Source organism: Parabacteroides acidifaciens (assembly GCF_003363715.1).
Taxonomy (GTDB): domain Bacteria; phylum Bacteroidota; class Bacteroidia; order Bacteroidales; family Tannerellaceae; genus Parabacteroides; species Parabacteroides acidifaciens.
The window spans coordinates 1-57671 of the sequence record NZ_QREV01000006.1 but is presented as its reverse complement, the minus strand read 5'-3'; the positions used below and the strand labels follow the sequence as shown (position 1 = coordinate 57671).

At 49.5% G+C, this 57671-nt stretch carries 36 protein-coding genes (1 of these 36 running past the window's edge); 23 read left to right on the top strand and 13 right to left on the bottom strand.

Annotation, left to right across the window (positions count from 1 at the left end):
• Positions 1 to 64: the final stretch of a TIGR00341 family protein gene (locus tag DWU89_RS04150; RefSeq protein WP_115498420.1), read on the top strand. It extends 1295 nt beyond the left edge of the window; only the last 64 of its 1359 coding nucleotides appear in the window; its start codon lies off the left edge, out of view; the stop codon is at positions 62 to 64.
• 19 nt (positions 65 to 83) lie between these two features.
• A complete protein-coding gene (locus tag DWU89_RS04145) occupies positions 84 to 2216 on the top strand; it encodes a S46 family peptidase (RefSeq protein ID WP_392391920.1) in 2133 nt (710 codons plus the stop codon).
• Positions 2217 to 2287: 71 nt separating this feature from the next.
• Here the strand turns inward: DWU89_RS04145 and DWU89_RS04140 are convergent, their stop codons facing one another.
• Positions 2288 to 3097 (bottom strand): DUF6261 family protein, encoded by an 810-nt coding sequence (locus DWU89_RS04140; RefSeq protein ID WP_115498418.1) that lies wholly within the window; start codon positions 3095 to 3097, stop codon positions 2288 to 2290.
• A 714-nt stretch (positions 3098 to 3811) separates the two neighbouring features.
• On the opposite strand from DWU89_RS04140, the gene DWU89_RS04130 reads away from it, so the two are divergent.
• The gene (locus tag DWU89_RS04130; protein WP_115498416.1) at positions 3812 to 5383 is read left to right on the top strand and encodes a sulfatase family protein; all 1572 of its coding nucleotides are present in this window, start codon (positions 3812 to 3814) and stop codon (positions 5381 to 5383) included.
• Between the two features lie 9 nt (positions 5384 to 5392).
• On the opposite strand, the gene DWU89_RS04125 is transcribed toward DWU89_RS04130, so the two are convergent.
• Positions 5393 to 6280 (bottom strand): AraC family transcriptional regulator, encoded by an 888-nt coding sequence (locus DWU89_RS04125; RefSeq protein WP_115498415.1) that lies wholly within the window; start codon positions 6278 to 6280, stop codon positions 5393 to 5395.
• Positions 6281 to 6412: 132 nt separating this feature from the next.
• Between DWU89_RS04125 and DWU89_RS04120 the strand changes: the two genes are divergently transcribed.
• From DWU89_RS04120 to DWU89_RS04090, 7 genes are all read left to right on the top strand, one after another.
• Positions 6413 to 7786, top strand: coding sequence for a sugar porter family MFS transporter (locus tag DWU89_RS04120; protein WP_115498414.1), 1374 nt, complete (start codon positions 6413 to 6415; stop codon positions 7784 to 7786).
• Between the two features lie 9 nt (positions 7787 to 7795).
• Positions 7796 to 11092 (top strand): DUF5107 domain-containing protein, encoded by a 3297-nt coding sequence (locus tag DWU89_RS04115; protein ID WP_115498413.1) that lies wholly within the window; start codon positions 7796 to 7798, stop codon positions 11090 to 11092.
• A gap of 33 nt (positions 11093 to 11125) precedes the next feature.
• Positions 11126 to 13930, top strand: a complete 2805-nt coding sequence (locus DWU89_RS04110; RefSeq protein ID WP_115498412.1) for a sugar-binding domain-containing protein — start codon at positions 11126 to 11128, stop codon at positions 13928 to 13930.
• A gap of 139 nt (positions 13931 to 14069) precedes the next feature.
• Positions 14070 to 16826 carry a sugar-binding domain-containing protein gene (locus DWU89_RS04105; RefSeq protein ID WP_115498411.1) on the top strand — a complete coding sequence of 919 codons (2757 nt, stop codon included), beginning with the start codon at positions 14070 to 14072 and terminating at the stop codon, positions 16824 to 16826.
• Between the two features lie 43 nt (positions 16827 to 16869).
• A complete protein-coding gene (locus DWU89_RS04100; RefSeq protein WP_115498410.1) occupies positions 16870 to 19152 on the top strand; it encodes a glycosyl hydrolase family 95 catalytic domain-containing protein in 2283 nt (760 codons plus the stop codon).
• 675 nt (positions 19153 to 19827) lie between these two features.
• Complete coding sequence (locus DWU89_RS04095; protein ID WP_115498409.1) at positions 19828 to 20547, top strand: hypothetical protein; 720 nt, start codon at positions 19828 to 19830, stop codon at positions 20545 to 20547.
• Positions 20548 to 20903: 356 nt separating this feature from the next.
• On the top strand, positions 20904 to 22109 hold the full coding sequence (locus DWU89_RS04090; protein ID WP_115498408.1) for a 6-bladed beta-propeller: 1206 nt from the start codon (positions 20904 to 20906) through the stop codon (positions 22107 to 22109).
• Positions 22110 to 22198: 89 nt separating this feature from the next.
• Here the strand turns inward: DWU89_RS04090 and DWU89_RS04085 are convergent, their stop codons facing one another.
• The 3 genes from DWU89_RS04085 to DWU89_RS04070 form a co-directional block, all read right to left on the bottom strand.
• A complete protein-coding gene (locus tag DWU89_RS04085) occupies positions 22199 to 24988 on the bottom strand; it encodes a sugar-binding domain-containing protein (RefSeq protein ID WP_115498407.1) in 2790 nt (929 codons plus the stop codon).
• Between the two features lie 346 nt (positions 24989 to 25334).
• Positions 25335 to 27350, bottom strand: coding sequence for a RagB/SusD family nutrient uptake outer membrane protein (locus DWU89_RS04075; RefSeq protein ID WP_115498405.1), 2016 nt, complete (start codon positions 27348 to 27350; stop codon positions 25335 to 25337).
• Positions 27351 to 27367: 17 nt separating this feature from the next.
• Complete coding sequence (locus DWU89_RS04070; protein WP_115498404.1) at positions 27368 to 30592, bottom strand: SusC/RagA family TonB-linked outer membrane protein; 3225 nt, start codon at positions 30590 to 30592, stop codon at positions 27368 to 27370.
• A gap of 485 nt (positions 30593 to 31077) precedes the next feature.
• Between DWU89_RS04070 and DWU89_RS04065 the strand changes: the two genes are divergently transcribed.
• Together DWU89_RS04065 and DWU89_RS04060 are read left to right on the top strand one after the other, a co-directional pair.
• On the top strand, positions 31078 to 31941 hold the full coding sequence (locus tag DWU89_RS04065) for a helix-turn-helix domain-containing protein (protein WP_187574915.1): 864 nt from the start codon (positions 31078 to 31080) through the stop codon (positions 31939 to 31941).
• A 159-nt stretch (positions 31942 to 32100) separates the two neighbouring features.
• Positions 32101 to 35097, top strand: a complete 2997-nt coding sequence (locus tag DWU89_RS04060) for a glycoside hydrolase family 2 protein (RefSeq protein ID WP_115498402.1) — start codon at positions 32101 to 32103, stop codon at positions 35095 to 35097.
• A gap of 95 nt (positions 35098 to 35192) precedes the next feature.
• Here the strand turns inward: DWU89_RS04060 and DWU89_RS04055 are convergent, their stop codons facing one another.
• Together DWU89_RS04055 and DWU89_RS04050 are read right to left on the bottom strand one after the other, a co-directional pair.
• A complete protein-coding gene (locus DWU89_RS04055) occupies positions 35193 to 36365 on the bottom strand; it encodes a C1 family peptidase (protein ID WP_115498401.1) in 1173 nt (390 codons plus the stop codon).
• Between the two features lie 46 nt (positions 36366 to 36411).
• Positions 36412 to 38022 carry a dipeptidase gene (locus DWU89_RS04050; protein WP_115498400.1) on the bottom strand — a complete coding sequence of 537 codons (1611 nt, stop codon included), beginning with the start codon at positions 38020 to 38022 and terminating at the stop codon, positions 36412 to 36414.
• Positions 38023 to 38093: 71 nt separating this feature from the next.
• Here DWU89_RS04050 and DWU89_RS04045 point away from each other — a divergent pair, with 71 nt between their 5' ends.
• From DWU89_RS04045 to DWU89_RS21200, 5 genes are all read left to right on the top strand, one after another.
• Positions 38094 to 39668: a beta-N-acetylhexosaminidase gene (locus tag DWU89_RS04045; RefSeq protein ID WP_115498399.1), complete on the top strand. Its 1575-nt coding sequence runs from the start codon at positions 38094 to 38096 to the stop codon at positions 39666 to 39668.
• 64 nt (positions 39669 to 39732) lie between these two features.
• Complete coding sequence (locus DWU89_RS04040; RefSeq protein WP_115498398.1) at positions 39733 to 39957, top strand: DUF3791 domain-containing protein; 225 nt, start codon at positions 39733 to 39735, stop codon at positions 39955 to 39957.
• The gene (locus DWU89_RS04035; RefSeq protein ID WP_115498397.1) at positions 39954 to 40442 is read left to right on the top strand and encodes a DUF3990 domain-containing protein; all 489 of its coding nucleotides are present in this window, start codon (positions 39954 to 39956) and stop codon (positions 40440 to 40442) included. The genes DWU89_RS04040 and DWU89_RS04035 overlap by 4 nt, the downstream gene beginning before the upstream one ends.
• A complete protein-coding gene (locus DWU89_RS04030; protein ID WP_115498396.1) occupies positions 40439 to 40657 on the top strand; it encodes a hypothetical protein in 219 nt (72 codons plus the stop codon). The genes DWU89_RS04035 and DWU89_RS04030 overlap by 4 nt, the downstream gene beginning before the upstream one ends.
• Positions 40658 to 41321: 664 nt before the next feature.
• Positions 41322 to 44255, top strand: coding sequence for a DUF6383 domain-containing protein (locus tag DWU89_RS21200; RefSeq protein ID WP_147292087.1), 2934 nt, complete (start codon positions 41322 to 41324; stop codon positions 44253 to 44255).
• Between the two features lie 249 nt (positions 44256 to 44504).
• Here the strand turns inward: DWU89_RS21200 and DWU89_RS04020 are convergent, their stop codons facing one another.
• Both DWU89_RS04020 and DWU89_RS20590 read right to left on the bottom strand, forming a co-directional pair.
• Entirely contained in the window at positions 44505 to 44885 is a 381-nt protein-coding gene (locus tag DWU89_RS04020; RefSeq protein ID WP_115498394.1) for a hypothetical protein, read from the bottom strand.
• Positions 44863 to 45036, bottom strand: coding sequence for a hypothetical protein (locus tag DWU89_RS20590; protein WP_158543326.1), 174 nt, complete (start codon positions 45034 to 45036; stop codon positions 44863 to 44865). Before DWU89_RS20590 ends, DWU89_RS04020 begins: the two co-directional genes overlap by 23 nt.
• A gap of 131 nt (positions 45037 to 45167) precedes the next feature.
• On the opposite strand from DWU89_RS20590, the gene DWU89_RS04015 reads away from it, so the two are divergent.
• Both DWU89_RS04015 and DWU89_RS04010 read left to right on the top strand, forming a co-directional pair.
• Positions 45168 to 47081 carry an Ig-like domain-containing protein gene (locus DWU89_RS04015; protein ID WP_115498393.1) on the top strand — a complete coding sequence of 638 codons (1914 nt, stop codon included), beginning with the start codon at positions 45168 to 45170 and terminating at the stop codon, positions 47079 to 47081.
• The gene (locus tag DWU89_RS04010; protein WP_115498392.1) at positions 47020 to 47916 is read left to right on the top strand and encodes a DUF3108 domain-containing protein; all 897 of its coding nucleotides are present in this window, start codon (positions 47020 to 47022) and stop codon (positions 47914 to 47916) included. The genes DWU89_RS04015 and DWU89_RS04010 overlap by 62 nt, the downstream gene beginning before the upstream one ends.
• Before the next feature lies 1 nt (position 47917).
• On the opposite strand, the gene DWU89_RS04005 is transcribed toward DWU89_RS04010, so the two are convergent.
• Together DWU89_RS04005 and DWU89_RS04000 are read right to left on the bottom strand one after the other, a co-directional pair.
• Positions 47918 to 48976, bottom strand: a complete 1059-nt coding sequence (locus DWU89_RS04005; RefSeq protein ID WP_115498391.1) for a sensor histidine kinase — start codon at positions 48974 to 48976, stop codon at positions 47918 to 47920.
• Positions 48977 to 48990: 14 nt separating this feature from the next.
• Positions 48991 to 50325 carry a sigma-54-dependent transcriptional regulator gene (locus DWU89_RS04000; RefSeq protein WP_115498482.1) on the bottom strand — a complete coding sequence of 445 codons (1335 nt, stop codon included), beginning with the start codon at positions 50323 to 50325 and terminating at the stop codon, positions 48991 to 48993.
• Positions 50326 to 50852: 527 nt separating this feature from the next.
• On the opposite strand from DWU89_RS04000, the gene DWU89_RS03995 reads away from it, so the two are divergent.
• From DWU89_RS03995 to DWU89_RS03980, 4 genes are all read left to right on the top strand, one after another.
• Positions 50853 to 52100, top strand: coding sequence for an efflux RND transporter periplasmic adaptor subunit (locus tag DWU89_RS03995; protein WP_115498390.1), 1248 nt, complete (start codon positions 50853 to 50855; stop codon positions 52098 to 52100).
• Positions 52101 to 52113: 13 nt separating this feature from the next.
• Positions 52114 to 54537: an ABC transporter permease gene (locus tag DWU89_RS03990; RefSeq protein WP_115498389.1), complete on the top strand. Its 2424-nt coding sequence runs from the start codon at positions 52114 to 52116 to the stop codon at positions 54535 to 54537.
• An 83-nt stretch (positions 54538 to 54620) separates the two neighbouring features.
• Positions 54621 to 54881 (top strand): hypothetical protein, encoded by a 261-nt coding sequence (locus DWU89_RS03985; protein ID WP_115498388.1) that lies wholly within the window; start codon positions 54621 to 54623, stop codon positions 54879 to 54881.
• Positions 54869 to 55186, top strand: a complete 318-nt coding sequence (locus DWU89_RS03980; RefSeq protein ID WP_115498387.1) for a type II toxin-antitoxin system RelE/ParE family toxin — start codon at positions 54869 to 54871, stop codon at positions 55184 to 55186. The genes DWU89_RS03985 and DWU89_RS03980 overlap by 13 nt, the downstream gene beginning before the upstream one ends.
• A 4-nt stretch (positions 55187 to 55190) precedes the next feature.
• Here DWU89_RS03980 and DWU89_RS03975 read toward each other — a convergent pair whose 3' ends face one another.
• Together DWU89_RS03975 and cysS are read right to left on the bottom strand one after the other, a co-directional pair.
• Positions 55191 to 55598, bottom strand: a complete 408-nt coding sequence (locus DWU89_RS03975) for a PaaI family thioesterase (RefSeq protein WP_115498386.1) — start codon at positions 55596 to 55598, stop codon at positions 55191 to 55193.
• 398 nt (positions 55599 to 55996) lie between these two features.
• Complete coding sequence (gene cysS, locus DWU89_RS03970) at positions 55997 to 57472, bottom strand: cysteine--tRNA ligase (RefSeq protein WP_115498385.1); 1476 nt, start codon at positions 57470 to 57472, stop codon at positions 55997 to 55999.
• Positions 57473 to 57671: the final 199 nt, after the last annotated feature.

Below are 57671 nucleotides of genomic sequence, written 5' to 3'. Positions count from 1 at the left end.
AAAGATTAAGGAGTGGCTTGCCGCCCGTGTGGAACAAAAGAAAATCAAATTAATAATTGAATAATAAATAAAGAATGAGTTTTATGAAGAAGTTGTGGGCTGTGTTATTGATTCTCGTTATCTCAGGCCAAGTATTTGCCGACGAGGGCATGTGGGTTCTGAAAGAGTTGAATAAACAAAACCTGGAAAGAATGAAGGAGTTGGGATTTACTCCGTCTTACGAACAGTTGTACAGTGAAACTGACCCTTGTGTTGCCAATGCCGTTGTCATCTTCGGAGGAGGATGTACGGGTATTACCGTCTCGAACGAAGGACTGGTCTTCACCAACCACCATTGCGGTTTTGGTTCGATCCAGCAGTTGAGCAGTGTGGAACATGATTACCTGAAAGACGGTTTCGTTTCCCAGAGTAAAGAAGAAGAGTTGCCGGTTCCGGGCCTGACCGTCCGTTACCTGCGTGAGACGGTGGACGTGAGCGACCGTATCAATTCGCAGATCGGCGATATCAAGGAAGAACACCTGCGCCTGGCTGCCGCCGACTCGATCGGGCAGGCGATAGCCGACTCGGTAGGGAATACGGAATTTCTGTCTGCCGACGTGATCCCTTTCTATAATAATAACAAGTATTTCCTGATCGTTTACGATGTCTACAACGACGTCCGCATGGTATTCGCCCCGCCCAGCTCGGTGGGCAAGTTCGGTGGCGATACGGACAACTGGATGTGGCCGCGTCATACGGGCGACTTCTCCGTCTTCCGCGTATATGCCGATGCCGACAACAAACCGGCAGCCTATAGCAAGGACAATAAACCCTATCAGCCAAAATACGTGGCCGAAGTCTCCCTGCAAGGTTATCAGGACAAGGATTACGCCATGACGATCGGTTTCCCCGGCAGCACGGACCGCTACCTCTGTTCATGGGGCGTCGAGCAGCGCATCGAGGACAGCAACAAGCCCCGCATCGAAGTGCGCGGCATCAAGCAGGCGATCTGGAAAGACGCGATGCTGAAGAGCGACGAAGTCCGTATCAAATACGCCTCCAAATATGCCGGCAGCTCCAACTACTGGAAGAACTCGATCGGTATGAACAAAGGCCTTGCCAACCTGAAGGTGATCGACCGCAAGCGCGAGGAAGAAGTCGCTTTCGCTGCCTGGGTGGCACAGGATGAGAAACGCAAGGAAGTCTATGGCGACGTCCTGAACCTGTTGGAAAAAGGATATACCTCTTCCAGCGAATATAAGAAGATCTCCACCTATTTGGGTGAAGCTTTCCTGAGCGGCGCCGAGATCGTCAAACTGGCCCGCATGATCCAGAGTGTGGATGTGAAAGGCTCTACCCCCGAAGAGATTGACGTCTTCCTGGAAGACAACATCAAGTCGTTCTTCAAAGACTACGACGCAACTCTCGACCAGAAGGTGCTGGCCGCCATGATGCAGGTAGCCAAAGAGCGTGTCCCGGCCGAAAACCTCCCGGACATCTACAAGAAGATCGACAAGAAATACAAAGGCGATTACAAGAAGTACGCCGCCGACCTGTTCAAGAAGACCTCTATCCTGTCGTACGACAATATCGCCGAAATGCTGAAAGATCAGAAGAAATATGCGAAACTGAAAAAAGACCCGGCAGCCGAATTGAGCCTGTCCGTCCTGATCTCCCTCTTCGAATTGCAGCAGCTCACAGGCGATTCCTATTACGACATCGCCAAAGGCGAACGCCTCTATTTCGCCGGCCTGAAAGAGATGTATCCTGAAAAGGCTCTTTCTTCGGATGCCAACTTCACGATGCGCGTGAGCTACGGCTCTGTTGGCGGCTATCGTCCGTACGACGCAGCTTGGTATAACTATTATACGACCGAAAAAGGTATCTTTGAAAAAGAGAACCCGGAGAGCGACGAGTTCTGGGTACAACCGGAAATCCTCGACCTGATCCGCAGCAAAGACTTCGGCCAGTATGCCAATAAGGACGGCGAATTGCAGCTTTGCTTCCTTTCCAACAACGACATCACCGGCGGTAACTCCGGCAGCCCGGTGTTCGACAAGAACGCCCGCCTGATCGGCCTCGCCTTCGACGGCAACTGGGAAGCCATGAGCGGCGACATCGCCTTCGAACCGGACCTCCAGCGCACGATCAGCGTAGACATCCGCTACGTCCTGTACATGATCGACAAATGGGGAAAATGCCCGCGGTTGATCGAGGAGCTGAAGTTGGTGAAATAAGAAAGATTAGTATCGTATAGATAAGAGAAAGGGGAACAGCGTATCACAAATGCTGTTCCCCTTTTTCTTATTTACAATATTCCCGGTCGGTCGTCCGGTGTATTAACGGTCGGTTCCAGTTTCTCGACAAAGGTGAAGTTGGGTTTCGGGCCGACGCCGGCGCGTGAAAGCGTCTCTTGCAAGCGAAGGATGACGGCGTTCACCTCGTCTATGGCTGTACCGAGAGATGCTCCGTAAGTACTGTTTTTTGTCACCAAGGTATTAACCTGATAAAGGGAGTTGACGGCAGATGTCAGCTCTTTGTAAGCAGCGTCCACCTTCGGGCGGATCGACTTCATGTTATCCGAAATCGTACGTGCAAGGCTCTCCTTCGAACGTTTGTTGTAGATCGTGTTGAAAGCTTTATTTGCATTATCGAGTTCGACGATGTCGTTCGTCAGGCCCAGCGTTTCGATGTCTTCTTCTATATCGCCTTCTTGCATCTTTTCTGCAAAATCTTTCACTTCTGCAGTCTTTTCCGCATAGCTTTTGCGCGGTGCATTTCGATAAGGAGTAAGATAAAAATACAGCCGGGTGGCAGCTTCCTCTTTTGACTTGACCGGACAATGGATGTTAGTTTCAATCGTTTGTGCAATGTAGAGGAAAAGCTCGTCGCGTTTTTTGTCGGCGGCTTTTACTTCCGGTGTTTCCATGTAATTCCTGTTGCGCAGATAGCATTCATTCTCTATTTCGAACAATTCCTTATAAGTATCACGCAGGGTTACAATGCCATGTGTGGTAACGAAAGCTGAACTGAGGATATCGAGGATATCGGTATGGAACTGGTAATGTTCGCCGTTACGAGGGCGTGAAAGATCAAATTTCTGATTAATCTGTTTCATGATATAAAATTTATTAAGTGAATAAAATAATCGTTTTTTCGGAAGTTCCCGCTAAGTCAAAAAATTATTTTTTAAGATGTCGTGAGTTTCCGACGAGTTAAAAAATAGTTTTTCTCTCTTTCGGGAGTTTCCGACGAGTTAAAAAGTGATTTTTTGAGTTTTCGGAAAGTTCCGCGATTTTAAAAAATGATTTTTAGACCTTTCGGAAACTTCCGGAGACTTAAAAAATCATTTTCTATGTTTTCGGAAACTTCCGGAAAGCTTTTTAGCTATTTTTTGTGACATTTAGGAGGCTCGGGAAGATTCAGTTCTAAAAGTGTATCCGATTTGTACAAATCAGATATACATTTTTGGTTTTCTTCATACATTGCGACCGCTTTTTCAAGTTTTTCCAACGATTTGATTTGTGTCTGTATATATTCGTCATAATCCGGACGGTTTTGATCGGTTGTCCGATCCAGGAATGTTTTCGTGTTTTCAGCTCCAGGTAATCCTGCAGCGCTTCGTTACGAATCTCTTTATTTGTCATTGCGGGTGTAAACATAATCGTATTGTGTTTTTGTTTGATTAACTTGATCTCAAAGGTATGCTTTATTTTGATAAATCTTCTTTTTCCCTTGAATATTATTTCTTCTGTAGAATATTTGACAGATAAATCATTCAGATCTTCTTGAATTAATTACTTTTGCAGAAAAGTAATATGAAATACATACCATGAGAACATTTAATAACCTGATCATCGGTGCCGGCCTTCTGGCTGCCGTTTCTCCTGCACGGGCAGAGGATAAAGAGACGCCTGCCGAACGGCCGAATATCCTCTTTATCCTTTCCGACGACCATACTTCGCAGGCGTGGGGGATATACGGGGGAATCCTGAGCGAATATGTAAAGAATGAGAATATACGACGGCTGGCTGCCGAGGGCTGTGTGCTCGACAATTGCTTCTGCACAAACTCGATCTCTGCGCCCAGTCGCGCCGCCATACTGACGGGCGCTTACAGCCATCATAACGGAGTCTACACCCTTGAGGACGGCCTCGACCCGATGACCGATAATATCGCCAAGCAGATGCAGCAAGGTGGCTACCAGACTGCGCTGATCGGCAAATGGCATCTGAAACGGCAGCCCTTCGGCTTCGATTATTTCAGTGTCTTTCACGATCAGGGCGAGTATTGGGACCCGCTTTTCAAGACTGCCGACGGCTGGGTGGACGATGACCAGGGAAAGAGCGGTAAGCCGGAGAAAGGTTTCTCGACCGACCTGGTGACCGACAAGACGATCCAGTGGATCCGTTCGCGCGAGAAGGACCGTCCCTTTATGATGTGCTGCCATTTCAAGGCGACGCACGAGCCTTGGGATTTCCCTGAACGGTTAGCGCATCTTTATGACGACGTCACGTTCCCCGAACCGGCCAATATGATGGAGTTCGGACCGGAGAAATCCGGCCGTACCTTCCCCGGGCAACAGCTCGAGAATATGGCGTGGCGCTGGGAGACGGCTTCGAAAGACCCTGCTTCGTGGTGGTGCCAATATCCCGAATTGCCGTTCTCCATCCAGGGAATGGGGAAGGAGGAGGCCCGTCGGAAGACTTATCAGAAGATGATCCGGGATTACTTGCGCTGCGGGGCCGCCATCGACGATAACATCGGCCGTCTGCTCCGTTTCCTCGACGAAGAAGGGTTGTCACGGAATACGATCGTAGTTTATGTCTCCGACCAGGGATATTTCCTCGGTGAACACGGCTTCTTCGATAAACGCATGATGTTCGAGGAGCCGTTGCATATGCCTTTCGTGATCCGTTATCCGAAAGAAATCCCTGCCGGGACACGCAATGGCGATATCATCCTCAACACCGATTTTGCCTCTACGCTGGCGGACTATGCCGGAGTGAACGCCCCGTCCTGTAGCGAAGGCCGCAGCTTCCGCGACAACCTGAAAGGCGAGACTCCGCGTGACTGGCGCCAGTCTATGTACTATCGCTATTGGACGCATCATAAGATCCGCCCGGCGCATATGGGTATCCGTAACCACCGCTACAAGCTGATGTTCCTTTATGGCGATCCGTTGAACGCGACCGGTTCGGACAAAGCACCCGTCACTCCCTCCTGGGAATTTTACGACCTTCTGTCCGATCCCCACGAAGATCACAACGTCTACAATTCCCCCGCCTACGCCGGCGAGATCGAGCGGATGAAACGCGAACTTTTGCAACTCCGCCGCGAGGTCGGCGATACGGACGAGGCAACGCCCCGGATGCAGGAGATTATAGATGGGTATTACTGGTAAGTAACAACTTCATCCTTTCTTCATCTTCTTGTACTCCCTCGGCGGCATTCCCATCACCTTGCTGAAGAGGCGGGAGAAGTAGTAGGTGTCCTCGATTCCGATCTTATAGCAGACCTGGTTTATTTTCATGTCCGTGAAGTCCAACAGTTGGCAAGCCTGCTGGATTTTCAGCTGGTTGAAGTAGGCGAGTGGGGCATAGCCTGTCCGCTGGCTGAACAGGGCGGAGAAGTGGGAGGCGGAATAGCCCGTGTGGTCGGCGATCTTCTGCAAGGTCAGCCGCTTTTCGATGTTTTCCTTCATGAAATGGATGGCAGCCGTGACGATGTCGTTCTTCTCCGTTTCGTTGTGGGCGGCATCCCGGTATTGTTGCAGGTAGCGGAGTGTCCCGAGATAGTGGTAGAAGATGGAGCTGGCATATAGCAGGTTCTCGTGGCTGTAACCCATTTCGAGTGTCCGGAATATCTCTTCGAACATGTCGATACGGTTGCTGATGCGCGAGTGTACGCCTGGCTTGACTTCTACCGGGCGGGTATATTGCCGCGCAAAGTGGGAAGCCAGTTTTCCCTTGAAATGTATCCAGTAGATTGTCCAGGGATCTGCTTCATTTGCTCCGTAGGCATGCGGTTTCCCTGCCGGCAGTATGAAGTATTGGTTGGCGGTCACGGAGTGTTCCTGCCCTTCCGTCCGGTACCAACCGGAACCTTCCGTGCAGTAAATAAAGACAAATTGGGAGATCGGTTCTTCCCGTTCCCGGAAATGGTGCAAGGCTTTCGGGTAATATCCGATGTCGGTAATGTGCAGGATGGAAGAGATTGGGTCTTCTTCCATGTCATGGATAATGGATTGGGGAAGGACAAGTGCCCGTTCACCGCTGAAACCGTCTTTTCTTTTGATCATGGCTGATAGATTTAAGAATACTGCAAACTTACGATTAAAATCGGAAGATTGTCCATTGTTATAGACTTTTTATCTATTTTCCGTTTATACGGAAGTCCTTTACTTTGCATCATATCTTAATAACTGATTATCATGAAGCAAACGACAGCCTATTTATTACTGATCTGCCTCGTCTCGGCGATGGGGGGATTACTGTTCGGTTACGACTGGGTCGTGATCGGAGGAGCTAAAATCTTTTATGAACCCTTTTTCCATCTGGAAGGTTCGGCCGCTCTGCGCGGGTGGGCGATGAGCAGTGCGTTGATCGGATGCCTGGCGGGTGCTTTGCTGTCCGGCGCGTGGAGCGATCGCTACGGGCGTAAGAAGATGCTCATTGCGGCATCCTTCCTTTTTGTCGCTTCGGCTGTGGGGACAGGAGCGGTGGACAGTTTCTTCTGGTTTGTCGTTTATCGCATTATAGGAGGTTTCGGCATCGGTATTGCCTCGAATGTCTCTCCGGTCTATATAGCTGAGGTGTCTCCTGCTTCCGTTCGCGGAAAGTTTGTTTCCCTCAACCAGTTGACGATCGTGTTAGGTATCCTGATGGCGCAGTTGGCAAACTGGCAGATCGGGGAGTACTTTACTGCCGGCGGGGAAACATTAAGCGCCGGGAGCATCGAATGGGCCTGGCGCTGGATGTTCTGGGCCGAACTGATCCCGGCAGGATTATTCTTCATCCTCTCTTTCGTGATTCCCGAAAGCCCCCGGTGGTTGGCTACGGCGGGACGGACAGCCGAGGCCGGAAAAATCCTGGGACGTGTGGGCGGAACGGAATATGCCCGGCAGACGCTTTCCGAACTGGGACAGTTGAACGGGGATAAGAAAGAAAAAGCCAACTGGGGAGCCTTGCTTCAACCCGGTGTGCGCAGTGTGTTGGTGATCGGGATTGTCCTGGCCGTCTTCCAGCAATGGTGCGGTATCAATGTGATCTTCAATTATGCGCACGAGATATTCTCGGCTGCCGGTTATGCCGTGTCGGATGTCCTGATGAATATCGTGGTGACGGGTGTGACGAATGTGGTCTTTACGTTTGTTGCGATCTATACGGTGGACAAATGGGGACGGCGTACGCTGATGTTTGTCGGTTCGGCGGGCTTGGCGTTGATTTATGCGATTCTGGGGACTTGCTATTTCTTAGGCATAAGCGGCTGGCCGATGCTGTTGCTGGTTGTGCTGGCGATCGCCTGCTATGCGATGTCGCTGGCTCCGGTGGTCTGGGTAGTCCTTTCCGAGATATTCCCGGTCCGCATACGTGGTATGGCGATGGCGCTCTCCACCTTCTTCCTTTGGGTGGCCTGCTTCCTGCTTACCTATACCTTTCCGCTTCTGAATGAGGCGGTCGGCGCCTCGGGTACGTTCTGGCTGTATGGCGGGATCTGTCTGGCAGGCTTCCTCTTTATACGGGCACGGCTTCCGGAAACCAAAGGAAAGACATTGGAAGAACTTGAAAAAGAATTAACGAAATAACTTTAGAATATGGCAGAGAATGTAAAAGTTTGGGAAGAAGATATCCTTCTCCCCACCTATGGCATCGGTAAACCGGAAAAGAACCCGATGTTCCTGGAAAAACGTGTTTACCAGGGAAGCAGCGGGGTGGTATATCCGTATCCCGTGATTGAAAAGATTGAAGATACCTGCGAAGACAAGTCTTATCATGCGGTCTATCTGGAGAATGAATATATAAAGGTGATGATCCTGCCGGAATTGGGCGGACGTGTGCAGATGGCGTACGATAAGATCAAGGAGCGCCATTTCATCTACTACAACCATGTGATCAAACCGGCTCTGGTCGGCCTGACAGGTCCCTGGATCTCCGGCGGCATCGAGTTCAACTGGCCGCAGCATCACCGCCCCAGCACCTTCCTCCCGGTGGACTATTCGATCGAGAAACGCCCCGACGGCAGTGCGGTGGTCTGGGTGAGCGAGCGGGAACGGATGTTCCACCAGAAGGGGATGGCGGGCTTTACCCTGCGTCCGGGACGCGCCGTGCTGGAGATACAGGGCAAGGTTTATAATCCGACTCCCCTGCCGCAGACATTCCTCTGGTGGGCGAATCCGGCGGTGGCGGTCAACGAACATTACCAGTCTGTCTTTCCGGGCGATGTGAATGCCGTGTTCGATCATGGCAAACGTGATGTTTCCCGTTATCCGATTGCGACCGGAACCTATTATAAGATGGATTATTCGGCGGGCGTCGATATCTCCCGTTATAAGAATATTCCGGTGCCCACTTCCTACATGGCTATCCGTTCCAAGTATAATTTTGTCGGCGGTTATGAGAACGATACCCGTGCCGGCGTCTTGCATGTCGCAAACCATCATATCTCTCCGGGTAAAAAGCAATGGACTTGGGGGAACGGTGATTTCGGGCAGGCCTGGGACCGCAACCTGACGGATGCCGACGGCCCTTATATCGAGCTGATGACCGGTGTCTATACCGACAACCAGCCCGATTTTACCTGGCTGCAACCGTATGAAGAAAAGACCTTCACGCAGTTTTTTATGCCCTACCGGGAATTAGGTGTTGTCAAGAATGCTTCTTCCGATCTGTTGATGAATATCGAACCGGAAGGAGAGGTGTCCCGCCTGAAGATATTTGCCACTTCTGCACAGAAAGGGTTGCACATCGTGGTTACAAAAGAGGGAGAGCCGGCGTTGGATATCGTCCGTGACGTCACCCCTGAAACAATCCTGGAGGAAGAAGTACCGGTCAGAGACCTGGCAGGCATAAAGGTGTCGGTTTATAGTCCCGGAGGGAAACTCCTTCTCGGTTGGGAACCCGAACCCGATGAGATCAAGGAAGTACCCGAACCGGCGAAAGCGGCTCTCGATCCGAAAGAGATCCGGACGACGGAGCAGCTGTATCTGACCGGACTTCACCTCGAACAATATCGCCACGCGACATATTCCGCCACTGATTACTATGAAGAGGCGCTCCGCCGTGATCCGGGCGATGTGCGGAATAATAATGCGATGGGCCTGTGGCTGATCCGTAAGGGACAGTTTGCCAAAGCCGAACCCTATTTGCGTCGGGCGGTGAAGACGCTGACGGAAAAGAATCCGAACCCCTATGACGGCGAACCGTTGTATAATCTCGGGCTCTCCCTGAAATATCAGGGTAAAACGGAAGAAGCGTACGACTATTTCTATAAGGCTTGCTGGAATGCCGCCTGGCAGGATGCCGGCTATTATTCGCTGGCACAACTCTCCGCCGCAAAAGGAAACTGGGAAGATGCGCTATATGAAATAGATAAATCCCTGCTCCGTAACTGGCATAACTTGCGTGGACGTCATCTGAAAGCGATTGTTCTCCGTCATCTCGGACGTACCGATGAAGCGCTCGCTCTGATCCGCGAATCGCTAACCATCGACCGTTTTAATTTCGGTTGTAGCTTTGAAGAATATTTGCTGACGGAGAAGAAAGAGGTCCTGGACGATCTGGTGCTCCGGATGCGTCGGGAAGGTCATAATTATGAGGAACTGGCCCTCGATTATGCTTCTGCCGGCTGCTGGAATGAAGCCTTGAAGGTGGTTGAGGTAGCTTGCGAAGCGGTTACAACGGGACGGACCATGCTCTACTATTACAAGAGTTGGTTCCTGCTGGTGTCGGGTCGGATGAGAGAGGCGGAAATGGCAATCTGTATCGCCGAACATCAGCCGGCCGACTGCTGTTTCCCGAATGTTTTGGAAGCGATTCTTGCTCTTCAGGCTGTGGTCCGTTTTGCAGAATTTACTCCCAAAGCGTATTATTATCTGGGTAACCTGTGGTACGACAAACGACAGTATGCCGAAGCTATAGCTGCATGGGAAAAGTCGATAGAGCAGGACGATACCTTCCCGACAGTCCTCCGCAACTTGTCCCTGGCATATTTCAATAAGCTGGGCAAACAACAGGAGGCGGTCGCCTTGCTCGAAAGAGCCTTTAAACTGGATATACGGGATGCCCGTATCCTGATGGAATGCGACCAGCTGTATAAGCGCCTGAACCGTCCTCATGCCGATCGTCTGGCCATATTGGATAAAGTCAAGGAGACGGCTTTTTCCCGCGACGACCTCTATCTGGAATATGTCACCCTGCTCAACCAGTCGGGACGCTACGAGGAGGCGATCCGCATGATCGATGCCCGCCGTTTCCATCCCTGGGAAGGTGGAGAGGGGAAAATCCCTGCACAATACCAACTGGCGCGTGTCGAACTGGTGAAAGCCTGCCTGAAAGCCGGAGAGAACGAAAAAGCATTGGCACTGATCGAAGAATGCTTCGTCTATCCCCATAATTTGGGAGAAGGTAAATTGTATGGGGCCCAGGAGAACGATTTCAATTATTATAAAGCTTGCGCCTTGCAAGCATTGGGACGTGAGGCGGAAGCGCATGACCTGTTCCTGGCCGCAAGCGTCGGCAATAGCCAGCCGGCAGCCGCCATGTATTACAACGACCAGAAGCCGGATAAGATTTTCTACCAGGGATTGGCGCTTCGCAAGCTTGGACGCGAGGAGGAGGCCCGCAGCCGTTTCAACCGCCTGATCGATTTTGGGGAAAAGCACCTGTTCGACACCTTCAAGATGGATTATTTCGCCGTCTCCCTTCCGGATCTCCAGATTTGGGAAGACGATATGGACAAGAAGAACCGCATCCACTGCAACTACCTGATGGGCCTCGGCCACCTCGGTCTCGGCCATCCGGAAAAGGCAGAAACCTATTTCAGCATCGCCGCCGAAATGGACAACAACCACCAGGGAGTACAGATCCACCGGCAGATGATAGGAACGGTATAAACAAATATATCAATCACTTAAACAGATAAGATTATGAAACTGCGGAATAGCGTGTTGTTCCTGATGTCGATAGGATTGCTTTCCTTGATGTCTTGCCGGATGGGACCGGCCGAACTGTCTTTGGCGGGTGAGTGGCAATTTGCTTTGGACCCGGAAGATATAGGTGTGAAACAGGAATGGCAGAATAAAGAATTGGGAGAAACGCTCCGCCTGCCGGGTTCCTTGCAGGAACAGGGGAAGGGGGAAGATATCAGCCTGGACACGAAATGGACGGGACAGATTGTCGACAGCTCCTGGTATAAGGCCCCCGAATATGCCAAGTACCGCCAGGCAGGTAATATCAAAGTCCCTTTCTGGCTGAACCCGGATAAGCATTATGTAGGTGTCGCCTGGTATCGGAAGAAAGTGCATGTCCCGGACGGTTGGGAGAACCGTCCGGTCATACTGGACCTCGAACGGACGCATTGGGAAACCACTCTTTTCCTGGATGGCCAAAAGGTAGGGTCGCAAAATTCTTTGCAGACGCCTCACCGTTATCTCCTGGATGGATTGAAAGTCGGTGAACACACCTTTACCCTGCGGGTGGATAACCGCCTTTACGTCGATGTCGGCATGAATGCGCACAGTGTTTCCGACCATACGCAAAGCAACTGGAACGGGATTATCGGAGAGATGAAACTGTCTGCAAAGCCATCCCTTTATATCGAATCCGTACAGATCTTCCCGGATATAAAAAAGAAGCAAGCGCAGGTACAGATCCAATTAAAAGGCTCGGCAGATGCAGGCGCATCTACCGTTTCATTGCAAGCCGTGACGTTTGACGGCAAACCTGTCGGAAACCCGGTGCAGTCGGCTGTTGAGCCCGGAAAAGAGAATGAACCGGTTGAAATGACTGTCGATATGGGAGAAGAAGCCGGGCTTTGGTCGGAACATACCCCCAATGCCTATAAGATGAATGTTTCCGTTCAGTCTTCCGGCGGGACGGATGAAGCCTGTTACGACTTCGGCCTCCGTGAGTTCAAGGCGAACGGAACCCGTTTTGATGTCAACGGACAGCCCGTTTTCCTCCGGGGCACGCTGGAATGCTGTATTTTCCCGCTGACAGGCTATCCCGCCATGCAGCCTGACTATTGGGCAAAGATCTATCGTACCTGTAAGGAATATGGCTTGAACCATGTCCGCTTCCATTCCTGGTGTCCTCCGGAAGCCGCTTTCCATGTGGCGGACAGTATGGGAATCTATCTGCAGGTGGAATGTGGGGCCTGGGCGGAGGTCGGCAGCGGCAAACCGCAAGATCAATGGCTGAAGGAGGAAAGCGACCGTATCCTGAAAGCATATGGCAATCATCCTTCGTTCTGCATGATGGTGTATGGGAATGAACCTGCCGGAGCGGATCAGGTGGCTTATCTGTCCGGCCTGGTCGATTATTGGAAAAGTAAGGACTCCCGTCGCGTTTATTCCAGTGCCGGCGGATGGCCCTATGTCGGGAATGCCGATTACTGGAATGCCCCTAATCCGCGTATCCAGGCTTGGGGAGCAGGTCTCAGGAGTATTATCAACAGGGAAGCCCCGCGAACGGATTATGACTTTGCCGGTATCATCCGGCAGGATATGCCGACTGTCAGTCACGAGATCGGCCAGTGGTGCGTTTATCCGAACTTCAAGGAGATAGAGAAATATACGGGCGTACTGAAAGCCAAGAATCTGGAAATATTCCGGGAAACCCTGGCGGAAAAAGGAATGGCTGATATGGGAGAAAAGTTCCTCTACGCCTCCGGCCGCCTGCAGACTCTTTGTTATAAGGCGGATATCGAAGCCGCCCTGCGTACCCCGGGCTTTGCCGGTTTCCAGTTGCTCGATCTGCATGATTTTCCCGGACAGGGGACGGCGCTTGTCGGTGTGCTCGACCCCTTCTGGGATGATAAAGGATATGTGACGGGCAAAGAATACAGTACGTTCTGTAACGGTACCGTTCCGTTGATTCGTTTTCCGAAGATGGTCTGGTTGAATAATGAGGTGCTGGAAGTCCCCCTGGAAATAGCTCATTTCGGAGAAAAGGCGATGCCCGGTGCAACAATCCGCCTGTGTATTTCGACGATGGATGATGAACTGCTGGAACAACGTTCTTTCACTTGTGACCTGCCGCTTGGCAATTGCATACCGGTCGGTACAGCTCGTTGTGACCTGTCTCGTTTTAAAGAGCCTGTCCAGCTACTCGTTTCGGCTCAGGTTGAGAACACGGACATACGGAACCAATGGCATATCTGGGTTTATCCCGCGGAAAAGAAGTCAATAGAGAAGTTGCCGTATATCACGACCCGTCTGGATAAAACGGCGCAGGACAAGCTGAATAACGGTGAATCCGTTTTGCTGTTGACCTACGGAACCGTTCCGCCGGAAAAGGGAGGCGATATCGCTGTCGGTTTCTCCAGCATCTTCTGGAACACTGCCTGGACACGCGGACAAGCTCCGCATACACTCGGCGTTTGTTGTGATGCGAAACATCCCGCACTGGCCGCTTTCCCGAATGAAGGAGTGAGCGATTATCAGTGGTGGGACCTGGTGAGCCGTTGCGATGCCATGATCCTGGATGACTATCCGGAAGTCTTCCGCCCGATTGTCCATATCGTGGATGACTGGTTTACGAACCGTAAACTCGGGATGCTCTACGAAGCCCGTGTCGGCAAAGGCAGACTGCTGGTTTGCAGTGCCGACCTGCAAAACGATCTGGCAAGCCGTCCGGCAGCCGCCCAGTTCCGGCAAAGCCTCCTGGAATATATGATGTCCGGGCAGTTTAACCCTAAGCAAGAGGTGGAAATCGATAAGATAAGATATTAAAGTCCTAACTCCCTTGTCCCCGCGCTTGACGCGGGGCCGCAAAAGAACAGGCCGTTTATACTGCCGGTTCTAATGCGATCCCGCGTCAAGCGCGGGAACGGGGAACTTTGCTTCCTAAACAAATAAACAATAAATAGACATGAAACGACTCTCACTGTTATTGATCTCCCTCTTTGCTTGTCTGGTGGTACAGGCAGAGGAGTCCGGGCGAATGGACCTGTCCGGCCTGTGGCGCTTCCAACTGGACCCGATGGGGTTTGGCAAGACACCCGGATCGGAATTGTATTTAAGTAAACTGACCGAAACGATCACTTTGCCCGGCTCTATGGATGAAGGAGGCAAAGGCATTCAGAATATAGTGGCGCATGTGGACCGCCTGAGCCGTAAGTTCGAATACTGCGGGCAGGCGTGGTACCAGCGTGAAGTGGTGATCCCGGAAGACTGGAAAGGGAAGGAAGTGATCCTTTCGCTGGAACGCTGCCATTGGGAAACGGCTGTCTTCGTGGATGGCGAACCGGTTGCGACCGATGAACGCCTCTCCACCCCGAACCGTTTCATTCTGACTAAACAGCTGACGCCCGGCCTGCACACGCTGACCCTGTGTGTCGATAACCGTCTGAAATATCCGATGGACCAGTGGACACACGGAACGACCGAATATACGCAAACAAACTGGAACGGGGTAGCCGGACGGATGGAACTGATCGCTAAACCGTCTTGCTATATTGAAAAGTTGGATATCTATCCCGATACCGAAACCGGGAAGGTAAAAGTCAGCTTTGCCTTCCATACTGCCGGAAACCCGGTAAAGGGGACCCTCACGCTTCACATCCGTGAAAAGGGTGGAAAAGGGGTTTGCCGGGCGGTAGTGCCTGTCGCCCTGTCAGGCGCCAGCACGATCGAGCACGAACTCGCGTTAGGCAAGGATATGAAACTGTGGGACGAGTTTTCCCCCGCTCTCTACGATCTGACGGCGACGCTCGATACGGAAGCCGGTGAAGACCTGCGCTCGTCTGTTTTCGGTATGCGGCACGTGGAACAGGGACGCCATCATGTCCGCCTGAACGGCCGCGATATCCACCTGCGCGGTGTTCTGGACTGCTGTGTCTTCCCGATCACCGGCTATCCGGCTACGGATGTGAAGGAGTGGAAGCGTATCATGGGTACGGTGAAAGATTACGGGATGAACCATATCCGCTTTCATTCCTGGTGTCCCCCGGAAGCCGCTTTCGATGCGGCCGACGAACTCGGACTCTACTTGCAGGTGGAACTTCCGATGTGGATCAAGGATGTCGGCCGATACCCCGCCCGCCGCGACTTCTTCGAGAAGGAGATGTATGCCATTCTGGACGAGTATGGCAACCACCCCTCCTTTATCCTCTACTGTAACGGTAATGAGAACGAAGGCGACTTCGCTGTGCTGGAAGACCTTGTGAAGAAGGGACAGGCTTACGACCCCCGCCATCTCTATTCCGCCTCCACAGCCCGTACACACGTCAAGGCAGACCAGTATTACGCCTCCCATGTAGCCGCCAATGTCGGGGATAAGAACCGGCGCTGGATCACCGTCTACGAGGGCAAGCCCTCCACCGATTGGGACCTCTGTGAGGAATCGGCCATCGACGTGCCGGTCATCGCCCACGAAACGGGCCAACGCTGCATGTATCCGAACTTCGAAGAGATGAAGAAATACACCGGCGTGCTGGAACCCCGTAACTTTAAAGTGTTCCAGGATCGTCTTGCCCGTAACGGCATGCTGCACCAGGATGACGAGTTCTTCCGGGCAACCGGTGCGCATACCGTCCTTCAGTATAAGGAGGTGAACGAAGCCCTGCTGCGTACCTCCACCTCCGGCGGCTTCCAGCTGCTCGGCCTTTCCGACTTCCCGGGGCAGGGAAGCGCCTTCGTCGGTATCCTGGATGCTTTCTGGGAGAGCAAGGGATTGGTGACGCCGGAAAAATTCCGCGAGTCATGCGCTCCGGTCGTCCTTCTGGCACGTCTTCCGAAACGTATCTATACAAACAATGAAACCTTCACTGTAAAATTGGGTGTCTATCAGTTCGGTCCCGAAGCGATCCGCAAGGGACAACTCGCCTGGCAGCTCGAGGGCGAAGCCGGCGATATCGTCGGAAGCGGTAAGATCAGCCACAAGGAGATCCCGTTCAGTACGGTTGACTCCCTGGGGGTGGTCAATATCCCGTTGGATAAAGTCACTGCCGCCGGAAAATATACGTTGAAGGCGCGTATCGCAGGCGGTGTTTGCAATGAATGGGACATTTGGGTCTACCCGGCTGTGAAACAACCCGCATCCGAAGGATATACATACGTTCGCCAATGGGAAAAGGCTAAGGAGTTGCTCCTGAAAGGCGAAAACGTCCTGCTGGTTCCGGATAGTTGTGCCGGGCGGAAAGCGCATTTCGCCAGCCATTTCTGGAATCCGATCATGTTCAACTGGAAACCGATGATCGTCGGAACCTGCATTGATCATCAGCATCCCGCCTTTCGCGACTTCCCGACCTCTTATTATGCCGACTGGCAGTGGTGGGACATCCTGAACTACGCAACGGCGGTGGATCTGACCGATATGCGCACGTTGACCCCCGTTATCCAAAGTATCGACACCTACGAAGTGAACCGTAAATTAGGAATCTCGTTTGAAGCCAACGTTGCCGGTGGTAAATTGTTTGTCCTTTGTGTCGATCCGGAGAAGGATATGGAAAAACGTCCGGCCATGCAACAGCTGTTGACATCCGTCCGCAACTATGTCGCCTCCGACCGTTTTGCCCCGTCTGTATCTTTGCAACCGTATGAGCTGGATGCCCTGTTCGACTACAGCAAGATCCATCGTGCGGAAACCCAATCAGGCGAAGCGATTAGGCAGCTATTAAACCAATAAACCGTACCTTTGCTGAAGAAAAGATAATATCGATTCAATACACATGAAAAAGGAATTTTGGATAAGTAGTATAAGCGCATACCTGTTGGTCGCTTGTAGCGGGAATGGATCACTGCCTGTCGTCCCTTCGGACAGTGATTTGCAGTTTGATAATCTGGCGCAGACCTGGGATGAAGGTATTCCGCTTGGGAATGCCACTGTCGGGGCTTTGGTCTGGCAGCGCGATTCGGCTTTGCGTCTTTCACTGGACAGGACGGACCTGTGGGATTTGCGTCCGAGCGATAGCATCTCGGGGCCGAACAACCGCTTTGCCTGGGTGCGCGAGCAGGTGCGGAAAGGGGATTATCTGCCGGTGCAGCAGAAGTTCGACTGGCCGTATAATGCATTGCCCGCGCCTTCCAAGATTCCGGGAGCAGCCTTGGAATTTCCGCTGAAGATGGGGAAGGTTTCTTCGGTACATCTTTATCTCAATAATGCACTTTGTGAGGTCGCTTGGGATAGCGGGACGAAGCTGAAGACCTTCGTGCACGCGTCCGAACCGGTCGGATGGTTTGTGTTTGAGAACCTGCCGGATACTGTTTCGCCGGATATTGTCGCTCCCCGCTATAATAACCCCGATGAGGTTGCCAATGATAATTCGCATGCCGGTCCTGCTTTGGCCCGCTTGGGATATAAGCAGGGTACTACGCGGAAGGATGCCGGTACGGCTACTTTCCATCAGGAAGGCTGGGGCGGATTTTCTTATGATGTGGTGGTTCGTTGGGAACAGAAAGGCGGAACTCTCCGGGGTGTATGGAGTTTGACCTCTTCCCTTTCGGAAGACCGGGCTGAGAAGGAAACCGCCGATGCTATGAAGAGAGGCGTCGAGACCGATTATCGTTCGCATATGGGATTTTGGCGTGACTATTGGGCACAGTCGTCCGTATCGCTGCCGGACACTGTTTTGCAAAAGCAGTACGATAACGAAATGTACAAGTTCGGTTCTGCCGCCCGCGAAGACTCCTATCCGGTTTCTTTACAGGCTGTTTGGACAGCTGATAACGGGATGTTGCCGCCCTGGAAGGGAGATTATCATCATGATTTGAATACGCAGTTGAGTTACTGGCCTTCCTACATCGGGAACCACCTGCAGGAAGAGATGGGCTATCTGAATACCTTGTGGAACCAACGCGATGTTTATAAGCAATATACCCGTCGGTATTTTGAAACGGACGGCATGAATATACCGGGTGTTTGTACCCTGACCGGCGAGCCGATGGGCGGTTGGATACAGTACTCCATGTCTCCGACAGTCGGAGCCTGGTTGTCCCAGCATTTTTATCTGCATTGGAAGTATTCTGCCGATCGTGTATTCCTGAAGGAACGTGCTTATCCGTTCTTGAAAGAGGTGGTAACTTTCCTGGAACAAATCTCCGAGGTCGGTGCAGACGGCGTTCGCAGATTGCCGCTTAGTTCCAGTCCGGAGATCTTTGATAACTCGATCGATGCCTGGTTCAAGAATATGACAAATTACGACCTTGCCCTGATGCGTTTTGCTTTCGGTGCAGCCTCGGAGTTAGCTTCGGAACTGAACCTCACGGATGAGGCGGTCCATTGGAAAGCCGTCGGTGCCGAACTCCCTGAGTTTGCGCTGGATGAAGACGGCGCGTTGGCTTTTGCCAAAGGTTTCCCTTACAATCAATCGCATCGCCATTTCTCGCATGCCATGTCTATCCATCCGCTTGGTCTGATCGACTGGAGCCAGGGTGAGAAGTCCCGGCAGATCATAAAAGCAACCTTGAAGAAATTGCAGGATATCGGTCCCGATTACTGGTGCGGTTATTCTTACAGCTGGTTCGGTAATATGAAAGCCCGTGCTTTCGATGGTGAAGGGGCTGCCCGCGAGCTTCGCACTTTTGCCGAATGTTTCTGCCTGCCCAATACGTTCCATGCGAATGGCGACCAGACGAAGAGCGGAAAGTCCAAGTTCACCTACCGGCCTTTTACGCTGGAAGGTAATTTTGCTTTTGCCGCCGGTATTCAGGAGATGTTGCTTCAGAGTCATACAGGTATTATCCGTGTATTCCCGGCTATCCCGGCATCGTGGCAGGATGTCTCTTTCAATAAATTGCGTGCAATGGGAGCTTTCCTGGTCTCGGCCGAGAGAGAAGGAGGCAGGCTTCGGCAGATCCGAATCTATCCGGAGCAGGGAGGAACCTTGCGACTGGCGATCCCCGAGGGAAGCAAAATCAGTTTCGTTTCCGGAAATAAAGGTGAGAAACAGGAGCAGGATGGTATCCTGACTCTGGAAACAGGTAAAGGAGAGACGTTGACTATTGGATTTTGAGGGGGCTTATTGTAAAAAACGTCTTGAGAACCTCCTTTAGAGGCTTCGAGAAGTGTCTCCCAGACGATTGTTTTCCGGTCAAAAAAGCGCTTTCGGACCGGTTATTTTAGTGAAATATGCAATTTTTCTAAAAGACGACCGTCCTAATCGCCACCGCGACCGTACTAATAGGTAGTGCACTCGGCACCTCGCGAAGATTAGGACGGTCGTAACGGCGATTAGGACGGTCGTAATGGAAAAGAGCTGCCTGTTTACTGAAAAATACCCTCCGAATCCTTGCCATATTCCTGTCCCTTCCCCTTCATGCTTTCAAATATTCGATTCTCCGGGAGTTAAGCTTTATCGGAATGTCGGGAAGTCTCTGCTCCGCTTTGACAAATGTCACCTTTTTTGAACGGGCTGCGCAGGCCGCCGGTCCGTTTGTCACGAAATGTACTGTTTTGATAGCGAAAAGTCAAATTGAAATCGTTCATTTTTTGAGGTGAAATAGAAAAATAGGGGGTTATTGTAAAAATACCAACAAAAGATTACCGGAATAATAAAGGAAATAAGAGAAAGTATTTGTAATATTGTATCCGGTGTTTGTTGGTCACACCGGTACGGGATAAGAATTATATGAATAGAATAGTTATGCGATTGCCCTGTTTTTTCCTCATATTATGCAGCTGTTTAATCATGGCATGCAACAGCTCTGTCGATCCCTCTTTTTCCCGCGAAGAGACTTTAACTCCAGAATTAAAGCCTTTGCGGGGGATAGCCGGTTCTGTGATAGTAAAGGTGAAGCCTTCTTTTTTGATTCTTCATAAGACGTTGTCGCAAACGGATAGTTCAGACGGTGTCTCCTTTATTGCTGATTCGTTATATGTGACAGATGCTATGAACGCAACTTCCGGCTTAGTTCCTAATGGGGCGGAGTATTATGCTGATCCTGATATGAAGCGCGTGTATGTCAATGACAGCCGTGTTGTGTTCTGTTATGGATATAAGAAACAGATTGATTTCATGGATTTCAAGTTTAACCTTATCAATCGGGTGAAGTTTGAATTTGCAGCCCCTAAGCATATCGATTTGAGAAGCCGGGAAGACGTAAATTTAAGTTATATCTGTAGTTATTTAGGTAAGCGCTATTTCTATACGTTGTATTTGGGGATTTCATCGGACAAGCGTACGTACCTCTCTTCCCAGGGCACTTTTCTTGAAGTATATGATTTAGACGGGAATCCGGTCATCCGATACCTTTTGAATGGAGGGTATCCTGTCTACTTTGCAGTAGATGAGAAAACCTTTACGCTATATGGACCTCGAGCCTACGACGATCCGGAGGATCATATGCTTGTGTACAAATTGAAAGGATTAAAGAATAGTGCAGGTACCAACAAAATGTTATCGAAATAGTATGGAAATAAGGGAGGGTTTTTGTATCATTGCATCTACAAAAATAACACATATGAGAAAACACTTTCAACTGCCAAAAACAATCCCATATCTTTCCTCTGTTACAGGAAGCCGAAACCCTTATGGACAGTCGGCCGGACAGTTCGTTGTGCCTGCTGTAGTCCGTGTAGTCTCCGGAAAACCTTTTGGCGGTAGAATATGCCACCTGGTGTTTGCTGGTCACGCAGGCTATAGGTTCGTTTGTCACGAAATGTGCTGTTTCGATAGCGAAAAGTCAAATTGAAATCGTACCTTTATTGTGGTGAAATAGAAAAATAAGGGGTATTACAAACTGGAAATGTTAAAAACTAAAGAATATGAAGTATACATATATATTGATAAGTTTCCTTCTATCATTGACGTTACAAGCTAAGGATAAAGAATTAGTGATCGATATGACTCAGGCCAAAGTTGGCGATATCCCCTTAAGCAGAATTGTATCCAAACTGGAATATATTCCATTGGAATTGACAAAAGAATCTTTATTGAAAAAGCCTTCTGTTTTTTTGACGGATCGATACATTATTACGTCTGAATTTGCAGGGAAAATATGTTTGTTTGACAGGAAAAGTGGTAAGTATCTTCGTCGTCTCAGTCAAGAAGGAGGTGGTCCTGATGATTATGCACATCTTATGACAAATTGCACATTGGATAAGAAAAGAAATGTTTTTTATGTGGATATATGGAAGGGATGGAGAGGAATAGATATAGAAACCAATAAGTGCGTGAATGAGGTCATAAGACCTAAATATCGCTACGAAAAAGAACAGAAATATCAACAACTCATTAATAGTCTTTACCCTTACAAAAACGGTCTGTACATGGGTTTGGCTAATGACGAACTGGCCAATGACCATTGTGCACTTTATGTCTTTAATAAAGACGGGGAGGTTTTGAGGGTTATAGATAATGGTCTTCCGGTTCCGGAATGGCACGGGGGAAAATCTTCCTGTTATAATTCGGGGCGGTTTCAGAAAGTAGGTGATAAATTGTATTTTAACGGGGCATCAGATAATGATACCGTTTATTTGGTGGAAGAAGAACGTTTGGTTCCCGCTATTATATTTCATTTTAACGAGACATTGGGTAAAAAGTCTGAAGTCGGAACAGTGGAATTCGGAGCCGGTAATATAGAAACGGTTCAAAGATATAAAAAAGGCTATTTGAGTTATTCTTCTATTTCTCAAACTAACCGGTATGTCTTGTTTAATAGTATGGAATGGGAGGGATTGAGTTCAAATATCAGTTTTTCCAATTATTATGATAAGAAAACAAAGCAATTGTATAGTTGTAAACGTGAAGGAGAAAGATGCGGGTTTGTGAACGATATAGATGGATTAGGTACTTTTTTTATGCAACGATTAGATGGTAATAAGCTGGTTGGCTTGTTGATGCCGGAAGAACTTTTAGATTATATGGAAACTCATAAGGATGTGAAGTTGAGTTCGACCGGAAAGAAAATATTGGAAAATCTTCAATTCGATGATAATCCGGTCGTGGTGATCGCTACATTGAAAGAGTAATAATCAAAAGAGGGATGCGTCAACCCCCTGCCTATAGCATTTAGCGGTTTTTGACACATCCCCGATAAGTTGTTGTAAATCGCAGGTCCTTAATAAATGGACTCCGGTCTTTCCCGGGAACCTGTTTGTCCGGTGGTCAGAAGTTGCCGGATGGTAGCGGGAGATGTCTGTTGGGACGGGTTGAATGCACCGGATTTCATATATTCCACGAGGCTGTACAACAATTGCTTCTTTTCTGGATTCTCGGCTTGTTCGCGGAGCAGGTCCATACTGCATACGATCAGTTTGCCGTTCAGGCAGTTCGTCTCGAACAGGTTGGTCAGGCGACGGTTGTTGGCAAAGTTGTCCACGCATTCGACAAGAGGGGTGACTTCCGTGTACAGGCTGTCGATGCAAAGCGTTTTCGATTGTGTCGTGAGTCTCCACCATTGCCAGTCTGTGTGTCCGTCAGTCGGGAAACGGGCGAATGCCGGGTGGGCCGGGTCGAGCAACAGCCCCATTGTTCCGGCCTGTTTGGGGAAATGCACAGGACTCCAAAAGACGGGGACGAATTTCCCTTCCAATCCTTTTAAAGATTCGTAAGGAGGGTTGAATAATACTTTCTTCCCTTCTTGCAAGGCTTTTTCGGCAGTGGCGAGGCGGTCTGTGACGACAATATCCCCTTTGTCGACGGACAAAGATGCCGGATAGACCCATATCTTCCATTCATTTGTGCAGGAACTGCCTCGTAATGTAGCCGTCAGGGTCAGCTCTTTTGCCTCTGTGACGGCATTCAACGGGCAACGGATGTTACCGACCGGGCTGTTTTCTCCGACAGGCAACGGGCGTGCTGGAAATTCTCCCTGGGCAATCGCCTTTCCGTCCCGTCCGGCCAGCTTCCAGTCGATAACGGCATCCTCGATTACGCTATTGCTGTAGTTAACCATTTCGATGCCTGCCTCGAACTCTTCGGCGGATGTATAGACCGCTTTGGCGAAACGGGCCAAGGGGGTGACGGGGGCGCAAAACTGGCGGAATGTAGCCGCCTCGGTTACGCCTTTGCTTTCCCAAAAGGCATTCAACAGTCCGACAAGGGCCGTTCCCTGTCCGGGGAAGTCGTGCAGGTCGAGCAGTTGGAAACCACTGATTCCCGGAGTCTTCATGGCTCTTTCGATCTCTTCCTTATACAGCAGGGCTGCCAGCCGGCCTGTTGCCATCAGGTAGTCGTCTGCCTTGCCGAGCAGTCCCTTCTTCTCGAGGTCTTCTTTTACGCCTTTAAAGTTTAGCGGGTCCAGTACGCCGGTATATTTTTCGATCTCTTTCAGGTCGGGATAGACGGCATATTGACCAATTTCGTGTGTGATCAGGGGAACATCCATCCCTTCGACAGAGGCGGAATAGTCTTTGTCGAACCGGGGGGATTCCGTATTGAACACGCCTTGCCCGCGCACCCATCCTTTCCGGGTCCATTGCGTGATGAAAAAGTCGTCACCGGCTTCCGGCCAGTCGCCGTGTCCTCTTTCGAATGTGAAGGAGGTGGTGGTATAAAGATGACGCGGGTCTTTCTCTTTGACATGATTCAGGAGTGCGCCTAAGAACTCGAAGTCATATTGAAGTTCGTTCCCCAAGCTGAACAGGCAGAAGGAGGGATGGTTGCCGTATTCTTCCAGTATGCGGTTCGCCTCGGCATATAAATAGGGGGCACGTTCATCCTTCTTTAAATTGGTCGACCAGAGCGGAAGTTCCACCTGAAGATAGAAACCGAGCGAGTCCGCCACTTCGAACGCCGCTTTTGGCGGGCACCAGGAATGGAAACGGAGATGATTCAGTCCCCATTCGCGTGCAGTCTTGAACACCTTTTCCCATCCTTCGTGTTCCATCGGGGGATAGCCGGTCAGCGGGAAGATACAGCATTCCAACGTCCCGCGAAGGAATATCTTCCGGTCGTTCAACAGCAGTGCCGGTCCGTTCTTCTCCAAATCCCGGAAGCCGAATTTGATTTCCCGGGAATCTTTGCAGGGATCTGTTTCGAGGGAGGCCCGGAGCGTATAAAGGGTGGGCGAAAGTTCGTTCCATACCTGGATATCGTCTTTGATTGGGCAAACCTGGTCGATAAGGTTTTCTCCGGACTGGAGCGTTACGTGTTGCTGTATTTGTGTTGCAGGCCCTGTTGCCGTTTTTATGTCGGTTGTCAGTGTGCCGGTGGTTGCGGCTCCCGCGTTGTTTATTTGGCATTTTATCCTTACTTGCTTGTTTTTGTAGTCGGGATATGCCTGCAGGTTGCGGATCGATATGGCATCTTTGGCTGTCAGGGATATTTCCCCGATGATCCCGTTCCACATGATCTGTGTCTCGTTCGTATAGGCATGTGCCATGTCGCCTGCCGTAATATCATATCGTTTCCGGTTATCGACGCGGACCGTTATTTTGTGTTTTCCGGGAGTCAGATATTCTGTGAGGTCGTACAGATGAGGGGCGACCAGGCTTTCCTGCATACCTTCGACTCGCTTTCCGTCTACCCAGACGGATGTCTGCCAGATCACCCGTTCCAGCTTGAGCTCGACGTTTTTTCCGTTCCAACCGGAAGGTATGTCGACCTCTTTGCTGTACCAAGCGGGCCCGACGTAGCTGTTCTTGCGGGTGAGATGCAGGACCTGCGGCTTCTGGAGGGCAGGCTTTAGTTTGTTGGGTATCCCGTATCCGGCATCGTCTGTCGTACCGGGGAGCTGGATGGTGTTGGGGAGGGTTTGCGAGTACCAACCTTCGTTTATTCCGGTGTCGGTGCTGTCTAAGGCAAACTCCCATTTCCCGGCCAGGGAGATGTGGGAAGGATTGTTTGAACATGAAAACAGGCAGGTAAGGAGGCCTGTCAACAAGATGTAGATATTTATTCGTCGCATAAATTAGAGATTAGAATTATCGTGTGCAAATAAAGGTATTTGTCTTGTAATAAAGATAGACTAAATATGGATTATGATGGAGAATCTTTTTATTGTTTTCGTTTGTGGAAAGTATCAAAATGTTTTTTTTGTTTCAAGAAACGTTGTTTCTTGTTGCGAACGGTGATTTTTTGTTCAAGAAGAGGTTCCGCTTGATACAAAATGATTTTTTTACACCCGGAAACGCTGTTTCTGGCTTCAAAAAACAAAATTTACAGCAAGAAACGCCTCCGCTGGTCGCAAATTTTGTTTTTCGTACCAGGAAACGGCGTTTCTTGTTGTAAAAATTCTTTTTTATATCGGAAACTTACCGGATAGCCGGCATATTGGCTTCTGTCGGCCAGTATGGATTCTGGTAAATGGGAGAATCTTCTATATTTCCGGTGCTCGATGTAATATCGAAATGCTGGATATTATACGGAGTCAGGTAATGTGCCATTGACCATCTATATCCGTCTTTTGCAATATTATTGTTGACTTTCTCGTATGGGCGCAGGTATTTGCTGCGTGTCGGTTCCGAAACGTTTGATTTCTGATTGTCCATACCATAAACCAGTTGCGACGTGCCGTCTTCGTTTTTATACCAGTTTTGCATTTCGCCCCAGATTTTGAATCCTTCAATGTGGTAAGGAGTATTGATCATCTGGTCCATGGCTCTCCAACGGCGCAGGTCCATATAACGCAATGCTTCCGCCATCAGTTCGCAGCGGCGTTCGCGGCGGATGTTGTACAAGGTCGGGTTCACCAGTTGTCCGGCGGAGTATGCTCCCCAGTCGTTCAGCGCTTCTTTGCTCATGTCTGTTGCGGCGATTGTCTTGTTATAATCCGGATCGATATGGGAACGTTCGCGGATCTGTCTCCAATAGTTCTGGGCTGTTCCGTCCAATGCTCCGTCTCTTTCGTAGCAAGCTTCTATGTAGTTGAGTAAGGCTTCCGTGCCACGGAATGCCACCGCTCCCGTATAGTTAAGCGTATTATCGCATTGCTTCCGATCATAGCTACCGCCCTTGCGTAAAGCGTAACCGGTGGAGTATCCTTTTTCAGGGTTACTGTTCAGGATGACCGGATAGGGTTCGATAGGCACGGCCATGTCTCCTCCCGCTGCTTCAAACAGGATATTCTTTTGTCCCGGTTCTTTGAGGAAGATCGAGAGGCGCGAATCACGGTCTTTACGTACGTCGGCGATTGTTTCATCTCCCTGGTAACCGCTATTGGCCGAATAGATCGGCAGGCCGTTGGCCATCAGGAAACCTTCTACCATACCACGTGTAAGTCCGATCCCGTAGTTGCCGTGCTGTCCTGCTGTCACTACGTTGTGCGTAACCCCAAGAGCTTTGCTGTACGGACGCCACAACAATACTTCGCTGTATTCGGACATATTTTCTGCTGAAAACATATCCATATAAGGGTTGGCGGCTTCTGCTGCAGATTGCTGTACCAAGCCTGTGTTTTCAACCAATGTGATTGCGTCTCCCACTGCTTTGGCCGCTTCCATCGATTGAGTCAGGAAATAGTTGATTTCTTTGTCGATATCTCCTGTCGGGAATTGATACCCCGCATTGTACTCTTTGCTTTTTCCCGGCCATTCCGGTCCGTTAGGGACAAACGCTGTGTTCTTGAAATATTTCAACCAGGTACCTTCGAACAGGGCAACACGCGATTTAAGCAACAGAGCGGTTTCCTTGTTGATGCGTGTTTTGTCGGTGCCTTTGCCTGATCCCATCAGCATGATTGCCGAGTCGAGGTCGGAAATGATGAATCGTGCCACTTCATTACGGGGTGAGCGTTTGCTGGCATCCGCCAGCGGTTCCATCTGGTCGGGTACCGTGTTGCGTACGATCGGGAAATCGCCGAACATCTGGTAACGCTTGAAATATTCGTGTGCACGGAGGAAGTATATTTCCCCTATGTATTGGCGGATTTTCGTATCGTCTCCCGAAAGTGTTTTCCCGTTGTAGTGCGGCAATACGTTTTCGAGGAAATAATTGCAGCTATAGATGAACTTGAAACGGTAAGAGTCGTCGTCCATTTTTTGCGATTGTTTGGTCTTCCATTGTCCGGGAATGTACCGGTCGTTATAATCGAAGCTTGCCTGGTTATCGGTGTCTTTGTCTTCGCCGAAAATACCGTAGCCGTAACCATGCCCGGGCAGTATGTCTTTATACAATCCGTTTGCATAAGATGCCAGTTGCGATTCTTCTACCAGGTACTTGTCCGGTGAAATCGTAGCTTGGGGTTCCTTGTCCAGAAAGTCGTTGCAGGAACTGAAAACCGTGATCAGTGCGGCTCCGGCTACATATTTGAATATATTGATCTGTTTCATGATTCTGTTTGTTTTTGTTATAAAGTTACACTTATACCGAAAGATATCGTTTTGGATAATGGATAAGCATTACCGTTTTTGTCGGTGTCATCACCTCCTCCGATAGTCTCAGGGTCGAACATTTTAGCCAGTGATGTCCCGGTCCACAAGTTTTCTCCGGAGACAAATACCCGCAGTTTCGAAACATAGAACTTATGCGTCAGGTTTGCCGGCAATGTATAGCCTAACTGGACGTTCTTCAAGCGGATATAAGCGGCATTTTGCAGATAAGCTGTCTGTTTCTGTCTGTTTTTGCTGGAGTCGAATACGGGACGGGGATAATAAGCGTCTAAATTGGCCGGCAGGTCGTTTGACGCTTCCGCGCGGAAATAGTCTGTATGTTCTACAAAACCGGTCGAGTGCCAAAGGCTGGTTACACCCCAGAAATAAGAACTGCCCTGCCAGTAATCGCGTTTCATCACTCCCTGGAAGAAGGCGCGGAAATCGAAGCCTTTGTAATCAGCGCTCAGATCCAGGCCGAACAGGTAACGGGGCGTGTTGTTACCGATCTTTTTCATATCGCCCATGTCGTCGTACTTGTTACCGCCGTTATCGATTTTACCGTCTCCGTTCAGATCCTTGTACATGATGTCACCGGCATCCCAATTGGTTCCCAGCGCATTTTGTCCGCCGTTCGGGAGTGAGGCCAAGTGTTGGTCTATCTCTTCTTTCGATTTGGCAATGCCGATCGTTTCGTATCCGTAGATATCGCCCATCATCTGGCCGGTCTGGTATTTGTCCAGCGTATTGGTCGGGTTCGGATAGCGGGTGATTTTGGTACGGGCATCGGAAAGGATAAATTTGATTCCATATCCCAGGCCGTTCTGCAAGCGGTCGTTCCAGCTGATATCCAGATCGAAGCCGTATGTCTTCAAGTCGGTATTGTTCGTCTTGGGGACTTCCAGGCCGAGGATGTAAGGCAATTCGGGTGCCGGGCCTACCATGTCGAGCGTCATGCGGTTATAATAATCGAATGAACCGGTCAAACGGTTGTTGAAGGCTCCGAAGTCGAAACCGATATTCCAGTTGCGTACGCGTTCCCAACCTAAAGAGGAGCTGATAAGGCCCGGGACCTCTGCCGTATTGGGCTTCATTCCGTTTTGCAACCATTCGCCGTTACTTGCTTTTACCGTCAGTACCCGGTAAGTCGGATACCATTCTTTGGTGTTCTGGTTTCCTAATTCACCATAAGAACCGCGTATTTTTAGTGTGCCTACATAATCGGCTACGGGTTCCCAGAAGCTTTCGCGTGCAATGTTCCATCCCACAGAGAAGGAGGGGAACCAATTCCAGCGCTGTTCTTTACGGAAACGGGATGTTCCGTCGTAACGCAGGTTGACTTCTGCCAGATATTTACCCTGGTAGTCATAGTTGATACGGCCGAAGAAACCGGCTGTAGACCAGGCGTAGCGTGCACCGTTCGTACTCGGGGTGATCGTATTTCCGTAATAGTCCTGTCCGGTTGTAATATCGACTTCCGGTTGTCCCGGGACGATGATGCCGTTACGTTGCAATCCGAATTCGGTCTTCTTTAACTGTTCTGCCTGGAAACCGACCATCCCCTTGAAATTATGTCCGGATTCGAGGCTATGGGAGTATTCCGTGTAAGCGTTGATGTTCATGTAGTTCTCTTTGAGCTGGTCTTCATGTACATTGGAGCTTGAATCGTATATATACGGGTTTCCGTGGACATCGTGGTTATACAGGTATTGTTTGTCCCAATGGCGGTTGGCCGACATGATCCTGTAATTGAAATCGACGTGGGTAATCCAGTTTTTGACCGGTTCCAGAATCAATGAGGCCTGCTGGTAGACGTTGTCGGTCTGGGTTTTGTCGCGTCCTCCGTCTCTCAATCCCAGGGCGGGAGAGGGTGAAGAGTACATATAGCCGTTATCGTCATATACCGGCAATGTCGGCCATCCCTGTCTCGCAAGGTCCCTGAACAAGTCGCTTGTCAAAGCCGAAGGGCGTCCGAAATCTTCGCGGGTGAAACGGTTGCTGTAATTGAGCTTCGCCCAATCGGTCAATATGACATTGATTTTGGCTGTTGTCGTATAACGGTTGTAAGTATCCTGATTGAACTCCATCAAACCATTTTGATCCAGATAGTTCATGGAGAGATAGTAGTTGATTTTTTCCGAACCGCCGTTCAGGCTCAGATTATGCTCCTGCGAGAAAGTGTGGTCGCGGTAGATCGTATCGTACCAGTCTGTATTGGCGTTACCGGCGGTGTAGCCGTCATACCAGTAATCCCCGTTTGCGAGGCTGACCGTAGATATTTTACCGTCTCGATAATCTTTGATACGTTGCAAATGTTCCGGTTTGAAATAGGCCCCGTCGCCTTTATTGAAGCAAGCATCGTTGTAGAATGTGGCAAAGGTGTAAGAGTCCATTTGCTTCGGCATCTTAACCGGGCTTCCCCACCGGAAATTATTGTTGTAGTTGACGGTCGTTTTGCCGGTTTTTCCGCTTTTGGTTGTTACCAGGATAACACCGAACGGTGCACGTGAACCGTAAATAGAGGAGGCTGCCGCATCTTTCAAAACAGAAATATTTTCTATATCCTGCGGATTGATGGAGTTGATATCGGCCTCCATACCGTCGATCAATACCAGCGGCCCGCCTTCTGATCCTTCACCAATGGTACCGGTACCTCGGATGTTCATGTCCATCTTTTTATCCAGCGTACCGCTTGTGGTTGAGATTTGTAAACCCGGAACCATGCCCTGCAATGCTTGGACTGCGTTTTGGACGGGACGGGATTCCAACGCTTCCGCACTGACCGTGCCGACTGAGCCTGTCAGGTTAACTTTCTTTTGTGTACCGAAGCCGACAACAACGACTTCATCCAGTTTTTGTGTGTCTTCTTCCAGAGAAATTTTCAGGCTTGCCTGTCCTGTGAATTTGATTTCTTTGGTGACATAGCCAATGTACGATATCTGTATGATATCCCCGTTTTTTACTCCTTCCAAGATGAACTGTCCGTTCATATCGGTCATAATGCCATTTGTGGTGCCTTTCACCACAACGCTCGCTCCGGCCACCGGGCCGAAGCTATCTTCTACCACTCCGGTGAGTTTTCCACTTTGTTGGGAAAAACCAACATTCTGTTGTTTGGGCATCATCTCTGCGTGGCTGACAGCAGGATAGCTTAATGCGCCGGCTAACAAGATTAGACTGATCGGCTTAAAGTTTTTCAACATACTTCATGTGTTTAATTAATAAAGAAATTAGATATATCTTATTTTGTTTGTTGCGATATTTCATTTGAATAGATTCGTTATATATCTGGAATAGTACTTCTTGTGTCATCTTGAATTTTGTGCAAAGTAATGCTATTATTGATTTGGGTGGAATGGATTAATTTATTATTAGAATGGATTATATTCTGGATGTGTGTGAATGGGTGTGTTTTTACATATATCTGGATATTAGTGTTATATATACGTTTTGTTCAGATGTGTAGCAAATAAAAGGATTATATTATAATAATGTACGATAGGTGTAATAACTGAAAAACAGCCTTTTTTAATTGCTTAAATATGTATATATTTAGGAATATAATGATGGAAAGAATGATATAAAACGGAATTAATCCGACCGGTTGATAGGGGTTGGATACTTTTTCGGAACCGGTGCTTGTTTTAATTTTTTGTTAACTTTGTTCAATCAATAAATGCAGCGTTATATGAAACAACCGTCTGAACAATCATTATGGGAAATGCTGGAAGGCATAACTGAAAACCTGAAGCATAAACGTCTGGCAGATGTGTTCCGTTTTGTTTCTTTCCGGCCGTTTGATACGTTTGGCCCGCACAAGCACTTGCGTATCGAGATCAACTATGTGAAGAAGGGGAATTGTATCCTGCACTTGGAAAATGAGAGTATCAGTTTTAGTGAGAATGAGATGATGGTGATCTGTTCCAATGTCGAGCATACGTTTGAAGCGGGTTCGGAGGAAACGACTCTGATGCAACTTGAATTTCTGCCTGAAGTCTTTTCTCGCTTCAATTCTCATGAGCAGGAACCGGCAAATGAATTGACGCCGGTCATAATCTTTTCAGAGGAGAACCGGTTGATTAAGATCGTCAATAATGTCCGTATCATGCGTGCCGTACAGTGCATCGTGAACGAAATGAATCAGAAGAGTAAGTATTATCAATATCTGGTAGTCATGTATTATGCCGAATTGCTGATTTTGATTTACCGTTATCTGGATGAAGCTTATCTTCCGATTTGTGCAAATGATTCGTTAAAAAGAGCCATTTTATATATCCGCCAGAATTATCAGTCCGATATCACGATCAGTGATGTGGCTTCCCGGACAGGGATAGGGGAGCGTTATCTGCGTAAGCTATTTTCCCGGTATCTTAATCTTTCTCCTTTGGACTATCTGAATCAAATACGGATTAACAAGGCCATAGAGTTGTTGCGGAATACGGAGATGTCCGTTAAAGAGGTTTGCTTTGCTTGTGGTTTCCAGTCTCCTCAATACTTTTCCCGTATCTTTAAGCGGCAAATGGGGATTTCTCCGCGTGAAGTGACAAAATAGCCAGAGCCGTTTTGTCTACTTATTCCTCTTTTGTGTTCCTTGTTGCATAAATAACAGGGTTCTTCCTGGTCGTTTGTTCCTTTCCATGGACTTTATCTTTGTAAACAGAAAAACAAACAAAAAGGCTTTATTATTTTTGGAGGTAATTAAACAAGACAAATGAAACACATAAAGACAACATTATTCGCTATCGGTTGCAGCTTTCTGCTTTCCGTTCCAACGACTTTTGCTAAGGCTGAAAGGCTTCCGGATGAGGCGTCCTATCCCGTCCTGCAAGAATTGGCCGGAGTCAAAACCTCCGCTATCCTGTTAAGCGGAACCTGGCAGTTCCGTTATTCCCCGGATAGCAAATGGACCCCGATACAGGTACCGGGAGAACCGGCCATGCAGGGATATGCCATTGAACATGACAAGCCGTTTATATACCGGAAATCGTTCATCGTTCCGGCTGATTACGCCGGTAAACATACGATCCTGCGTTTCGACGGTGTCTACAGCCACGCCCGTCTTTTCGTGAACGGTACTTTTGTCCGTGAACATCATGGAGGCTTTACCCGCTGGGAAACGGATATAACAACTTTTGTCCGTCCTGGAAAAAAGAATGAGATACGCCTGGAGGTAACGGATCGGATAGACGATATTTCGTATGCATCCGGTTATGCACACCATCCGATCGGAGGAATCTTGCGCGATGTGACCTTGTTCGCTTTGCCTGAAACCTGCCTGTACGACTTCTATGCGGAAACGCATCTCGATACGGCCTTTCAGGATGCTGTCCTGAAGGTCGGCTATGTCGCTCCCGAGCCGGATGGAGTGGAAGTCTCTTATACACTGACCGCTCCTGACGGGAAAACATATCCGTTATCCCGATCCTTATTTCCCTTAAAAGAGGGTGAGAATATAAACGAACTGGCAGTGGAGCGTCCTTTGAAATGGGATGCCGAACATCCGAACCTCTATAAACTGGCTGTCAGCTTGCGAAAAGACGGGAAAGAGATCGGCAGCTTTGAACGCTGTATCGGTTTCCGTGACGTGAAGATCGAGAAAGACCGTATGCTGGTGAACGGTATGCCTGTCAAGCTGAGGGGCGCTTGCCGCCATGATATCCATCCGACGTTAGGGCGTACGACTACAGCAGAGCTGGATAGTCTCGATGTGATTTTGTTTAAGCGTTCCAATATGAATTTTGTTCGCACCTCGCATTATCCTCCTACGGAGCGTTTTCTGGAATATTGCGATCGCTATGGCATCTATGTAGAGAGTGAAACCGCCGTATGTTTTGTCGACACTTACCGCCAGAAGAATTATGCGCCGGGTAGGACGCAGGATAGTGTAGAGTTTGCTCCTCGCTACCTGTCGCAATGTCGTGAGATGGTGAAATCATTCCGTTCCCATCCCTCCATTCTCTTTTGGTCTATCGGTAATGAAAGCGTCTATGGTGCCAACTTCCAGCAGTCCTGGGACTGGGTGAAGGCGACGGATAAGACCCGCCCTGTCATTTTCAGTTATCCCGGATCGGTAGGAGAGAAAAAGCCGGTCTACGATATCCTGAGTATGCACTATCAGGATGTAAACGGTAACCTGAATCAGTGGAACCGCACGACTCGAGGCTTTCAGGGAGAAGGGATACCTGCCCTGTTCGATGAGTGGGCGCATCCGGCCTGCTACACGTATGAGACCTTACAGGAAGATCCGAATATCCGTGAGTTCTGGGGGCATTCTCTCGAGATGATGTGGCGTGGCTTGTTTGATGCTCCCGGTGGTCTGGGAGGTGCCATTTGGGGATATGTGGATGAAACTTTTATGCTTCCGGAACCGAAAGTCGGTACTGCATTCTGGAAAGAGTTTGCCCATACCGCCAAGCCGGAGGATTATCAGGGGAAATGTGTCGGCTATGGCGAATGGGGAATTGTGGATGTCTGGCGCCGTGAGAAACCGGAGTTCTGGGCCACCAAGAAAGCCTATTCCCCAGTTCGCCTGATGACGACCGAAATCCCCTCTTTTACCTCCGGCCAGCGTTTATTCCTTCCTGTTTATAACCGTTTTGACCATACCGATCTGAACGAGATACAGATACGTTATACCTATAAAGGTTTAGAAAAAGAGCTTGCCGCTCCTTCCGTCGCTCCTCATCAAAAGGGACTGTTGATAATCCCTGCCGAAGCTTGGGAAAAGGGAGAGCCCTTGCTGGTTCGTTTCTATACGGCAACCGGTGAATTGCTGGATGCCGAACAGGTATCGTTAGGCGGTGATTCGTATGGGGATGTCTCGCAGCAGATGTCTCCCGTATCCGCCCAATTGCAGGTAGAAGAGACACCCGGACAGATTTGTGTAAAAGGTATGGACTTCGAGATTCCGTTCTCCAAAGAAACCGGTCTGATCTGTAACGCTACATCCAAAGGGCAGGTTATTATTGAGAAAGGCCCGTTCCTGCACCTCGATATCAACCTGAACCACCTGACCGGAGCGGAAGTTCGCAAAAGCGCCCGAAAGTTTCTGACTTCGGATAACGACTGGAAGAAACAGAGCTTTACTTATACCAGAAAAGAGGGAACTGTGGAAGTCGCTCTCGCTGGTTCGTATAAGGACGTGCTAACGGATATTCTGATCCGGATATCCCCTCATGGTGAGATGAATGTCAGTTATACGGTAGCGGGACAGCCGAATGGCTATCTTCGTGAAACAGGTTTGTCCTTCTATCTGCCCGAATGCCTGGATTATCTGCAATGGCAGCGTAAAGGTATGTGGAGCTATTATCCTGAAGATGCTTTTGCCGGTAATACGGGGAAAACATCTCTTTATAATCCGAAGTCAGTACAATATGGCGAGAATCCCGGTCAGCCCTGGTCGTCTGATACGCATAACTACTATTATTGGGCAGATGCGGGTGCCAACTGTGACCGCCCGTTAACCCAAATGGCAAAGGGCATGAAAGAAAATATCTATCGCTATACACTTTCCTCTACGGGCGAAAAGGTTGGGCTTACGGTTTGCTCCCCGGATGCTTCGCTGGCTTGCCGCGCCTCTAAAAGAGGTGACGGACAGTTGATGCTTTACATTAATAATCGCTGGGATTACCCGGAAATAGCCTGGGGAAATTATTGTAAGACGCAGGAGGCTGTGCCTTGTTATGGTGAGATGAAGATTGTGTTTTGAAAAGTTTCAAAAGTAATATCATGGCACGCTGATGACATTAATAGAGCGGATGATTACAGATTGTGTCAGCGTGCCATGATTGCAGTAATAGTATGCTACTTAATCCCCAACTTAGCCTTAGTAGCCTTTGGTATCGCATCCTTATGAACCATCACATAGATGGTTTTGGCGCGGACGAAGCTTTCGGACATATTGAGGTAGCCGCCGAACTTGTTACGGTCGGTGCCCCATGAGTTTTTGGTGATGTAGTATTTTGTGCCGTTCTGGTCTTTGGTGATACCGGTCACGTGCATCAGGTGGTCGTCGGTTGTCACGAACGATTCGAAACCTGCTTGGCGTACTTCCGGAGTCACGTTGATTTCCGGATAAGGATGTTCGAACTTGAAGACCTCTTCCAGGCGTTCCTTCTCGCCTAATTTCTCGAAACGGGCGCGGTCCGTACCGGACAGGTCTTCCACCTTCTTCACTTCCGGATTAATGGCGACACCGTTCGTGAAAGAGAAACCCTTCTCGCTTACGTCACCGTCCCAGCAGACCGTATAGCCGTTGTTCAGGGCATAGTCCACAGTTTCCATCATCTCGTCGAGCGGCAGGTTGTACATCAGGGAATGTTCCCAGTTGTCGGGCACTTCCACGTCGAACTTCACATAGTACGGATGGTGCGTGAAACTTGTCAGTTCGATATAATCGTCCATATTCAGGCCTAATGATTCGGCAAACGACTTTGGTGTATATTCCTTTCCCTTGTAGGTGAACTTTTCCGGCAGCTTGCCTAAATAGGTGTCGAACAGGTTTTCGATCAGCTTGTCATATTCCGGGCTGCGTTGTTTCGCCTTGACAGCCACGTCGGCGAGAGCATGCATGAAACGAACCATTTCGCTGTGGTTATGTCGGTCCGAATCGTAGTTGATACCCGTGTAAACCTCTTCCGGAACGATCCCAACCTGGCGGTATGCATTCATAAAGGTATGCGAGAGGCTGCCTTGTCCGATGTTCCCTTCCCCGCGACGCAGGTAGTTGTCCTGCAACTGGTTCATATATTTCTGGCGGACAATGAACATCTCCGAAAGATCGTACGTCCCCTTACCCATACGGAGCAGCTCCGATTCCATAAACGAAGTAGTGGCAAAACACCAGCAGGTGCCTGTTGCAGCCTGGTTCTTTACCGGAGTAGCGGGAACCTTCACCACCTCTGTAAACTGATACCCCTGGCCAAACACCGCCGAAGCAGAAAGCGCCAGTACACAAGATAGAATAAGTGATTTCATGATATATAATTTATAATTTAACTTTCAACTCTCAACTTTCAACTGCTTAAAATCCTCTCGCAAACATCCCCCAGAACTCGTCCGCCATCTCCTGCCAGCGAAGGATCGTAGCCCCTGCGAAGTCCGCCGTGTAGCCGGTCAGGAATGCCCGTGCAGCTTCTTCCCCTTTCGTGCCCTGCAATTCTTTGTAGCGGCTTTCCACGAAAGGCAGTTCGGACAGCCCTTTCTCCTCGAAATGAGCGACCGCTCCGTTGATTTTGTCTTTCGTCAATCCCCAACGGACTGTTGCCAACTTGTTAGCCGTCCGGTATTTCCATACGATGGCATCTTCCCGGTGACGGTGTTGTCCGCATATACCGAAAGAAACAGGAAGCTGCGTTGTCCCGGCAAAGATCGGAATACGCGGGCTCTGTCCCGGATTATCGAACGACAGCCAGGCGACGCCGCCCACTGCATCCGGCAACCAGCTGCGAAGCTGTATCACATGCGAGTAAGAACATTGCGGGACAGCCACCAGGCGATTGCGTGTCACCGTGCCTTCCTTCACACTGTTCAGCATATTCAGCATATCCGTTCCCATCCAGGGATTGGCAGCCGGACTGACAATCGTATCCATTTCTTTTGTTTCCCGGTTTCTGACAGCCACTTTCAGGTTTTTCGTCATATCCCAGTCCGTTCCTTCATATGTCTGCCGGAGCAAGGCCATCACATCCGAAACGGCAACCGGTTTGTCAGGCTTCACACTGATCGGAAGCTCTTCCGAGTCGTACGACAGGTTGAGCGAAGGAGCAAGCGCATTCAGGATGAAATACTCGCGGACACTGAACGATTTCAGTTCTCCGAAATAGTTGCTTCCGCTATAGGCCTTCCAGAACTTAAACGGCTCCTTGCCGTCCCAGAAGCCCATCTTTTTAGCCACCGAGAATACGTTATCGGAAGCCATATAGTAGTCCTTGTCTTTCAGGTCGAGCGTCGAGATACGTGAGATATTGGCCGATACCCCCACATGGTCGTCCGGGATACGGACTGCCGCCCATACACCCCCGATCTTATCCGGCCCTTCGCCGAACACTTCGAAATGCCACACCTCGTTGGGGTCGGCAATCGTCAGGCATTCCCCTGAATCCCCGTATCCATACTCGGCAACCAATTGGCCGATTAACCGGATCGCTTCACGTGCCGTCGTGCAACGCTGCAAAGCTATCTTTTCCAACTCTTCGATCATGAACATGCCTTTTTCGTTCTGCATCTCCTTACGTCCGGAGATAGTCGTTTCGCCTATCCCTAACTGCTTCTCGTTGAGGCAAGGGTAGGAGGTGTTCAGGAACTGATACGTCGAACGGGCTTCCGGAATTGTCCCCTTCAACTCCACATTCGTGCGGTCGGCAGGGTATTCGGTGTGCATGCGTCCGTTGTAGATTTGGGCTGTCGTGTCGCGGTCATACCGGGCAGCCGGGACGATTTCCATCCACGTACGGTAGTTTCCGTCGCACGTGTGGCTCGTCATCACCGAACCATCGGCTGAGGCTTTCTTGCCGACCATGATGCTTGTACAACTTTCGGGAGTGTTGACCGGCCGGGAGTATTCGATTTCCTGGGCCAGCAGGTTACAACAGTAACAGATAAAGGCGATCGTAAGGATAAAAAGTCTATTCATGAGTTTTGTTCTTTTGTTCAGCGGCTAAAGATATAAATTTTATATATATTTGCCCAATAATATTACAAGCCATGAGAAAACTAATTTATTTAAGCACATTACTACTTCTATTCGTGTTGCCTGCGATGGCACAACAACCTTTGTTCCCGACGCCGGCAAAGGTACAGAACGGCAAAGGTTCGTTCACCATTGGAAAGAATCTCCAGATACAAGGAAATGGCGGATACGCCGATAAATTGGCTGCCGCCCTGCCGGTCGAGTTGAAAGACGCCGGTATGCAATCATCGCCTGCTAATGGGACGATCCGTCTGGAGCTGATCCCGGATCAGAAGATGGCCGATGAAGCCTATACGCTCGTTGTTGAACCCGGCAGTATCCTGTTGCAAGCCTCTTCCGAATCCGGACTGTTCTATGCCAAGGAAGCCCTGTTGCAACTCTCCCGTTTCGGTAAAGGCAGCGTGCGCGCCTGTAAGATACAGGATCAGCCGCGTTACGGCTGGCGCGGTTTCATGCTCGACGAAAGCCGCCACTTCTTCGGAAAAGAGAAAGTGAAACAATACCTGGACATCATGGCGTCTCTCCGTCTGAACGTCTTCCACTGGCATCTGACCGACGAACCAGGCTGGCGTATCGAGATCAAACGTTACCCGAAGCTGACCAGCGTAGGTGCTATCGGCAACTGGCATGATCCGAAAGCTCCGGCACAGTTCTACACCCAGGACGAGATCAAAGAAATTGTGGCCTATGCCGCCGACCGCCAGATTATGGTAGTTCCCGAATTCGATATGCCGGGGCATGCCACATCCGTCAGCCGTGCTTATCCCGAAGTATCGGGCGGCGGTGAAGGTAAATGGAATGGCTTTACTTTCCATCCCTGCAAGGATGAAACGTTCGAGTTTATCAGTAACGTACTCGACGAGATTGTAGCTCTTTTCCCGTCTCCCTATATCCATATCGGAGGTGACGAAGTCCATTACGGTAACCAGAGTTGGTTCACCGATCCCGAAATCCAGCAGTTCATCAAAGATAAGAACTTAGGTAACGAGGTCGGCCTGGAACATTACTTTATCCGCCGTGCCGCCGATATCGTAGCCTCCAAAGGCAAGACAATGATCGGTTGGGATGAAATGATCGACGCCGGCGTTTCGCCCGACAAAGCTGTTATCATGTGGTGGCGCCACGACCGCAAACATCAGTTAGTGAAAGCTCTCGAAAACGGCTACCGTGTGATTATGACTCCGCGCCGTCCGTTCTATGCCGACTTCATCCAGTATGGCGCTCATAAGGTGGGGCGTGTATGGGGCGGCTACAACACGGTCGAGGATATCTGCCGTTTCCCGGAAACCATTATCCACCTGACACGCGATTACGAAGACCAGTTGATGGGCCTCCAGTTCTCCCTCTGGACCGAACGTGTAGCCGATGCCAAACGTCTGGACTTTATGACTTTCCCCCGTCTGGTAGCCGTAGCCGAATCCGCATGGACCCCGGCCAAGTCAAAGGAATGCAGCCTCTTCATGCAGAAGCTTCCTTACTTTCTGCAATACCTCGATACCAAAGGCATTTACTATTTCAACCCCTTTGCCCCCGACACCACTCCCGAACCCGGTGCACCGGACAAGGAGGATGAGTTGAAGAATGGGTAAGGTTTCTGTAAAAAAAGTGTATCTTTGCATTAGACGTAACAGAAAGACAAGAAAGGAAGACAGAATGGATCCGAATGTAAGAAATAAAGTGGAATATATCATTGCCGTTATAAGTGAGTTTGCCGCGGCCCATTCACTTAACACATTACAGGCATATCGCTATTTGGAGAGATTCAAAGGCCTCGATTTTGTGAACCGTTTCTATAATGTGGAGCATACACTCTCGTTTGAAGACGTAATAGAAGACCTTACAGCCTATTGCCACAGGAAAGGGGGAGCGTTGGTATGATTTTGTATCATGGCTCTAATACAGACATCGCCGAGATAGACCTTGCAATCTCTAAGGTCGGCAAGGATTTTGGATGCGGTTTCTACCTTTCGGCAGATAAGGGACAGGCCTTGGAGTTGGCTGTCAGAAAAACCGAACAATTGGGAATTGGAGCACCTACGCTGAACACTTACGAATTTGACGAGAACGGTTTGCGTGATATGGGTTTGTCTGTACTCGAATTTCAGGAATACAGCAAAGAATGGGCAGAGTTTGTATTGATGAATCGCCGGAATCGTACACGTACACCTTCGCATAGTTATGATATCGTTATCGGTCCCATAGCAAATGATTCAGTTGGCTTTCAGATACGTCGTCTTACATCCGGACTGATAGAGATGGACAAGTTTCTTGAAGAACTTAAATATATGAAAGGTGTGACTATGCAGTACTTCTTCGGTACTCCAAAATCTGTCCATTATTTAACTAAAGTAAGTGAGGTATGACCAAAGAATCATTCATGATAGAGGAGATTTCCAAGGAAATTGTGTTGCTGCTTATGGAGGAGCATCAGATGGATATGAATGAGGCTCTCAAGGCACTCTATACCTCGGATACATATACTCGGCTTATTAATCTTGAAACGGGACTGTATGCCCAAAGTACAGCCTATGTGTATGAATATCTTGAAAAAGAACTGGCAACAGGGAAAATGGTGTAACGGGCCCCTACATTCCCTTCCAGTTCTTGGCTGGAGAATATATTTTTCAAATGTTTCGTAATAACGCTTTTCTCTTTTCTAAAACAACTCTGCAATCTGTGCCTGTGTCAGTCAGACCGTAAGGTTTTCATAAAGAAAATCCCCCTATTTTGCCCCTTTTTTCCAAAAAGGCTAAAAAAGAGGAGGGAAGGGTATGCGCTAAAAAACATATCTAAGCATTTGATTGTAATGGATATATAAAAGTCTTTTAAAAGATATTGGACGGTACACTTTAAGGCCTGTTTTAGAGGGCTGTTTTTACCCTGTTTTGTGTTTGTAAGCTATTGGGAATAAGAAAGATAAGAGTCTTTTCCAAAATGACTAAAAAAAACGTACGTTTAAATTCGTCACAAATTTACGCATACTTTTCAAACCTGCAATTCTTTTCCCAAATATTTTGTGTTGTCATATATGCTTTTTTATCAATTAGATAGCTTAACCTATACGAAAATACCTCTTCTTGTTACGAACCTTGAAACAGTCCCCAAGAAATGACGAATTTAAACGTACGTTTTAGCAGACAAAGTACAATCATTAACATATACCTTAATATAAGGTTGGGAAGCTAAGACTGGAACGAGTATCATTTCAATATATAGTATTATTAATTTTAAATGTTTAAAGTATGAACAAAAGTATTTTTACTCTTATGACAGCGGCTCTGCTTATGACGGGGTCGGTGTTTAGTAGTGCCTATGCAGCTATTGGCGATAAAGCTAAAGTTGTGTATACTGCATCTAAAATGAAGCTTGAGAATGGCTCAAAATTCTATTTACAAGCACAAACTTCTGATAACTATTATCCTGCTGCAACTATTACGGTAGAAAACAAAGGTTATGTATCTTTCGGGACAGCTAAAACAACTTCAACTTGGAATGATGTTGCAGTATTTGAAGTTCGTAATTTATCGAACTCTGCATCTGGTGTGACTTTTGAATTGTGGGTGGGTGATAAACAAGTATTAGTTAAAGCCGATGGTTCTGCTATTTCCGATGGAACTGGTTTAAAGCTGAAAGATCTAATTTCCTCTTTTTCTGTAGGGTATGCTGATGTTGCAGATAAGGGACAAATCAACTTCAGTGGTTTGTACACAGCTACTACTCCATCAAAACAAGTTGCCGAGGATGCTACAGCTGTATCTCTTAGCGAAGAAATCGGTGCAACTCAGTTGAACGAATACAACGCTAACTCAATCACATTGAGCTTTGATGCTGACAACCTGGAAGGTAATGTTTTCAGCTCTTTAAAACCTGTAACATTAGAGGCTAATAAGTTAGGTACATCTCCTGCCGGTACTTACTTTGTATCAGGCAAAGCGGCTGATATTGCTGCTTTCATTGCTGACGCAAAAGAAGCAACAGCAAAGAAGCTTTCTTTTGCAACTGTAAAGAATGAACAGTATAAGATTGATGCTTTACAGGCTGGCGAAGGTTATAAATTAGTTATGACAAGCGGTGCTGATTTCTATAAGACAACAGATGCTGCTGAATTTGACAATGCAGCTTTCATTACAATTACAGCTATTGATCAGTTGAATGATGAAGGTAAGATCAAGTTGGCAATGAAACCGAAAATTGGTGCTACTCCTACAGCTACACCTGTTGAAGTTTGCGCAATCAAAGCTTCTGATACGGATACTAAAGCTTATGTAACAACAGTTATCTCTGCAACGAAGTTTACACCTATCTATGCTTCTCTGGGAGCTAACTCTTATATCGATGCTTCTGCCTTGTTGAAGAAGAATGAAAAGAGCGTTTATAACATCTATTTCACAAGCAATGATCCGAGTGTAGAAGGTGGTACTCTTACTGAATATCACAAATATTTGACTGTTACAGCTAATGACGGACATTCAGCATACCAATTGTCTGCTCTTCCTGCTGATGATGTAGACTTGACTTTACCCCAAACTCAATGGGTTGTATCTAAGTTTGATGGTAAGTATGAATTTACATTTACAAACAGAGAAGCAACAGGTACTGTAGATGTTTCTACATTGACTTTGAAATTGCAGCCGACAGACAATGAAGGCGAATATGAAATTGTGGCAGGTTCTGGTTCTATTGTTGGTGGTGTAACTACTTCTACAGCCTTAACAGCAACAACAGTTAAATTTATTCCGGTTGCTTCAACAAGCAAGACAGACGGTTTCCTGAATATGTCTGCCGATGAGATGAAGGCTGGCGTTATGCTGTCATTCAAAGGTAAAAATGCATCAGTAGGTGAACAAACTTATTATGCAGCGGCTGCTACAGATAAACTTGTCCCGAACTTGGATGCATCAAAGGCTGCAGTTCTGAGCATTGCTAAAGCAAAAGGCAAAATGGATGGTCAGGGTTCTGATGTAGAAAACTACATTATTAACAAGATTGATTATGCATATATCAATGATAACGGTGAACCTACTGTTAAAGCAAATGGCGATACATTAGCTGTTCCAGGTTATAAGTTGAGCTATTTTGTTGGTACAACTGAAAATAAAGTAAGAGGAGTTTTGGCTCTGGATGCAAGTACTGCTTCTGAATACTTTTTCAAAAAACAATTAGATGGAACTTATGTAATGACAGTATTCACTTCATCTCCTGCATATACATCTGTTGCTGCAAATTCAAAAGCGTTAGGTGTCAAAACAATTGCAACACCGGAGTTTAGTGCTGATCCCTATTTGTATGCTCCTGTTGCTGCAGACTTTGCAGACATTACAATCCTGTTGAATGATAATTCTGATAAAACAACATTGCCAGCAGAACCTCGTCATGCTTCATTTGATAATAAATTAGGTTCGATTGCCATGCAGCTGAATACAAATGGAATCAATGAAGGCATCTTAAACAATGAGGGTATAATCTTCTGGTTAGATACGGCTGATAGCAAAGCAATCACTCCGTCATTCTATCTTTCTCAGGGTGTAGCTACTGAAGATGAAGAAGTAGCTGCTGAAAGAATGTTCATGTACTTTGCACAGGATTCAATGTCGATTTATAATGAAGGTGGTGCTATCATCAAAGAAAATAAAAACTATTTGTTAGAAGGTACTGAAAGCGATCCGAAAGCAATTTTCCGTCTGGCTACTCTGACAGGTGTTGATACACTGGCTACGACTGTGAACGGTGAAGCTGTAAATGTTGTAAACAAAGCTAAAAAGGCCGGTGAGGTTGAAGGCTTGAAGAGCTTCAAGTTCGGTATTTGTTTGGCAGATGAAGATGTTGAAGGTGAATATAAGATCTATTCTAAAGCAGATGCTTCTAAATATCTGTATAGCGTAAATGGTAAGCTTGGTTTTGGTACGGAAGAACAGGCTATGGTCTTTACTCTGGGTTCCGGAGTTCCTACCGCCAACGATGCCACCCCTTCCGTAACCGAAGTAAAAGTGATTGCATCTGAAGGTGCTATCCAGATCATCGGTGCTCAGGGCAAGAAAGTTGTTGTAAGCAACATTCTGGGCCAGGTAATAGCTAACACAGTAATCTCTTCAAGTGACGCAACAATTGCTGTTCCGGCAGGTATCGTAGTCGTAGCTGTTGAAGGCGAAGAGGCTGTAAAGGCTATTGTTAAGTAATTGAGATTTTATAATCAAAATAATCTAAATAATACCACGCGGCGTTATGTGTCAAGTACCCTGTGAGGGAGAACAAGTGGTAGTATTAATACTAAAGTAATGAAATTAAAAGTTCTACTGTTAGTATTTCTGTGAAGAAAGAAAACAGGTTTTAAAAAAGACCCCGGGAGAATACTTCCGGGGTTTCTTTTTGGGTTTACTCTTCCTTTTTGCAACTGAAAATAGACATATTAGCAAATATGATGTTCGTTATTCTTCCGTTTCGTCAAAATCGTTCCGGATGTATTTACCGTCTTTGTGGTTGTTCGTTATATATCGGATAATATACCGGTCATCTCGGCGGGAAAAGAATATATACCAGGTGGTATGCTTGCTGGTTTTGCGCCGGAAGAATACATAATACAAGTCTTTGCCATAACGGTTAAAACGTTTTTGGGTAATGGGTGAAAGCTTGTAATGGGGAATTTCAGGTATTGTAACGATGAAGTCGACAATATCATCAACAAGGGATTCTGCATATTCGAGAAAAGAGTAATAATCTTTTTCAAGTAATGTTATGGTTAAATCCTGTAGGTAGTCGTATATAACGACAGGAATAATAACTCTATTACTGTCGCTGACGAGCTGCATAATGTTCTCTCAACTTTTCTTTTGCATATTTGCGAAATTCTTCCGGAGTCAGTCCGTTTTCCCAGTCCCTCTCGAATTCGAGTTTTAGGCGTTCCTCTCTTGATAAGGCCTGGACGGGATGTTCGTTTTGGTATGTTGTTGTGTTCTGCATATCTTAATATGTTGTTGATTTTGTATCTTATAGATGCAAAGATAGATTAATAACTCTATATATCGCTAATTTTCACCGGATTTTTCCCTATTTTTGCGCGTGTTTGTCAAATGCATTTGAAATAGACATAAATGGATAATAAATATATACGAAATTCATTCCGCTTGTTGTATGGAATGCTGTTGCTGGTTGTCATCTATTCGTGTGCCAATATCGGCAGTCCGAACGGGGGACCTTACGACGAGGACCCGCCTAAGTTCGTGAGCAGCACACCTGTACCGAACCAGGTTAATTACAAGGGGAAGAAGATCGAGATCCTGTTTGACGAACTGATACAAATCGACAAACCTTCGGAAAACGTGATTATCACGCCTCCCCAGATGGAACTGCCGATCATCCGTTCTGCGGGTAAGAAGGCGGTGATTGAACTGAAAGATACGCTGAAGGAGAACACGACCTATACGATCGACTTCACGAACTCTATCGCCGACAACAATGAGAAGAACATTTTTGAGAACTTTTCTTTTGCCTTTTCCACCGGTGATGTGATTGATACGCTCGAAGTCTCCGGAGTGCTTCTGAACGCGGAAAACCTCGAACCGATGCCCGGTATTACGATCGGTCTGCATAGCAACCTCGAAGATTCGGCCTTTGTCAAATTGCCTTTCGACCGCACGTCACGCACGAACGACAAGGGGCAGTTCACGATCCGCAACATCGCCCCCGGCACGTATCATATCTTTGCCCTGAACGATGTCAACCGCGACTATAAGTTCGACCAGCCCGGCGAAGATATCGCTTTTTTAGACTCCGTTATCGTTCCAACCTTTGAGCTGACCTCCCGGCAGGATACCGCCTGGAAGGACAGTCTGACGATCGATACGATCCGTACGGTCGGCTACACCCGCTTCATGCCGGACAACATCGAACTCCGCCTCTTTAAGGAGAAGTTTGAGCGCCAGTATATGGTGAAGCCGGAACGTCCGGACGAGAAATACTTCACGCTCCGCTTCAACTCGAAGTTGGATACCGTTCCGGTGCCCGTCCCCATCAACTTTACTCCGGAAGACAGCGCCTGGTATTTTGTCCAGCAGACGGAAGGCGGCTTAGCTGTCAACTATTGGCTGGCCGATTCGACTGTCTGGAAGCAGGACACGCTGCAGGTGCAGGTCTCTTATCCGAAAAGCGATTCCCTGAATATCCTCCGTTCGCAGACCGACACCGTGCAAGTAGTCATGCGTCGCCGCCCGGCAGAAAAGAAAAAGAAGAAGAAAGACGAGCCCGAACCGATCGATTTCCTCGGAATGCAGGTGAACGCTTCCGGCTCGATGAATCTGTTCGACACGATATCCGTTACGTTCTCAGAACCGGTGCTGGATATCAACGAAGATATGTTCTTCCTCGACCAGAAGGTCGATACCGTTTGGAATGCCGTCGATTTCGAGTTCTTCCCCGATACGACGAACAGCCTGAACTTCTTTATCAAACGTCCCTGGAAGTATGGGGAGGAATATCGCATAGAAGTGGATTCGGCTGCTATCACCAGCCTTTACGGCAAATGGAACAACTTCTTCACCAGCGAGTTTAAGATCAAGAAGGAAGATGAGTACGGCCATTTCTATCTCAATATCGTCGGTGTGGACACAACTGCCTTTGTCGAGTTGCTGAGTTCGGGAGATGCCCCGGTCCGCAAGGCGAAAGTAAAAGACGGCGGCGTCCTCTTTATGGACCTGAAGCCCGATAAATATTATGCCCGCATCATCATCGACACGAATGATAACGGTGTCTGGGATACCGGTAATTATGCCGAAAAGCGGCAACCCGAGAAGGTGTATTATTCACCCAAGATGTACGAGATCATGCAGAACTGGCAGGTGGAAGAGACCTGGAATGTCACCTCGACCCCGTTAGCCAAGCAGAAACCTCTTGAGATAACGAAGAATAAGCCTAAAGAAGTAACCAAGAAGAAAAGAAACTACAAAGATGAAAGTCAACAATCATCGTCAAGGAATAATAGCGGCGGCAATATGGGAATGCCGTTCTAAAGTAGCCTGCCTGTGGCTGGTACTTTTGTTGTTGCTGTTTGCCGCCGTGACGGAAGCGCAGACGATTCCTGTCAGGGAACGGTTCTGTCCCGGAGAGAAGGTGCAGTATGAGCTGTACTTCAAGTGGGGACTCCTGATGCCCCGTGCAGGCCATGCCACTCTTTCCATCCAGGATGCGGAATATGAAGGAAAGCCTTCCTACCATTACCGCCTTCTCTTCGCTACATCCGGTATTATCGAGAAACTCTACAAGATGCGTGACACGCTCGATTGCCATTTCTCTTCCGATATGCTGCTGCTCCGCAGTGAGAAACGCGTGAACGAGAATGACTATTACCTGATCGACGATATTCATTTCTCGTACGACAACAAAAAGATATTCGCCCATTCCCACCGCTATACGCCTTCCCGCACGAAGATCGACACGATGCTGGTTTCGGAAGACCCTTATATGTTCGATATGCTGGGCGCGACGATGTTCCTGCGCTCCTTAGACTGGCATACGATGAAGACGGGCGACACTTTCCCCTTCCAGGTGGCGATCGGCCGGGACCGTATCAATATCAGTTTCCGTTACACCGGACAGCAGATTGTCGAGCGGACCGAGACGCTGAAATACCGTACCCGCCATTTCTACATCGACATCTACGACGACGCCTTTACCCAGAGCAAGGAAGCTGCCGAAATCTGGATCGGCGACGACGAGAACCATATCCCGATCAAGATACGCGCCAAGCTGAAGATCGGTGCCGCCGAGGTCTACTATAAGTCCTCCAAAGGCTTGCGCTATCCGCTGACTTCGCGGGTAGAGATAAAGAGAAGGGAACAATACTAAGTTACCCGCGCGGCTTTGCGGGTAAAGCAATCGTGAAACACGTTTCCGCGTAAGGTTGCGAGACGACGGACAGTTCTCCGCCGTGCATCCGTACGATCTGGCGGGAGAGGCTGAGGCCGATGCCGCTTCCCGTTGCTTTGGTCGTGAAGAAGGGGACGAAGATGTCGTCCTGCAGGTCCGAGGGGATGCCCGGCCCGTTGTCCGTCACCCGTATTTCCAACTCGTTCTTTTGCTGCTTTACCTGGATGCGGATATGTCCGTCTTCCTGTCCTTCGAGGGCTTGCATGGCGTTCTTCAGCAGGTTGATCAAGACCTGTGAAAGCTGTTCTTCATCCGCATAAACCGTTATCTCCGGCTGGAAAAGGTCGAGGGAGAAGCGGATCTGTTGCCGTTGCATATCCGGTTGGTGCAGGGTTTGCAGGTTTTGGAGCAGGCGGATGAGGGAGAACGGTTTGGGTTCCGGTTTCTTCAGGTGGGCGAATTGCCGGTACGACTCGGTGAAATGTATCAGGCTTTCCCCCTGGCTCTTGATCGTGTCGAGTCCGCGGACGGTCTTGCGGATCGTCGTGTCGGTGATCTCCTCGCTGCTTTTGACGGATTCTTTTGTCCGGAAATAGGAGAGGAGCGTGCCGGAAAGCGAGACGATCGGAGCGATAGAGTTCATGATCTCGTGCGTCAGGACGCGCATCAGCCTGTCCCACGATTCATATTCCTTCCGGTGCAGTTCGCGGTCGAACTCCTTCCGTTTGTTTTCGGTCATCAGCTTGTGTATGCGGTTGAAAGCGGCGTGCAGGCGGCGTTGTTCGCGGCTGCCGATGTTTTCGGGGAAGTAGAGCATGGACTCGTTGTCTTCTATCGCATCCAGGAAGAGTTGTATCCTCCGGTTGTAAACATTGAGATAGTAGACGAGATAGCTGATCATCCAGGCGGCGATGAAGAGCGCCACGATGCCGAGTATGACCGCCCGCCCCGTCACGATACCTGCCGCGCCCAACCCGGCCACCACGACGATGGCAACGACTTGCAACAAAATACGGATGTAAAGGCGGATGCTGAACATATCGGTCGGGGGGATCAGAGGTTGAAGCGTTTCATCTTATTATATAGTGTCTGCCGGCTCACCCCCAACTGTTCGGCGGCGGCTGTCAGATTTCCCTCGTTCTGGGTGATGGCGGCCAGGATCGCCTGCCGTTCCACTTCGCCGAGATTAGGCGCTTCGCTGAAGGAAACCGCTTTGCCGGGACGGATGAAGAGGTCGGAAGCGCGTATCACATTCTTTTCGGCCAGGATCACCGCCTTCTCGATCGTATGTTGCAGCTCGCGGATATTGCCCGGCCAGTCGTAGTTCGTCAACTTCTCCACCGCTTGCGGATGCAGGCTGATCCCCGTCCGCTTATAAAGGGCGGTGTATTTCTTCAGGAAATAATCGGCGAAGAGCGCGATGTCCTCCCGCCGGTTGCGCAGAGGCGGGATTTCGATCTGTATCGTGTTGATGCGGTAGAACAGGTCTTCGCGGAAGAGCGAGTGCGCAACCATTTCCGGCAAGTTCCGGTTCGTGGCGGCAATCAGGCGGATGTCGACCGGAATCTTCCGGTTGCTCCCCAGTCGGGTGATCTCGCGGTTCTGCAAGGCAGCTAACAGCTTGGCCTGCAATCCCAACGGCAGGTTTCCGATCTCGTCGAGGAAGAGCGTGCTTCCGTGTGCCGCCTCGAACTTGCCCGGCCGGCTCTCCCGCGCGTCGGTGAATGCGCCCCGCTCATGTCCGAACAGTTCGCTTTCGAACAGCGATTCGCTGACGGCTCCCATATCCACATGGACCATTTCGTGGCGGCTGCGGAGCGAGAGGCGGTGTATCTCGCGTGCCAACATCTCTTTCCCCGTTCCGTTCTCGCCGGTGATCAGGACGTTTGCATCCGTCTTGGCTACTTTGGTCACGACCTTGATGAGCTTCATCATGACCGGAGAATGGCCGATAATCATCGCCGGTTCGCTCGGACGCTTTGGAGGCGGCAGCGGTTGTCCGGACTGCCGTCCCTGCAAGGCGGCGCGTATCTTTTCCAGCAGGTTGTCATTGTCCCAGGGCTTGAGCACGAAATCGGCAGCCCCGCTTTTCAACGCCTTTACCGCCAGTTCGACGTCTCCGTAGGCCGTCAGCATGATGACGGGCAGCCCCGGCGCGATCTCCTGTATCCGGCGAAGCCAGAAAAGCCCTTCGTTGCCGGTATTGACGCCGGCGGAGAAGTTCATATCCAACAAGACAAGGTCGACCGGCCTGCTGTCCAGAACCGACAGGATGCTGTTCGGGTTCGAGGCAGTCTCCACCTGCTCGAACTCGTCTTCCAGGAGCAGTTCGAGGGAGGTCAGCACGCTCTTGTTGTCGTCTACTATCAGGATTGTTCCGGCTTGCATAGTCTCTTTTTCCTGTAAAGTTATCCGCTTCCGGAATACCTTGCAAGCAAGCGTCAAAATATTTGACACTTTCAGGGGATTATTCTGCGGTTGGCCGCCGCCGGCTGCCGTCCTGATTTCAGTTACATGGGAGGAAATAATGGTTTTGTTCCCATCTAAAAGGAATCGTGTCCCATGCAATCCTTGTTCGACCCGGGTCGAACAGTTGTTTGACCTCCGTCGGACAGCTGTCCCACCCTCGTCGAACAGCTGTCCGACCCGGGTCGGACAAGGATTGAGACGGCGTTTGTGGGAATCAGGTGCCTGTTCTTCTGCTTTTTCATGGGACATTGTTGAAAACAGGACGGCAGGCGGTGCCGGGCAGACAGGCAGGCGGGAAGAGACGGGCAGTGTCAAATAGTTGGACGGATGGGTGTCAAAATTTTGGACGGTTGGCGGGGAGGTCCTCTCTTATCCTGCTGATTATCCGTGCGCTACGTTTCTGGCACGCCGTTTGCTTCCCTTCTTGTATGACGACAGACAGTAATATGGACATCCGCATCGAGCGCAAGTCCCGCTTTAAGAAGAAACATATATATGCCGTTGCAGGAGGGAGTTTCGTGCTGCTCTGCCTGCTCTGGTTCATCTTTCGCGACACCTCTTCTTCGTTGACGGTGGACAAGGAACGCCTCACGGTTGCCGCCGTGCAGAAGGGTGAGTTTAACGATTATATCCGCGTTATCGGGCAGGTCTTGCCGGACCGTATCATCTATCTCGACGCGATTGAAGGCGGCCGTGTGGAGGAACGCCTCATCGAAGAAGGGGCGCAGGTCAAGGCGGGCGACATCATCCTGCGCCTCAGTAATCCGCTCCTGAATATCGGTATCCTGCAAAGCGAAGCAGACCTCGCCTACCAGGAGAACGAGCTTCGTAACACACGCCTCAGCATGGAACAGGAACACCTCCGGCTGAAGCAGGAGCGCATCGAACTGAGCAAGGAACTGACGCGGAAGGAACGCCGGTTCAAACAGTATGGGCGGCTGTGCGAGGAGGGCCTCATCGCCCGCGAAGAGTTCCTGCAGGCCCGTGAAGATTATGAGACCGCCCGCGGACAGCTCGCCGTCGTGGACGAACGGATCGAACAGGACGCCCTTTTCCGAAGCAGCCAGCTGAAGAGCCTGGACGAGAACATCCGGAATATGAAGAAGAGCCTCGCCCTGGTGCGCGAACGCTTGGAGAACCTGAAGGTGAAAGCGCCTGTGGACGGGCAGTTGGGCAACCTCGAAGCCCAGATCGGGCAGTCTATCGCCCAGGGAGAGCGGATCGGACAGGTCATCACCCCCGAACTGAAGGTCGAGGCGAAGATCGACGAGCATTACGTGGAGCGCATCCTGCCCGGCCTTCCCGCCAACTTCGAACGCGAGGGAAGGACGTATGATATGACGGTCACGAAAGTTTACCCGGAAGTGCGTGAGGGGCAGTTTCGTACCGACCTGCATTTTGTCTCCGGCCGGCCGGAGAATATCCGTGCCGGACAAACCTATCACCTGAACCTGCAACTGGGCGATCCGGTGCAGGCGGTGATCGTCCCCCGCGGCAGTTTCTACCAGGCAAGCGGCGGCGAGTATATGTATGTGGTCGACGAGGAAGGCAAGACGGCCCGCCGCCGCCCTGTCCGTATCGGCCGACAGAACCCGCAATATTATGAGGTGGTGGAAGGACTGCAACCGGGCGAGCGGGTGATTATTTCCGGCTATGACTTGTTTGGGGATAACGAGAAACTAATACTAAAATGATATATTTGCGAATATGGTAGTATCAAACTATTGGAACAGTGCCCGGCGCAGCCTGGCGAAGAAGAAAGGATTTAGCGCCATCAATATAGCGGGGCTGGCGATCGGTATGGCGGCCGCCCTGCTGATCCTGACCTATGTGGCTTTCGAGTATAGCTACGACGATATGCACGACCGGCAGGAGCGCATCTTCCGCGTCGAGGCGCGTTTCTACGAGAACGGGGAGCTGACGGACGACTGGGCTTCTTCTTCCTCCGGATATGCTCCGGCGATGAAGCAGAACCTGAGCGCCGTGGAAGATTACACCCGTGTCGGCAGCCAGTACTTCCCCGAGCAGGTGGTGAAGTACAACGAGCTGCTGTACCGGGAGACCGGCATCGGATATGCGGAGGCTAACTTCTTCAATTTCTTCGACTTCAAGCTGCTGAAAGGGGACAGGAACACCTGCCTGGACGGGCCGAACAAGGTGGTGATTACCGAACGCATCGCCCGGAAATATTTCAAGGGAAAGAACCCGATCGGGAAGATACTGATCTTCCGTAGCAACATCGGGGAGGAGGCTTGCGAGGTGACGGGCATCATGGAAGATATGCCGGTGAACACGCATATCCGCTATAATCTCCTGATTTCTTACAAGACGCTTCCGAAGTGGCTGGACGACTATTGGTACCGGCACGAGGTCTATTCCTACGTCCTGCTGAAGTCTGCCGGGAAGAAAGAGCAGGTGGAGCAGGAATTTCCCGCCATGGCGGAGAAATATAAGACGGAAGAGGCGCTGAAGAACAAGACTTGGGCGATCCAGCTGGTCAACCTTCGCGACATCCACCTGAACCCGCAGAAGGCCTACGAGCCGGAGGTGAAGGGAAACCGCTCTTCCATCTGGGTACTGATCTGCACGGCGCTTGCCATCCTTTGCATCGCCTGGATCAATTATATCAATATGACGGTTGCCCGCTCAATGGAGCGCGCCAGGGAGATCGGGATACGCCGCGCTTCGGGGGCGAGCCGCAGGCAGATCATCGGCCAGTTCCTGTTTGAATCGCTACTGACGAACGGAATTGCTTTCGTCTTAGCGGCGGGATTGATGGAGGCGTTGATGCCGGCTTTCAACCATCTGACGGGACGCGCTTTGAGTTTCTCCGTTTGGTTTACGACGCCGTTGGGGGGATATTTGTTGCTGATCTTTGCGGTTGGGGTGTTCCTGTCGGGTTTCTATCCGGCGACGGTGCTGTCGGGGGTGAAGCCGATGCGCCTGCTGAAAGGGAAGTTCACGCATACGCGGGGTGCGGCTATCACCCGCAAAGTGCTGGTCGTGTTACAATATACGGCTTCCTTGGTCTTGCTTTGCGGGACGCTGATCGTGTATGCGCAATTGCAATATATGCGGAACGCCTCTTTAGGCGTGCGCGTGAATCAGACGCTTGTCCTTAAATTCCCGGCGCAATGCGAGGAGTTAGCGATGAAGCTGCAGGCGTTCAAAAAGGAGGTCGCCTTATTGCCTTCCGTGAAGGCGGTTACGGTTTCCGGCGCGGTGCCCGGGACGGAGGTGGCGGATTTTCTTTCCATCGTCCGCGAGAGCGATGTGACGAAGCAGACGCGCCTGTTAGAGATGCTGAGCTGCGACGAGTATTTCCTGAATGCTTACGGCCTGAAGTTTGTGGCCGGACGGGGTTTCTCGGAGGATTACGGGGGAGATGTCTATAATATCGTCCTGAACGAATCGGCGGTCCGCACGTTAGGCTTCGACTCGCCGGATGCCGCTTTGGGACAACGGCTGTCTGTCGAGACGGTCGACCGCCCGATGCAAATTATCGGGGTGGTGAAGGATTACCACCAGCAATCCCTGAACAAAGACTATACGCCCATCTTGTTCGCCCTGCACGAGAAGCTGAGTTGGATGAAGCAGCGTTATATCTCGGTCGTCCTGGAGAGCGGTAGTCCGCGCGATCTGGTGAAGCAGACGGAGGCGGTGTGGGAGCGTTATTTCCCGGATTCCAGCTATGATTACTTCTTCCTGGACCAGTTCTTCGACCAGCAATACCGGCAGGATGAGGTGTTCGGGCTGATCGTGGCGTTGTTTGCGATATTGGCGATCTTTATCTCTTGCATGGGGTTAGGCGTGCTGGTCATGTTCTCCTGTTCGACCCGTACGCGTGAGATGGGGATTAGGAAGGTCCTGGGTGCTTCCAATATGCAACTGTTCTATGAGTTGGGACGCGAGTTCTTCCTCTTGATAGCTATTGCGATCGTGATCGCCCTTCCGCTTTCGTGGCTGATCATGAGCGGCTGGCTGAGCCATTACTCGTTCCGTACGGACTGGGAGGCCTGGTTCTTTGTCGTCCCGGTGATTCTGTTGTGTGTGATCTCTTTATTGACCATCGGTTGGCAGACCGCCAAAACCATTTTCAGCAAGCCCGCCCGCTCTTTGCGCTACGAGTAAATAAAAGAATGTACGCTATTTGCTTATCTGACGGCAATAGCGTACATTTGTCGTGTATCAATAACAAAGAAAGGACATTCATTATGACGCAGTTGGAATTGCAGGCACGCAAACTGAACCTGATACAGGATATCATCAATACGATCGACAACGACGAACTGATGAGCCGCCTGGAATCAGCTTATAAGCGGTTGAAGAATTCTGCCGCCGGACAGCATCGTCCTTGCGCTTATACGCTCGAAGAGGTGAATGAGCGGTTGGATGAAGCCGAAAAGGCAGATAAGGAGGGACGTTATATCAGCCATGAAGATATGCTTAACGAAGTAGAATCATGGTGGAAATGAAAATCCAATGGCTGGAAACAGCGCAGGAAGATTTACGTCAGCTTCGTGCTTATTACATAGATAACGCAGGAATTAATGCGACGCGAAAACGTATAAGAGAAATCACGGAAAGGGTTTCTCTCCTCTCTGCAAATCCCTATTTGGGAAAAGCGGAGCAAGAACTTGGCAGGAAAACTGAGCAGTATCGCTTTCTTGTCTGTGGAGATTATAAGATTTACTATTATGTTAAAGAACAAAGCATTAAAATAGCTTTGCTTTGGGATTGCCGACGAAATCCCAAACGTTTGTTTGATAGATTAAAGTAAGTAATTACTCTATCGCCGCAAACGGCAACTCCGTATCCTTTCTGTAACCCGTTCCGTTGAAGGTGGCGATGAGGTCACCGGCTTCGTTGGTGATGCGTACTTCGCAGTTTGCAAGCCGTTTGTGGCTGAAGGCTTCGCGGGCTTCGGCATAGAGGAAGCCTTTGCTTTCGGCTTTGAAGAAGTTGATGCTGGAAGTGATCGAGAGCGTCAGCCGTGCATGGCTGTTCGTCGCGGCGGCAAAAGCAAGATCGGCAAGAGTGAAGATCGCTCCACCCTGGCATACTCCGCCACCGTTCAGATGTTCCGGTTTTATTTCCATCCGGGCTTTTGCATAGCCATTACCGGTTTCCAACAGTTCTACACCGGCCAATAGGGCGAACTTGTCGCCTTGAAGAAATTCGTTTATTGTCATAATTATAGTATAAGAAATAATGAACTACCTCGTTCCCGCGCTCCGACGCGGGATCGCAAAATAACCAGCCATATCCACCTGCAAATGATGATTTAACGATGTCAGGATAACGGCCTCGTGGGGGTGGTCCCAAACCCGGCCCAAAGCCCTGTAAGGGCGATACATTGTGACACAGGATGTTACCGGTGCCGCCCTTACAGGGCTTAAAGAGGGTAGGAAGCCGTTTCCCTTAACCCAAGGCTCACGCCTTGGGCTGAGATCTGCCGGGCTTACAGCCCTAAGACAATGTCGCTAAATCATCATTTATGGTTCAATATAAAACCTGTTCCTTTGCGATCCCGCGTCGGAGCGCGGGAACGGGATAGTTCAGTTCTGTCAAATATCGAATGTCCGCCCTGTCAACTCAACTTCCATTCCGCGCCGTCCTTCGTGTCTTTGATTTCGAAGCCGAGGGCGGTCAGTTCGTTGCGGATTTTGTCGGATGTGGCCCAGTCCTTGTTGGCTTTGGCCTGCTGGCGGATGGTCAATAACAGATCCATCGCTTTGCCGAATGCCTCATAGCTGCTGCCGCCGGCAGAGGCTGCTTCGTCTTTCATTCCGAGGATGTCGAAGACGAATGTATGGAAGACGTCTTGCAACTCTTTCAGGTCTTCGGCCGAGATCGTAGCCTTGCCGTCCTTCACAGAGTTGATGGCGCGTGTGGCATCGAACAGGTGGGCGATCACGATCGGCGAGTTGAGGTCGTCGTTCATGGCGTCGTAGCACCGGCGGCGCAGGTCTTTCACGTCGACCGTCGAGGCGTCGGATGCTTTCAGCTTCATCAGGTGGTTGTAGGCATCCATCAGACGCTCCAGACCCTTTTCGGCCGCTTGCAAGGCTTCGTTGCTGAAGTCTACCGTGCTACGGTAATGCGCCTGGAGGATAAAGAAGCGGATCGTCATCGGTGAATAAGCCTGATGCAATATCTTGTTGCTACCCGTAAAGAACTCGTCTAACGTGATGAAGTTACCCAACGACTTGCCCATCTTCTGACCGTTGATGGTGATCATGTTGTTGTGCATCCAGTAGTGAACCATATCGTCTCCTTGCGAAGCGACCGCCTGAGCGATCTCGCATTCGTGATGCGGGAAGATGAGGTCCATGCCGCCACCGTGGATGTCGAAATGCTCGCCCAGGTACTTCTTGCCCATCGCCGTACATTCGCAATGCCAGCCCGGGAAACCGTCGCTCCAGGGAGAAGGCCAGCGCATGATGTGTTCCGGTTGTGCACATTTCCAGAGGGCGAAGTCGACCGGGTTATGCTTCTCGTCCTGCCCGTCCAGAGCGCGGGTCGTGTTGAGCATATCGTCGATGTTACGGCCGGAAAGGACGCCGTAGTTATGATCCTTGTTATATTTCTCCACGTCGAAGTAGACGGAACCTTCGCTCTCGTAGGCATAGCCATTGTCCAGGATCTTCTTCACCAGTTCGATCTGTTCGATGATATGTCCGGATGCATGCGGCTCGATGCTGGGAGGCAGGACGTTGAGCGCTTCCATCGCATGATGGTAACGGTTCAGGTAATACTGCACCACTTCCATCGGCTCCAACTGTTCGAGGCGGGCTTTCTTGGCAATCTTGTCTTCGCCGTCATCCGCGTCGTGTTCGAGGTGGCCGACATCGGTAATGTTGCGTACGTAACGTACTTTGTATCCTATATGAGTCAGGTAACGGAACAGCAGGTCGAAGGTGATGGCCGGGCGTGCATGTCCCAGATGCGCATCGCCGTAAACGGTCGGACCACAAACATACATTCCCACATGCGGCTCGTGCAGCGGGATGAACTGTTCCTTTTTTCTTGTAAGCGTGTTGTAAATACTTAATGGATGTTCCATATCTATTTATTTTTAAGAGGGGCAAATATAGGAATAATCTCTGCCTTTGCCAACCTGTCGGGAAGGTATTTACGCGATTAATTACGGATAGGGTACAGATTATCGAGGGGAACAGCCGCAGATTAAAATAAACACATAGCGAAAAAGAAAATTTGAGCAAAGCGTAGCGAATTAGCTGAAACAGCGTTCGTTACGCTTT

What these genes read in the sequence shown, in the direction of transcription:
- DWU89_RS04145 (WP_392391920.1), top strand. Translation starts at nt 84, where the DNA reads ATGAAGAAGTTGTGGGCTGTGTTATTGATTCTCGTTATCTCAGGCCAA.
- DWU89_RS04140 (WP_115498418.1), bottom strand. Translation starts at nt 3,097, where the DNA reads ATGAAACAGATTAATCAGAAATTTGATCTTTCACGCCCTCGTAACGGC.
- DWU89_RS04130 (WP_115498416.1), top strand. Translation starts at nt 3,812, where the DNA reads ATGAGAACATTTAATAACCTGATCATCGGTGCCGGCCTTCTGGCTGCC.
- DWU89_RS04125 (WP_115498415.1), bottom strand. Translation starts at nt 6,280, where the DNA reads ATGATCAAAAGAAAAGACGGTTTCAGCGGTGAACGGGCACTTGTCCTT.
- DWU89_RS04120 (WP_115498414.1), top strand. Translation starts at nt 6,413, where the DNA reads ATGAAGCAAACGACAGCCTATTTATTACTGATCTGCCTCGTCTCGGCG.
- DWU89_RS04115 (WP_115498413.1), top strand. Translation starts at nt 7,796, where the DNA reads ATGGCAGAGAATGTAAAAGTTTGGGAAGAAGATATCCTTCTCCCCACC.
- DWU89_RS04110 (WP_115498412.1), top strand. Translation starts at nt 11,126, where the DNA reads ATGAAACTGCGGAATAGCGTGTTGTTCCTGATGTCGATAGGATTGCTT.
- DWU89_RS04105 (WP_115498411.1), top strand. Translation starts at nt 14,070, where the DNA reads ATGAAACGACTCTCACTGTTATTGATCTCCCTCTTTGCTTGTCTGGTG.
- DWU89_RS04100 (WP_115498410.1), top strand. Translation starts at nt 16,870, where the DNA reads ATGAAAAAGGAATTTTGGATAAGTAGTATAAGCGCATACCTGTTGGTC.
- DWU89_RS04095 (WP_115498409.1), top strand. Translation starts at nt 19,828, where the DNA reads ATGGCATGCAACAGCTCTGTCGATCCCTCTTTTTCCCGCGAAGAGACT.
- DWU89_RS04090 (WP_115498408.1), top strand. Translation starts at nt 20,904, where the DNA reads ATGAAGTATACATATATATTGATAAGTTTCCTTCTATCATTGACGTTA.
- DWU89_RS04085 (WP_115498407.1), bottom strand. Translation starts at nt 24,988, where the DNA reads ATGCGACGAATAAATATCTACATCTTGTTGACAGGCCTCCTTACCTGC.
- DWU89_RS04075 (WP_115498405.1), bottom strand. Translation starts at nt 27,350, where the DNA reads ATGAAACAGATCAATATATTCAAATATGTAGCCGGAGCCGCACTGATC.
- DWU89_RS04070 (WP_115498404.1), bottom strand. Translation starts at nt 30,592, where the DNA reads ATGTTGAAAAACTTTAAGCCGATCAGTCTAATCTTGTTAGCCGGCGCA.
- DWU89_RS04065 (WP_187574915.1), top strand. Translation starts at nt 31,078, where the DNA reads ATGAAACAACCGTCTGAACAATCATTATGGGAAATGCTGGAAGGCATA.
- DWU89_RS04060 (WP_115498402.1), top strand. Translation starts at nt 32,101, where the DNA reads ATGAAACACATAAAGACAACATTATTCGCTATCGGTTGCAGCTTTCTG.
- DWU89_RS04055 (WP_115498401.1), bottom strand. Translation starts at nt 36,365, where the DNA reads ATGAAATCACTTATTCTATCTTGTGTACTGGCGCTTTCTGCTTCGGCG.
- DWU89_RS04050 (WP_115498400.1), bottom strand. Translation starts at nt 38,022, where the DNA reads ATGAATAGACTTTTTATCCTTACGATCGCCTTTATCTGTTACTGTTGT.
- DWU89_RS04045 (WP_115498399.1), top strand. Translation starts at nt 38,094, where the DNA reads ATGAGAAAACTAATTTATTTAAGCACATTACTACTTCTATTCGTGTTG.
- DWU89_RS04040 (WP_115498398.1), top strand. Translation starts at nt 39,733, where the DNA reads ATGGATCCGAATGTAAGAAATAAAGTGGAATATATCATTGCCGTTATA.
- DWU89_RS04035 (WP_115498397.1), top strand. Translation starts at nt 39,954, where the DNA reads ATGATTTTGTATCATGGCTCTAATACAGACATCGCCGAGATAGACCTT.
- DWU89_RS04030 (WP_115498396.1), top strand. Translation starts at nt 40,439, where the DNA reads ATGACCAAAGAATCATTCATGATAGAGGAGATTTCCAAGGAAATTGTG.
- DWU89_RS21200 (WP_147292087.1), top strand. Translation starts at nt 41,322, where the DNA reads ATGAACAAAAGTATTTTTACTCTTATGACAGCGGCTCTGCTTATGACG.
- DWU89_RS04020 (WP_115498394.1), bottom strand. Translation starts at nt 44,885, where the DNA reads ATGCAGCTCGTCAGCGACAGTAATAGAGTTATTATTCCTGTCGTTATA.
- DWU89_RS20590 (WP_158543326.1), bottom strand. Translation starts at nt 45,036, where the DNA reads ATGCAGAACACAACAACATACCAAAACGAACATCCCGTCCAGGCCTTA.
- DWU89_RS04015 (WP_115498393.1), top strand. Translation starts at nt 45,168, where the DNA reads ATGGATAATAAATATATACGAAATTCATTCCGCTTGTTGTATGGAATG.
- DWU89_RS04010 (WP_115498392.1), top strand. Translation starts at nt 47,020, where the DNA reads ATGAAAGTCAACAATCATCGTCAAGGAATAATAGCGGCGGCAATATGG.
- DWU89_RS04005 (WP_115498391.1), bottom strand. Translation starts at nt 48,976, where the DNA reads ATGTTCAGCATCCGCCTTTACATCCGTATTTTGTTGCAAGTCGTTGCC.
- DWU89_RS04000 (WP_115498482.1), bottom strand. Translation starts at nt 50,325, where the DNA reads ATGCAAGCCGGAACAATCCTGATAGTAGACGACAACAAGAGCGTGCTG.
- DWU89_RS03995 (WP_115498390.1), top strand. Translation starts at nt 50,853, where the DNA reads ATGGACATCCGCATCGAGCGCAAGTCCCGCTTTAAGAAGAAACATATA.
- DWU89_RS03990 (WP_115498389.1), top strand. Translation starts at nt 52,114, where the DNA reads ATGGTAGTATCAAACTATTGGAACAGTGCCCGGCGCAGCCTGGCGAAG.
- DWU89_RS03985 (WP_115498388.1), top strand. Translation starts at nt 54,621, where the DNA reads ATGACGCAGTTGGAATTGCAGGCACGCAAACTGAACCTGATACAGGAT.
- DWU89_RS03980 (WP_115498387.1), top strand. Translation starts at nt 54,869, where the DNA reads ATGGTGGAAATGAAAATCCAATGGCTGGAAACAGCGCAGGAAGATTTA.
- DWU89_RS03975 (WP_115498386.1), bottom strand. Translation starts at nt 55,598, where the DNA reads ATGACAATAAACGAATTTCTTCAAGGCGACAAGTTCGCCCTATTGGCC.
- cysS (WP_115498385.1), bottom strand. Translation starts at nt 57,472, where the DNA reads ATGGAACATCCATTAAGTATTTACAACACGCTTACAAGAAAAAAGGAA.